Source organism: Microcoleus sp. Pol7_A1 (assembly GCF_036701085.1).
GTDB classification, from domain to species: Bacteria; Cyanobacteriota; Cyanobacteriia; order Cyanobacteriales; family Microcoleaceae; genus Microcoleus; species Microcoleus asticus.
Genome location: NZ_JAUBQD010000002.1, coordinates 57,672 through 115,342, shown reverse-complemented (window position 1 = coordinate 115,342; position 57,671 = coordinate 57,672). Strand labels below are relative to the sequence as shown.

Annotated in this window: 29 protein-coding genes (1 of these 29 only partly in view); 16 read left to right on the top strand and 13 right to left on the bottom strand. The window is 43.7% G+C overall.

Annotation, left to right across the window (positions count from 1 at the left end; all coding sequences use genetic code 11):
* The 3 genes from QUA20_RS01985 to QUA20_RS01975 form a co-directional block, all read right to left on the bottom strand.
* Window positions 1-2,320: the 5' portion of an RNaseH domain-containing protein gene (locus tag QUA20_RS01985; RefSeq protein ID WP_333184917.1), read on the bottom strand. The gene continues 860 nt to the left of window position 1, outside the view; the window shows 2,320 of its 3,180 coding nt (coding positions 1-2,320); the start codon lies at window positions 2,318-2,320; its stop codon lies off the left edge, out of view.
* A 179-nt stretch (window positions 2,321-2,499) separates the two neighbouring features.
* Window positions 2,500-5,913, bottom strand: coding sequence for a pPIWI_RE_Z domain-containing protein (locus QUA20_RS01980; protein WP_333184915.1), 3,414 nt, complete (start codon window positions 5,911-5,913; stop codon window positions 2,500-2,502).
* A complete protein-coding gene (locus tag QUA20_RS01975; protein ID WP_333184912.1) occupies window positions 5,903-7,414 on the bottom strand; it encodes a restriction endonuclease-related protein in 1,512 nt (503 codons plus the stop codon). The genes QUA20_RS01980 and QUA20_RS01975 overlap by 11 nt, the downstream gene beginning before the upstream one ends.
* 460 nt (window positions 7,415-7,874) lie before the next feature.
* Between QUA20_RS01975 and QUA20_RS01970 the strand changes: the two genes are divergently transcribed.
* From QUA20_RS01970 to QUA20_RS01950, 5 genes are all read left to right on the top strand, one after another.
* Complete coding sequence (locus QUA20_RS01970) at window positions 7,875-8,261, top strand: hypothetical protein (RefSeq protein WP_333184909.1); 387 nt, start codon at window positions 7,875-7,877, stop codon at window positions 8,259-8,261.
* A 293-nt stretch (window positions 8,262-8,554) separates the two neighbouring features.
* Complete coding sequence (locus QUA20_RS01965) at window positions 8,555-10,201, top strand: sigma factor-like helix-turn-helix DNA-binding protein (protein WP_333184906.1); 1,647 nt, start codon at window positions 8,555-8,557, stop codon at window positions 10,199-10,201.
* A gap of 4 nt (window positions 10,202-10,205) precedes the next feature.
* Window positions 10,206-11,675, top strand: coding sequence for a DUF1822 family protein (locus tag QUA20_RS01960; RefSeq protein WP_333184903.1), 1,470 nt, complete (start codon window positions 10,206-10,208; stop codon window positions 11,673-11,675).
* Between the two features lie 157 nt (window positions 11,676-11,832).
* Window positions 11,833-14,064, top strand: a complete 2,232-nt coding sequence (locus QUA20_RS01955; RefSeq protein WP_333184900.1) for a CHASE2 domain-containing protein — start codon at window positions 11,833-11,835, stop codon at window positions 14,062-14,064.
* Window positions 14,065-14,079: 15 nt separating this feature from the next.
* Entirely contained in the window at window positions 14,080-14,895 is an 816-nt protein-coding gene (locus QUA20_RS01950) for a DUF928 domain-containing protein (protein WP_333184897.1), read from the top strand.
* A 30-nt stretch (window positions 14,896-14,925) separates the two neighbouring features.
* On the opposite strand, the gene QUA20_RS01945 is transcribed toward QUA20_RS01950, so the two are convergent.
* The 6 genes from QUA20_RS01945 to QUA20_RS01920 form a co-directional block, all read right to left on the bottom strand.
* Window positions 14,926-17,853 (bottom strand): CHAT domain-containing protein, encoded by a 2,928-nt coding sequence (locus QUA20_RS01945; RefSeq protein WP_333184894.1) that lies wholly within the window; start codon window positions 17,851-17,853, stop codon window positions 14,926-14,928.
* Complete coding sequence (locus QUA20_RS01940) at window positions 17,850-19,796, bottom strand: ShlB/FhaC/HecB family hemolysin secretion/activation protein (protein WP_333184891.1); 1,947 nt, start codon at window positions 19,794-19,796, stop codon at window positions 17,850-17,852. Before QUA20_RS01940 ends, QUA20_RS01945 begins: the two co-directional genes overlap by 4 nt.
* Window positions 19,786-22,650, bottom strand: a complete 2,865-nt coding sequence (locus tag QUA20_RS01935) for a two-partner secretion domain-containing protein (RefSeq protein ID WP_333184888.1) — start codon at window positions 22,648-22,650, stop codon at window positions 19,786-19,788. The genes QUA20_RS01940 and QUA20_RS01935 overlap by 11 nt, the downstream gene beginning before the upstream one ends.
* Before the next feature lie 240 nt (window positions 22,651-22,890).
* On the bottom strand, window positions 22,891-31,341 hold the full coding sequence (locus QUA20_RS01930; protein ID WP_333184886.1) for a S8 family serine peptidase: 8,451 nt from the start codon (window positions 31,339-31,341) through the stop codon (window positions 22,891-22,893).
* Between the two features lie 505 nt (window positions 31,342-31,846).
* Window positions 31,847-33,439: a DUF3466 family protein gene (locus tag QUA20_RS01925; protein WP_333184883.1), complete on the bottom strand. Its 1,593-nt coding sequence runs from the start codon at window positions 33,437-33,439 to the stop codon at window positions 31,847-31,849.
* 341 nt (window positions 33,440-33,780) lie between these two features.
* The gene (locus tag QUA20_RS01920) at window positions 33,781-40,470 is read right to left on the bottom strand and encodes a S8 family serine peptidase (protein ID WP_333184881.1); all 6,690 of its coding nucleotides are present in this window, start codon (window positions 40,468-40,470) and stop codon (window positions 33,781-33,783) included.
* A 420-nt stretch (window positions 40,471-40,890) separates the two neighbouring features.
* Between QUA20_RS01920 and QUA20_RS01915 the strand changes: the two genes are divergently transcribed.
* The 3 genes from QUA20_RS01915 (at window position 40,891) to tnpC (ending at window position 44,224) form a co-directional block, all read left to right on the top strand.
* Window positions 40,891-41,166, top strand: coding sequence for a sulfotransferase domain-containing protein (locus QUA20_RS01915; RefSeq protein WP_333184878.1), 276 nt, complete (start codon window positions 40,891-40,893; stop codon window positions 41,164-41,166).
* A gap of 699 nt (window positions 41,167-41,865) precedes the next feature.
* Window positions 41,866-42,777: an IS630 family transposase gene (locus QUA20_RS01910; protein ID WP_333184875.1), complete on the top strand. Its 912-nt coding sequence runs from the start codon at window positions 41,866-41,868 to the stop codon at window positions 42,775-42,777.
* A 4-nt stretch (window positions 42,778-42,781) separates the two neighbouring features.
* A complete protein-coding gene (tnpC, locus tag QUA20_RS01905; protein WP_333184871.1) occupies window positions 42,782-44,224 on the top strand; it encodes an IS66 family transposase in 1,443 nt (480 codons plus the stop codon).
* 20 nt (window positions 44,225-44,244) lie between these two features.
* Here tnpC and QUA20_RS01900 read toward each other — a convergent pair whose 3' ends face one another.
* Window positions 44,245-44,391 carry a hypothetical protein gene (locus tag QUA20_RS01900; protein WP_333184868.1) on the bottom strand — a complete coding sequence of 49 codons (147 nt, stop codon included), beginning with the start codon at window positions 44,389-44,391 and terminating at the stop codon, window positions 44,245-44,247.
* 425 nt (window positions 44,392-44,816) lie between these two features.
* Between QUA20_RS01900 and QUA20_RS31910 the strand changes: the two genes are divergently transcribed.
* The 6 genes from QUA20_RS31910 to QUA20_RS01875 all read left to right on the top strand — a co-directional run bounded on the left by QUA20_RS31910 (window position 44,817) and on the right by QUA20_RS01875 (window position 50,431).
* The gene (locus QUA20_RS31910; RefSeq protein ID WP_071884050.1) at window positions 44,817-44,927 is read left to right on the top strand and encodes a Tn3 family transposase; all 111 of its coding nucleotides are present in this window, start codon (window positions 44,817-44,819) and stop codon (window positions 44,925-44,927) included.
* A 1,773-nt stretch (window positions 44,928-46,700) separates the two neighbouring features.
* The gene (locus tag QUA20_RS01895) at window positions 46,701-47,102 is read left to right on the top strand and encodes a plasmid mobilization protein (RefSeq protein ID WP_333184865.1); all 402 of its coding nucleotides are present in this window, start codon (window positions 46,701-46,703) and stop codon (window positions 47,100-47,102) included.
* 65 nt (window positions 47,103-47,167) lie between these two features.
* Window positions 47,168-48,760 (top strand): relaxase/mobilization nuclease domain-containing protein, encoded by a 1,593-nt coding sequence (locus QUA20_RS01890; RefSeq protein WP_333184862.1) that lies wholly within the window; start codon window positions 47,168-47,170, stop codon window positions 48,758-48,760.
* Between the two features lie 283 nt (window positions 48,761-49,043).
* Window positions 49,044-49,382 carry a hypothetical protein gene (locus QUA20_RS01885; protein ID WP_333184859.1) on the top strand — a complete coding sequence of 113 codons (339 nt, stop codon included), beginning with the start codon at window positions 49,044-49,046 and terminating at the stop codon, window positions 49,380-49,382.
* A 312-nt stretch (window positions 49,383-49,694) separates the two neighbouring features.
* Window positions 49,695-50,111: a XisH family protein gene (locus QUA20_RS01880; protein WP_333184857.1), complete on the top strand. Its 417-nt coding sequence runs from the start codon at window positions 49,695-49,697 to the stop codon at window positions 50,109-50,111.
* Window positions 50,099-50,431, top strand: a complete 333-nt coding sequence (locus QUA20_RS01875; protein ID WP_333184854.1) for a XisI protein — start codon at window positions 50,099-50,101, stop codon at window positions 50,429-50,431. Before QUA20_RS01880 ends, QUA20_RS01875 begins: the two co-directional genes overlap by 13 nt.
* A gap of 429 nt (window positions 50,432-50,860) precedes the next feature.
* On the opposite strand, the gene QUA20_RS01870 is transcribed toward QUA20_RS01875, so the two are convergent.
* Together QUA20_RS01870 and QUA20_RS01865 are read right to left on the bottom strand one after the other, a co-directional pair.
* On the bottom strand, window positions 50,861-51,256 hold the full coding sequence (locus QUA20_RS01870) for a hypothetical protein (protein ID WP_333184852.1): 396 nt from the start codon (window positions 51,254-51,256) through the stop codon (window positions 50,861-50,863).
* 74 nt (window positions 51,257-51,330) lie between these two features.
* Entirely contained in the window at window positions 51,331-52,404 is a 1,074-nt protein-coding gene (locus QUA20_RS01865) for a hypothetical protein (protein WP_333184849.1), read from the bottom strand.
* Window positions 52,405-52,645: 241 nt separating this feature from the next.
* Between QUA20_RS01865 and QUA20_RS01860 the strand changes: the two genes are divergently transcribed.
* Window positions 52,646-53,269 carry a siphovirus Gp157 family protein gene (locus QUA20_RS01860; protein ID WP_333184846.1) on the top strand — a complete coding sequence of 208 codons (624 nt, stop codon included), beginning with the start codon at window positions 52,646-52,648 and terminating at the stop codon, window positions 53,267-53,269.
* Window positions 53,270-53,515: 246 nt separating this feature from the next.
* Here QUA20_RS01860 and QUA20_RS01855 read toward each other — a convergent pair whose 3' ends face one another.
* Window positions 53,516-53,740 (bottom strand): hypothetical protein, encoded by a 225-nt coding sequence (locus tag QUA20_RS01855; RefSeq protein WP_333184844.1) that lies wholly within the window; start codon window positions 53,738-53,740, stop codon window positions 53,516-53,518.
* Window positions 53,741-53,929: 189 nt separating this feature from the next.
* Between QUA20_RS01855 and QUA20_RS01850 the strand changes: the two genes are divergently transcribed.
* The gene (locus QUA20_RS01850) at window positions 53,930-57,499 is read left to right on the top strand and encodes a hypothetical protein (protein WP_333184841.1); all 3,570 of its coding nucleotides are present in this window, start codon (window positions 53,930-53,932) and stop codon (window positions 57,497-57,499) included.
* Window positions 57,500-57,671 lie beyond the last annotated feature (172 nt).

The window sequence follows — 57,671 nt, the reverse complement described above, 5'->3', positions numbered from 1 at the left end:
CGATTGCATCCGAAAACTTACTCCAAGGACTGATTTGTAAATTATTACCGTTTTCATAGGCGCAACACAGTTCAGACTCGCCTGTTTCCACCTTGAGACGCATAGCAACTGGCAAAAATGTAATGCCAATATCACCGCGAACTCGACCTTTCTGTTTGCGGACGATGGTAATTCCTATAATTTCTTTAGGTCTGGCTTCTACTGGAATGTCTTTTAGCCACTGGTCAACCTTTTCCTTGACATCATCAATGCGACCAGAATGAGCTGAAAGTAAGTCTTTTAGAGCAGCTTGCACTCGATGGGAAAAATTATCTAGTTTGAGAGTTTTTTTCTCCTTAGTTGTTTCAATGGGTAGCAGAAACTGCGCGCAGGAACCAGCGATTGTAGCCAGTGCTTGACGGGATGAGGGTTTATTAACCGAATCATCATGTTTCTTGTTTGGATACCATTCCGATGCCATTACGAGGCAAAAAGTGCGCTGTTTGCGTAAAGCCAGTTTTTTGACGATCGATTCCCAGGCTTTTATTCGGTGGCGCGATCGCTCTTTCGCTTTCAAATTTGCATCGGGAAAGGACTCTCTGGGCCCGTGAGTGTTTGCTGGCAACCGATTAGCTATGAGTTCGATATCACTACCCCAGAGAAGGGGAATTATCGCTTGCAGCATTTTCACTTCGGTTTGACATTGTTCTTCATAAAAGACAACAAGCAACAGTTTTTCATTAGGATATAGCCGACGCATAGCTTCCTGGTTTGCCTGAATTAAAGCTTTGAGTTCTTTTAATTGAGACACTAATTCAAAGGCTTTTTTGCCTCCGTCAATATTTTCTAACTTGATGTCAAGGTGTTTAGTCAGCAAGCTGTTTAACTCATTGTCCTCAAAGCTTTCTAAATATTTGGGAGTAAAATCAGAACAGTCACCTTTTTCAATAATTTCTAAAGCAGCACCTAACAGAGTAGGCAGATTAATCATGCGCGAGGCTGTATTGTCTTTTTTGTGGCTTTCACCTTTGATTTTCACGGGTGAGTAATTCTCGAAAGATTTGAAGCCAATGGGCTGGAGAATTTCGGCAATCTTTTCAAAAGCTTCCAACTTATCAATTTCCGGTACGCCTACGTCAATCCCGTGTTTCCCTTCTTGCAATCCGTTGCGGTGAGTTAACACCACTTGGCAGCTATCCGTTGAAGCTTTCCCCAATGCAATTTGAGAACCATCAATATTTTGACCGTCAGGCGTTTTTATCGGGAGTTTTAGCTTGCCGCGCAAGGCTTCAAAATCTTTATCGATCGCCCAAAACCAATTTTTCTTTTTGTCCTGTTGATTTTTATCCTGTTTTTCGGACTTAGAAAGCACCGTGTAGCGAAAGGTGCGATCGCTGTAGTTTTGAGAAAAGACAAACCCGCTAATATTTGCTGAGTTATAGCGTGCAGGTTGTAACCCACTTAACCAGCGGCGTTTGGAAACATCTATCTTCAATAAAGGTTGGTGCAAAGAAGGATAGGTAACAACTTCTAAGCTTACCACCAAACTGAATTTTCCTGTAGTGTCGGGTAGGGCGATCGGATCGGTAATCAATTCGGCCATCCCAGTTGTGAGGCTACCGCTGCTGGAAATAACGCGCTTCATTGTTCCTAGCCCCTGAAAAATCTCTTTTCCGGCGATCGCGCGAGCTGCATAATCGACTAACACCCGATAATCATAAGTCTTTCTAGCCTGAGCTGTTCCTGTTGCTTCTGACCATTTCCAAGGTAAAACTTGAGACTCAGACGGAGTAATTGTTAACAACTCCTTTCGATCATGCAAATCTTCCAAACTGTCGATAACTTCCAATAGCCCATCTTCTTTTTCAGAAAAAGGTTTTAGGAAATTTGTTATCCATTCGTTGATAATTGGGCGTAACGCTTTCTGGATATCTTGTGTACTTTCGGAATTTAAGTAAGCAAATGGTTCCGGATCTTTTCCACTTTTGGAATTCAACGAAAACAGACTCAAACCTACATTTGACTGAATCCGCGCGGCACTGTCAAGTCCTACTTCTAACAAACCTAGCAGGGACGAATAAGGGAGATTTTTACTAGCTGAATCGCCCTTGGTAGCAGCTTTTTGGATTGTCGAAAGCTCATGCAAAGCAGATTTTGTCCAAGCTAGCTTCAAGCCTTTGACTGTTACTGGCTCGATATTATCTGGCACGGTAAAAGCTAGGGGAATCACTTTCAGACTTTTGGGCTTGCCGAGAGGAATGTAAAGGGTGTCTGAAAGCACAGTCGCTTCAGTTGCTTCGTCATCATCGGATTCAAATTCGTCAAAATTTTCGTCATTCATGGTTGCATCTCCAATAATACAATACGGTTCAGTTAAGCCCGATCCCCCCTAGCCAACCCCTACTCCCCTTAATAAGGGGGACAAGAGAACCCGGTTCCTTTGGTGGGAGTGCGTCCAGGACTGCTTTCCTTCACCGTCATCATCGAATTTAATTTTGTCAAAATTTTCGTGGTTCATGGTTACATCTCCAATAAAGATGAAAAATCATCAAAATCGTCTTCTTCCTCTGTCAAACCTTCTGAATCCCGTAAACTTGGCGGGTAAACTACGCCCTCAATGCGTTGCAGAGGATCGAGAAATGCACCGTAAAGTTCTTGATAAATTTCTCGAATCACTGGCTCGGGATGCTTGACGCATTCTTCTAAAATAATTCGCATTTGAACTAACATACTGTCCCGCCCAGAGTCAGGTTCCTTTTTAGTGGATTTAATTGCCCAAGCTGCATCGACAAAGTAAACTTGTACCGGACACCCATTTCGCATCCCGCGCCCGATGGTTTGCAAAATTCCCACCATCTGATTTGCCGTAAACGGTTTGAATAAATCTTCACCCAAACGGCTAGCCATTAGAGGTTCGCGCAACAGCCGATTCGCCGTTTTCCAGAGTTGTTTTCTCGACTGTTTCCAAGCATTAGAAATTGCTGGCAAATCTGCTGCTTCAGTAAAAACTCGACTGTCAAATTCTTGGGTAGCTTTTCCAGCTAGGCTGTACAAAAGTTGCGTATCGTCAGTCGTCGGGTGGGGACGGGTGAGGAAATAAATTGTACCAATGGCTGCATCGAGTTTCCTATCTCCTTTGGTGAAAACAATATTTACGCCTCTACCGATCGCCAACAGCGGAAAAATGATAATATCGCAAGTTTCATCATCTCCTAAAGCCTCGCACTGAGCAGTTGTAACAAAATCTGTTGGTTGCTCTCCGGGTTTGAGTAAATTAACAACTGCTTTGGTTCTTTTGCCGATTTCTGGATGATAATCGTTGATAAATTTCTTAATGGTACGAGCTTGTTCGTAGCTGTTAACAATTAAGGCTGCTTTGCGGTAAATATCATGTCGCACGTCAAACTTGAGGATGGATTTGTAAATCTCAGATTTCTGGTTTCCTCCCCGCACCAGCGCGTCTACCATTTTTTCTAAATTGCGATCGCGCAGTTCGCCTGCACCGCTATATCGGAGAGGTTCATCGCCCCGTTCGCGATCTGGCAGCCATTTGAAGCGGTAGATGCTCTTTTTGGGATCGTGTTCTGTTTGGCGCGGTTTCAGGAGATAATCCGGCCCAGAGTTAATGTGATAAGCAGGACTTGCTTCGAGAAATGAGGTAGCGGAAGTCATTAAAACTGCCGGCCCTGTAAGTTCGCCATCTGCCTCAAATAACTGATGAAAACGGTGCATTAACATCCGAGGCGCGCCCACAAAAATGATATAAGACAGTTTTACATTGCGAGCTTGAGTTCGAGTAGTTTGTGCCGATTCAAAACTGTATTTTACGCCAGAAAAAGACCCCAAAATATTCTCAGGGATTAGTTGTCGCAGTTCGGGTGTTGCGGTTGATTCGACAATCGGTTCCCGAATCAGTCCTTCTGCTACCATTGTTCTCGTTTCAGGCACGATCCGCTGATAGCCTAAAATCACAAAAGTAACGCAAACAAGTAAGGTAATCGTATCCTGAGCTTCGGCTGATGCAGTGGCATCCTTAAAACACAAAGGTAAAAATAATTCGGCAATTTCTTTAACAATTTTGTCGCGCCGTTCGATCAGATTCTCTGCTAAATAACGACGAAAATAAAGAATTTGAGTTTCCCATTGGTGTTTGAGGGTTTCGCCGTTGAGTCCCAGCCTTTGAGCGCACAGCTCCAGGTTGAGCCGATCGTCCGGTTCAATGCCAGTGCGATCGTAAAAAGCATGGTAAGCTGCCGTTTCCCAGAATTCAGTTAAGGCTCGACTTTTGCTAAATCCTTGTTTGACTTCTTCTTCGTCGAGGCGATCACGTTTAGAAGTTTTCTCAAAGCCATCCAACAAATCGCTGACAATTCTTAGAACGGTTAATAACTGATTCTCATAGCGTTTGCCGACTGGCGATGAGGGCATATTTTGAACGGCAGTAATTAACGATGTGTTACGATCGCCAAATTCCGATAAATCACGGCTGTAATGTTCTACATTGCGATCGAACAATCGATAATTTTCACCACGAGCAAAACGATTGTGAATTTGTTCTTGAATAACTAAATGGATAGAATCTGCCGCACCTGAAAGTTTTAAAGTGGCTGCACCGTAAGCATCCAAATTAGATTGCACCATATCTGCTTCATCAAAAACTACGACATCGAATGTCCGGGCAATTAATTCAAAATAACGAATGCGATCGCGAATGGCATGGGGTGGTACTTCCGTATCCATTGAGAGAACGTGGCCGACCCAAATATCAGCATCTAGCAAATCGCGGGGTGCTTTGTGGCGACCGCACATCGTCCAAACGGGACAAAGATATTTTTTCATCTCCCCTTTTTTGCCACCGCTTTGTAAAATTTGATTGCAGGGTGCATAACCAAATTCCCACATTGAAGTGTCAGCAGTTGAAAAAGCAGGCAAGACGCAATTTAAGCCAAAAGTTTCTGCCTGTTCCAAACTATAGGCAAAGCCGCCATTTCCCCCTAATGCTGCGATCGCCTCGGCAATATTGTTAGCGTGTCGGCGACGAGTTCCATCGCTTTGACCGACTAGCATTCCCACTTTAACTTCGTGAAATGCTAGTTCTGCCATGTACTGTCTAGCAACTTCAATGGAGGGAAAGACAAACATCGCTTTATAACCGCGTTTTCCCAACCACACAGCTATCAATACCAGCAAAGTTGTTTTGCCCGATCCAGGCAGTCCAATTAAGTGCTTGAGGCCTTCTAATTCGATGACTGTTTCTTCCCGCAAACCCTTACCAATTTCTGGGACTTTAAGCGCAAAATGTAGAAACCGTTTTACCCAGTTACCCTGTCTTTTTTCAGGGTGATTTGCTTCGCGTTCATCCATCTCAACTGCTAACTCATACAGTTCCGAAAGGGGAATGCGGATTTTTGCTTTCGGCAAGCGAGCGAGGGAATGGGTGCGGCGCGGCGCAAGTGGGGCTGCGATCGGCCCAATTGGCACTCTCGCGGCTGTTGTTTCTTCACCTAAAGCAACGGCCATTTGCTGGCGGGGATCGGCAAAGGTGGCGCTGTAAAATTGGTGTGCCAAAGGCTGGCCCAGAATTTGACGCGCTTGGGCAATTAAAGGGTCTTCTAGGGGGTCTGTGCGTTGAAAGTGAAGTGTTTCTAAGTTAATTTTATAGGTTCCTTGAGTTTTGTTGCGGTAGTGGCGATCGTTATAAATAGCAACTGCGTGTTTCACTGACTGTTCTGTTACGTAAGCCAGCGACATCAGGCGCATATTGAAAATGGCTTGGCGGGCTTTTGCCAACGCGGGTGCATTGATGATACTCGCCATTCCCGATATCGTTAAAGGGGCATATTCTAGGGAATTAGTCTCGATAAATTCTGCCATCAAGACACACAGCCAGCAAATGCGATCGACCCCAGTCCAGAAATCCGGTTTAGTTCTCATATTTAATTTTCTTTAACAACTGTATGACTTGTGAAACCGACAGAATTTCGAGAGTAGCTGGATCGCCTTTTTTATCGATCGCAGACTGAAAAGTAGAGAGGTAATCTGGCCGCTCCTCAATTAATTGGTCGCTGACGGCAATGATGCGGCGACGGTAGTGAACCAGCCCCCCGATGCCAGTGCGGTTGAGGCGCAAAGCAAGGGAGACAGGACTGGTGTATGACTTAGCATCAATGCCGATATTGCGACCGTTAATTCCTACATCGCATAGGTCGGATTCTGGGTAAAGTTCGGCATCTAGTCCGTTTTTTATGGCTGCCTCAAAAATTGCTAATTCGTCGATTGCCGGCCCAGTCCAATAGGTTAAAATTTGTGGCTGGGCGATGAGCAAGCGGTCTTGGTTTGGGTCTAATTTCTCCGAAACTTTTGCTTTTGAGGAGTTGTGACCGAGGCATTGGCGAATCGGACATCGCCCATCGGAAAAAAGTTTTCGATGGGGATAGGGGCGCATCAGCGTACCGCAATACGCGCAGCGATGAGCGTGTCCGTCAATTAACCAGAGATCGGGCACACTATCAAAAAAGGTGTCAACAATCATTCCCTGTAAAGGGGTTAAATCGTTGTCACGTAAGTAGTCTAAAAGTTGGTGTTCTCCGATGAGCGATCGGCTGCCAAATAGCGATCGCAAAGCCGTATAAGCTTTGTGCTGGCGGCGAATCCCCAATCGTTCAGTTGCCTCGCGCAACCGTTGGTACAGGCGGTGTTCGATGATATTATCTTCGCCAAAAGTACCTTTACTGTTGGCAATTACTGCACAATCTTGGGTTGGTACTCGCAAGTCTGGATCGATGAGAATTACTTGACCAGAGTCAAAATCGGCGTGACAAAAAATATCTAAGTCCCACTTATCAAGGGGATATCTAGCACGTTCCAAAACGGTATGCACGCACGCGGCGCGATCGCTTTTTCCAGATTCGATATACAGCCTGCCCAACTTGCACATAGCCCGATAAAGTTCCGATGGCATACTATCGTCTTGGCGAACGATGTCTCGATTGAGAATTCTTGTGTATTGTCGCAGAATTCCCTGGGCCAGCAATATAACAGTATCTTCAGCGAGATCGATCGTGCTGGCGTGTCCTGTGGGTAATGGCAATGTCGTTGTTTGCATTTGTGGCAACCAGGTGGGGTCTTGACCATCAGCCTCGGCAAGAATTTGTTGCTCCAAAGTTGCGTCCGGGAATGAGGGTAAAACTTGAGCGATCGCCGCCAGTGTCCAGCCCCGCTTCAGCAGCAGCGCCACTGCCAATCCCTCCAGAATTTGGCGAAATCTAAATTCTTGCCCTTTGGGTTGCGACAAGAGCTGCTTCGATCTCCACAGCCGGACTGTTCGCACCGCAGGCGGTTCCACAGACAACCCAAGCTGCTCAATTTGGCGCTTAATTTCCTTGGCGATCGCCTCAGCAGTTCCCTGCCACTGACGAATATCCTCAAAGTCCATGACTGTAAAGCACCTAGCTTTTTACATTTATATGTTTACACTAAACGATGTAAATAAAAATGTCAACCAGTTTTTTCGCCTTATAGCGACAAACCGGTTAAAATGAGTTATTTCCCCTGAAAGCTTCCCACAGCAAAGATTCCCAAAGCGGTACAACTAAACAAATACCCATCATTAGCGTTAATCAGCGGTTAAAAATAAAAAACTTAAAGTCCGCTAGCATGAAAAAGTGATCGCCACCATCCGGCTACAGCGATCGCACAATATCAAGAGAATCCTTATCCCTAAGCCTCTTCTTTTAACCCATCCTCCAACAGCATCCGCACTCTGGTCCACTTTCTTGCGCCCCGTCTTTGCGGCTAACATCGACAGTTTGCGGTGCAGAGTTTCGGACATATCCACAGTAAACCTGACCGTCGCTTCTTTATCGGGTGCTGTTTGCTCATCAAACTAGGCTCCTTTGATTGAATCCGAACTGGTTCTGGTGCAGATGCTTCCGGCTGCTGTGGTTTGGCAATTGGCAATGCAGCTTCTGGTGTTATGGGTGCTGGCGATATTTCCGCTGCCTGGGATGCTTGTGGTGCTGGCAATACATCTAGCGCCCCACTTTTGGAGGACTGCATTGAGAAGCTCACCTGTCGTAACTCCAACTCAAGCAGTTATGTCTCAAGAGTTAGACACCAACCCCACTTCAGCCTCAGTACGCGGGCAAGCAAAAGATACACTGCTGGAACGCCAGTCCAGTAGAATGATTCTCAACGAAAAAAAAGGCTGTTTCAGCGTTCGACGCTCGACGAAAAATTGGCCGGAACCTAATGCAGCAGGTTCTACTGGACTGATGCTCTAGTACCTTGCTCGGAAACAATACTGCGTTTCCACTCAGAGCTACCTGCATAATTGTCGGCTGGCGGTGCCCATAAGTAAGTAGTAAGCTTTCTAAGTTCTCTTACAGCCTCTATGCTCACATCGATCGCACCTTTCCTGCTGCCGCTCAGCAACATCTCCAACCCCGTACCCGCGAACAGTCTGCAATGGAGTAGCTGCCCGGGCTCAGGCATAGCTTCCAACTAGGCGAGTCAAGTTTCAACTAAAAAATCCCGTTTCAATTTTTCCTTTATTGTTATTGAAGAATTAGCTAAGATGCCCAACCCTTTTAACCAGGAAATTATTCCCAGACTGCCCGATCGTCGAGATAACGGCGAGAATTTTTTTACCTATCTCATGCTGGCAACCCGCAATCGTCGCCCTGTCATTCAGTGGCAAAATTCTGCTGAACTCAAACGCAACTTTGAGTTATACCAAGGACGAAACTACGCACTTTCACAGTTGTGCATTCAGCAAAATCAAAGTAAAAGTATAGCCAATTTTTGGAGGCAGATAGCAATTGATAATCCTTCGCCGATCGCCCAAGACTGGGAACCCGAAAATAGGAAAACGCTAGCTTTAAAACACTTGGCCAGTTACTTTGAAAAAAGCTGCTACTACGCAGCTAGAGAAGTATGGTCAAAGTCAACAGAATGCCCTTGGGAGGACTATTTCTGCAGCGCTCGCGTTTTTCTTTACAATTCCGATAATCTTTTGAGGTTGTTAAGGTCTTATAATATTTCTCATCAGACTTCTTTAGATACCTACATTCAGCAAAGTTTGATAAGATTTATCAAATCTGAATCAGGTGTCCGTAAGTTCTCGCCCTGGCGACTGCTAACTACCAAAAGTGATATAGAGCTTCACGAAGCTCTCCAAAAATATGGATATCTAGAACCTTATCTTTCTCAATTTAAATTTGCACGCAAATATTTTAAACAAGTTTATCGATTTAATAAGGTTAATAATCTCGCAATTCGGCAAAGAGGGCAAACATGGCCGGATGCTGACAGCGAAGACTTTCAGGCAGCCGCAGAGTGTTACAATGCAGAAAAGTCGCTGCCTTCAGCACCACATGAAGTATCGGCGGGTGCAAGCATCAGCGGAAAGCAAATGCAAGCTTGGATAAAAATCTGCATTGCTGCGTTACAAAGTTATCCCAAATTCATCAATTCTCCACTCCCCTTAGAAGTGCTTCAGGAAAAAGACCCTCAAGCATTGTCGGATGAGTCAGAGCTAGAAAAGCCACATATAGACGAAGTAGAAGATTCGGATACCAAAGCAACGGAACAGTCCTACAAAACTGACTCTGCTTTTCGCAAACAACTAGAAAGCTTTAAACCCGAACAGCACACACTTCTCTTACTTTATTACGGTGCTGGATTCAAGCAAAAGCAACTAGCTATTCAATTGAATATGAACCAGTCATCCATTTCTAGACGACTTGATGCTATTAAAATTAAACTCCTACAAGCTATGATAGAAATGTCCCAGCCCCATCAATGGGTTGCCGATCGTGTAGTGGGGTGGCTACAGAAAGATTTCCGCGCTCCTCTGCACTCAGATTTAATTCAACTCGCTTTAGTTCAAGCAATTAAAGAACTTGAATCTGAAGAACAAGAGGTTTTACGCCTCCGGTACGGTCAGCAGGTAGCGGAAGAGAAAATCGCCACTGAGTTGGGCATGGATGTGTTAGCGGTCAGTGCCATAATATCTCAAGCTCAGCATAAATTGCAGGCAAATTTAATCAAGGAACTGAATACTTGGGTGAACGACTATGTGGAAGAGTGGCTAGTAAATTTTTATCACGCTGCTGGTCAAACTCTGAATCTATCTCTAGGGGGTAAAAATACCTCTCAAACTCTTGATACTATGGTTCAAGAATGCTTGCAAACTTTGATGATTTCTAAAAAAGGAGAATAATAAAATGTTTCAATTAAGTCAATTACAGCCTTTTGATTCTGAGAATTCTAACCTGTTACGGTTAACAATTAACGAAGCTGACCAAGAAATTGCTTGGCAGCAAGCTCAACATCATTCTAATCCGATTTCTCGTTATAATGCTTATCTCAATGGCGCTTGTTTAAACGCTGTCTTGAACTGGTTATCAGAATGGCTGGCCGGAGAAGCATTCCCTCAACCTTCAGTCTGGCACAGTCAGGATATTTCTAGCATTTGGGAAGTGGTGAATGGCACTGCAATTCAAATTGGCGATACTAGATTAGTATTAATCCCCAGTGACGAGGGAGATTTGGAGGAATTGTGTGTACCCCAGGAGTGGGTTGATATTCCTAACTGGAGTGCTGACTATTATATCCCTGTGCAGGTGAATTTGGATGGTGATGAGGATGAGTGTTGGATGGAGGTATGCGGGTTTGCGACGCATCGGCAACTGAAGAATGAAGGCAGATACAGCCCGGACGATCGCACTTATGCTTTGCCAACAAATAAATTAACCGAATCTCTGGTTGTCGTGCAAATTACTCTAGGGTTAAACTTGCAACAAGAAGTCTCACTCTTGCCAAGCTTATCCGAGGTGGAATCGGCTGAATTATTACATAAATTGGGTAATTCATCGGTGTATTCTCCCCGGCTGCTAGCCCCATTTGCACAGTGGGCATCTTTCTTGACTAATGATGAATACAGGCAACAAATGTATAATCAGCGTTTAGGAATTATTCAGGAACCAGTATTAGCTGCTGCGCCCTCTGTGCTGGTTAAAAGTGAAGCACGTTTAGTTGAGTGGGCAAAGACTTGTATTCAAGCTGGGTGGCAGACGATTGATGACATACGTGAGAAGTTTGGAATATTAGATTCTGGTTTAATGTCTGCGATGGAAGGTGGAGGCTACCGGTATGGTGGTTCTAGCAGCCAGAAGGGAATTCCTACGCTGATTGAATTATTGCGCGATCGCAATAAAGGGAATCAATGGCGGGCTGCCGAATTATTAGGTTGCGTTGGGGTGGGAAATCAGGAGGCGATTTCAGAATTGACTAACTTGCTGAAAACTACAGAAGATGATGATGTGCGCTGTCAAGCTGCCGTCAGTTTGGGAAAACTTGACCCCCAAAATTCCGCTGCGGGAGTGAGAATTGGTAAAATGATTGAATTAACCATACAGCTTAATACTGTTCGTGTTTTGCTGGAAATAACTCTGTTACCTGAAGGAAGCGACCGAACAAATGTTTACTTGCGGTTATTGCCAGTCCAATCAAAAATTCTGCCGCTAAATCTCGAAGTATTTGTCCTAGATGAAGAAGGTGAAGTTCTATGGGAAGAACAGGCAGATAGTGATACTAATAGTGTTCAAAATGACTTTACCGGAACTATCGGTGATTATTTCGAGATAAAAATCGCTTATGACGGATTTAGTGTCACACAAAATTTTACCATTTAACTCAATTAGTACCAGAATGTGAAAAATTATGAGCAAGCTAGTAATTTTGGAAATACGTAATGCTGACAGCGAGCAACGCTATCCTGTTACCCTGAGAATCGGTGATAACATTCACACTCTGAATTCAACTGGGGGCTACTTTCCCCCAGCTAAAGAATTGAAAGAAACCTATGATAATTTGCAGCAAGAGCGCAACGATCGCGGTTTCGGTTTTTATCGAAAATTAGAAGTGATGAAAAAGGGAAAGATTACAAAAATATCCGTCAAAAAATCGGCGGTTTCTGTAGAAAATAGCGTTAACAATTGGTTGAATTCTAAGGATGATTCTTTTCAGGCAGTCCAGGAAAAACTTTTAGAAATATTGATAGCTGAGGAAGGTAATATCAGGTTAATGATTCAAACAGATGATATTTATCTATGGCGTTTGCCTTGGCACTTATGGAGCAAATTTGAGAGATTTAAAGTCGAACCTGTTTTTAGCCGTTTACATTCAAATGCTAATAGGCAATCTAATCTTAAATTAATTAGAGCTAAAAGTAAAGTCAGAATTTTGGTGATTTTAGGAGATAGTACAGATATAAATGTCCAGGCAGATTTACTATTATTGAAAGAATCTATTGCCAGTAATGATGCAGAAATTGAAACTTTAGTAGCTACTAGCAGTCGCGACCTTAACGCTCAATTATGGGAGCAGAATTGGGATATTCTATTTTTCGCAGGCCATAGTTCTAGTGGAGATGATTACAGTTATGGTCAGCTTAAATTGAGTGAAACTGAAACCATCGCGATTAAAGATTTAAAGTATGGTTTAGAAAATGCAATTAAGCACGGTTTAAAATTAGCAATTTTCAATTCTTGTGATGGCATGGGATTAGTCAACGAACTGGCTTCGCTGCAAATTCCAGCCGTGATTGCCATGCGAGAGCGAGTGCCGGATGAAGTTGCTCAAAAGTTTTTGGAGTATTTTTTACAGGAATTTGCTGGAGAAAAGAAGTCTTTGCGCGAATCAGTTAGGAAGGCGCGGGAAAGGCTGCATGGAATGAATGTTGAATATCCCTGTGCTAGTTGGCTACCAATGATTTATGAGCATCTGGCTGTGGAGCCTCCCACTTGGGACGAGTTGCTGAGGGGGAATGAGGTAGAGCGTCAGCGTGTTTCGATTTGGCGCAATCTTCGGGCTGTGTTGGTTGCTAGTGTGTTAGTAACGGGTACTGTGATGGGAGTGCGGTGGATGGGAATCTTACAAACATTGGAATTGCAAAGTTATGACAAAATGTTGCAAATTCGTCCAAGGGAACGAAAAGAAAACCGAATTTTATTGATTGAAGTTACCGAAGCAGATCTTTACCTACCAGAGCAGAAAGATAAAAAAGGTTCTCTATCAGAGCTAGCGCTAAATTTAACCTTAGAGCAATTGCAAAAACATCAACCTAAAGTAATTGGTTTAGGCATTCATTACGATTTTCCTATTAACTCAAAGTTGTCTAGCTTAATGGCTAAAATAAAAAATCAAAAAAACCTAATTGCATTTTGTAAATCTCCCGATCGCAGCCGAGAGAATTTAGGTACTAAACCACCACTTAATATCCCAGAAACAGATCATAAAGACCGAATAGGTTTTAATGATTTTTCCCCAGACCGTGATGGTATTGTTCGTCGTCATCTGATCGCTTTAAAACCAGATGAAGCTAGCATTTGTGATGCAGAATATGCCTTCAGCGCTCAATTAGCATTTCGATATCTAGCTCTAACAAATAGTATCTATCGTACATACACCCAAGAAGGAATTAAGTTAGGAAAAGCAAATTTAAAACCGTTGCGAGAACACATGGGTGGTTATCACAAAATAGATGATAGATCCTACGAAATATTGCTAAACTATCGAGCCTATCGTTCACCTTCAGAAGTGATTTCAAGAGTCACCCTTGCACAAGTTCTTAATGGTCAGCTTAAACTTGATGATGTGAAAGATAAAATTGTTTTGATTGGTACTACCGCTGAAAGTTTTCGAGGTTATCACCCGACTCCTTATAGTACGGACCAAGAAAGTTACCAAAAACTACCTAATATCATTATTCACGCTCAAATGGTTAGTCAGCTTATCAGTGCTGCTTTAGATGGAAGGTCTCTAATTTGGTGGTGGGATTTTTGGGTAGACGGGTTGTGGATTTGGGGATGGGGTGTTGTCGGTGGTGCGATCGCTTGGCGCTGTCAGTCACAACAATATCTAATAATTGTCACAGGTACAAGTATTGCTATATTATATGGTGTTTGCTGGATTTTCTTTACCCAAAGTGGTTGGGTGCCATTGATCCCTTCGGGTTTGGCTTTAGTTGGTACAAGTTTTGCTGTCCTAGTATATAATCGGTCTCAAAAGACAGCAAACTAAATTTAAGAGTGTGGAATGTTGGCTATAATTTACTCATTGCTTAAACAACTGACAGGATTTTTGGCTATAATTTTTTTAACGCTCGGCTTGATTAAACTAGAGATGCAGTCAGCTAGGGCTGTAATAATTGGACAACGTCCCACGACGAACTCAAGCGAACAATTCAAAGAACCATTGTTCAATGCACCATCACCACCACCATCTACAGAAAACTCAGGTAATCGGTCTGACGGAGGCTCACGAGGCTGTCAGGATATTGCCAATCAGTCTACTGGTTCTGAACAACAGCCTCTGACGGCATTGGTTCCAGTTTATCAGATCAAAGATGTAACTTCAGTTTTTGGGTTAACAGTTTCTGCTAATCCTACTCTTTGGTTTTATGTCCCCTATCAGTCTAAATTTCCTGGTAAGTTTGTCCTTTACGATGGGGAAAATAAACCAGTACATGAAGCTTCCTTTACTCTAAGTGGGAAACCAGGAGTTGTTCAAATATCATTGCCATCATCAGTTTCCTTACAAATCGATCGACAGTATCAGTGGTACTTCAAGATTTATTGCCAAAAGGGACAACCACCTATATCTGTTAGTGGTACAATCAAAAGAGTCGATTTTTCTAATCCGGTCATCAAAAGTCAGCTAGAAAAAGCTACACTGAGTGATCGCATTAGTATTCTAGCAGCTAATGGTATTTGGTATGATGCACTAACAGCAGCGGGAGAACTTCGCCAAACCGCTCCCAATGATGGTCATGCGCCATCTCTTTTACGACAAATCGGCTTATCTAATATTGCTTCAGAGCCAATAGTGGAATGTTGCAAAACAGGAAATTGAGAAAAGGTAATGGGTAAACGACAAGTAAAGCTATAACCAATTCCCTACTAAGATATACGGCGACCAAATTTTTGGATTGTTGTAGCTAGAATTCTTTAATAGAAATAGCTGGGCTTGGCGCAAAGCTTCAGCTTTGGTTCGTTTATTGGTAAGTAACTCTTGATAAAATTGCTTCATTAAAACAGAGGTTGAATCATCAGGAATATTCCATAAAGAAGCTAAGGTGCTGCGCGCCCCTGCTCTCACAGCTACTCCTGCAAGTCCCAAGGTTGCCCGATTGTCTCCGGCTGCTGTTTGACAGGCACTCAATACCAGTAATTCAATGGGCTTAGATTGCTTTTCGTTTCTGCTTTTGAGTAACTGATTTAGCTCATTTATATTGATGCGTTTATCCCAATTAATAATGAATGTGTCTTCAGCGTTGGAACTGAATTTTCCATGAGTGGCAAGATGAACTATAGGACTTTCATTCGAGTTAATTTTTGCTCGTAGAGATGAATCAATAAACTCAGAATTTAACAATACAATACTCGATACTTGGGATTGAATTTCTTTCAGCTCTTTCTCGACATTAGGTAGGGGAGGAAAATTTTGACGTGCTTCGCTGATTCCTGCCGTTAGAATTTTGATATTTTCTAATTTGAATTGTCTGGCATCTATTAATTTTAATCCTGGTGCTAAAACTAAACTATACGACTCTATCAGATAACGCGATCCATCATAAAGAGCAGCCATAGGGATATTTCGTAACTCACCATCTAGCACAAATACTAAAGTTTGAACATTGTTTTTATCTAAATCTGTCTTAGCTGGTCTCAGTAACCAGGTATAGATATTGTGCAATGAGGTCTTCAATTCTTCTATTTTACTTTGCTCTGTATCTACTATTTTTTCGCGCAGTTTTATGAGAGCATCTGTTACTATATTTGAGTCTATCTTAGTTCGGTAGTGCTTGAGTTCCTCTAAACCAGGTAACTTGATGATAACTTCTAAGCTATTTTTTAAAATGATCGGGTAAATAACAGCACTTTCTTTGTCTATATTGTCAATATTTACCTCTTGTGGCTGTATGCAAGCTTCCCTAAAAAAGTTATCCAACTCAGCCACCTGAAGCGCCTCAATAACATTACGGGCTTGCTTCAAATTCTCTTGACTAGGCTCATTTCCCTGCAACAACAAATCCACCAATTCTCGATAAACAGGCTCTATTTTATCGCGAAAATCGAACTGCCCATCCCGACTAATCGGCACCAAATCATTGCGTACCGACTGTAACGTATTAAATGCAGCCGTATAAGCCGCGATCGCACCCTTAACATCCCTTGCCTCATTCCAACGAATCCGCCCCAATTGCCACTGCCACTGATAGGCAAGATCCGGCGCATTTAACTGAACATTCTGCGACAACAACAAAGCTTGTTCAGTACACTGTTGAGCCTCCAGCCACCGCTGATTCCCTTCATACACCTTACCCAAATTGCCCAAAGCATAGGATTTTGCCCTCGAATCCCCCAAATCCCTAGCCAACTCGATCGCTTTTGCTCCCAATTCGACAATTTCTCTCTCAGATACAGACGACCTATTGCCAGATAAACTTTCAGCCACAATCGAAGAATTTGGCAAACAATAATTTGATAGTTTTTCTGAAATTTCGCCAGACGAATTTGAAACATTACTAGCAATTTTTAGTTCTTCCTGCTTGAGGCGAACCAAACTATTCATCAAACTAACTTCTGCATAAACTATCTTGTGGCTTGGTGGCAATTGACTCAATTGAGACAATATTTGCAACCGCACTTCTTGACTTTCGTTTAAATCTATAGCCAATCCGATTTTAGGGTCAACTAAAAGACTTAATAGATTTAGTTGTGCCTGGACTTTGACAAAGAAATTATTGGCAGCGACATTCACCGATTTTCGATAGGAATCTATAGCCTTTTGGTAGTATTTTTTATGTTCATTCGATTCAGACAAAAATTTGTTTCTATTTCCCAGAGCTTGATAAGTATCACCTAAACTTAGTAACACTAAAGCTTTTTGTTGAGGATATTCTTGTTGAGTAACAACTCGATCTACTTGTTCCAGCAACTCTTGAGACTCATTCAAATAGCCAAGCTGTCTCAACACATCGCCAAGGAGACGCGCCCCAGTAATTTGGATATTTTTCAAAGTCGGATTTGATGGCCTTTTGACACTTTCTTTGATTGCTGCTAATTTTTCAGTAATGAATTGCTGACAATCCTGACTGGGGATAGCGAAGTTTTCGAGATTGTTTGATTCGACAACTGGGATGATTTCTTGGCAAGCTTGCTGATATAAACCTAATGCTTGCAGGGTTTTAACTTGAGCAATTAGGCTACGTTTCCAGCCTAAATTATCCTTTAATTTAACATAAATTTTCGTTGCTTCTTGTCCGGTTTGCAAAGCAAGATTGGCTTGTCCTTGTTCCCATTGCCCATTGGATTGAATATCGAGAATTTGCCCGAGCGCCTTTAATTCCACTAATGACTTTACCTTAGACTCCTCTGGTAACAAACTGCGACTCTTGGCGATCGCACTATTGGCCTCTTCCCAACGCCCAAGCTGTTGATATGTCAACGAAAGATTACCCAGGGCGATCGCCTGATTCAACCAATCTCCCCCCACCTCAAAACCCGCAACAGCTTGCCGCCAATACTTCGCAGCCTCTGGAAACTCCCCAGCAGCATAACTTCTTCTAGCCAAATCCTCCCATTCCTGCGGCGATCGCGGCTGATTGCCAATCCCTGTATTTCCAGCAATTACTGAAAATTCATCCACTTTTTCCAAACTAATTAGAGAATTAGATACCCCACTTTTTTCCAACTGCAATCCCGATTGAGCCTTGACATTTGCAGCAAACAATGCTAACACTACTGCCACAAATAAGATAGTAAATAGCCTCAGACTTCGCCCCCACCTCAGACGTGCTGGTTTCAAAAAGAGAACCTGGATAGAACGGAAAAATGTAAACCTTTTTCTTGCCATGTTGTCCCCCTCGAATTCACATCAACTAAAGGAATACCCCAATAAAAATTGGCCGACATACTATCACCCATTTCCCACCGCAAACCCGTACCAACCGACAGCAACAATTGACGCTCTAAGCTATCTCTGCCTGAACTATTCCAAACAGTACCAGCATCAACAAAAGGAGTAATTTGTAAAACCCCTAACCCTCGATCGGACCTACCACAAATCGGAAACCTAAGTTCCGCCGATGCTGAAATTCCATTATCAGCCAACAGAATATCCTGCCGATAGCCTCTGACACTATTCCCACCCCCAATCCCAAATTGTTCCAGAGGTAAAAGCGTCCTGTTCGCCAATTGCACATCAGTTTTTGCCAACAGAAAAGTGTCTCTCCTCAAGCGGCGAATCCATTGTCCATGACCGCGCCATGCCACAAATCTGCTGTCAGGAGCTTCGCTATTAACAGTAGCATTAAACGCTCCCAATCCTACACTGAATTGAGAGCGAAAAGCCAATAATTCATCATTGTTCCGCGCAGTCCAATCTTGAAAAAACCTAACCGCTGATATTCCCGTGCGCCCTTTGGCATCTGCTCCCGCAGAAAGAGGAAAATCTTCCCCTAAAATTGAAGTGCCAGTTTCCCGCCTAGTTGCTGTCACTCCGATAGCGAACTCTTGTCTAGGATTTATCAATAAAGGTTGGCGCAAAGTTAGATCTAAATATTGCGCTTCCGCTTTTATATCAACCTTTTCAAAAGGTTTCTCTACGACGCGATTGGCAGTAACGCCCGCTGATAAATTAATTGTGCCATTGTTAGGATTTAATGGCAATGTATAGCTTAGATCAAAAGCATTACTGCCCTCAGTATTGGTGTAAGCCACACTCAATCCATCGCCTTTTCCTAATAAGTTTGCTTCGGTTAGCTGTACCTGCCGGCGGAAACTGCCGACACTGGGAGCCCGTCGATTATCTAGCAGCAATGCAGCACTAAATGTTTTTTCTTCCTCGAATTTAACTTCTAGGGCACTTCTGTTGGACTGAGAACCGGGTATCAATTCAGCAGAAATATTTTTAATTAAAGGATCTAGTTCGAGCAATCGCAGGGCATCTAGCAGGCGAGATACTTGTAATGGCTGGGAGGCGATCGCCAAACGGCTGCATACATAATTGAGATTTAGGCGCTGCTTTCCCGTCCGCCTCCTGACCCGAATTGATTCTAAGCCACCTTCAACGATTTTGATCGTAACTTCCCCAGCAGCCCCTCGGTTTTGCAACCTTTGATTTGGTTCTTCGCTAGTGGTGGGAAGGTAGGCAAAAGAGTTAATATATCCTCTGTCATTATAGAATTTTGTAACTTCGGAAACCAGTTGCTGCAATTGAGCAAATGTGATTGGGGTTTCTAGGAATCTGTTAGTATTGCTATCTAATGTTAGCAATTTGCTAGTGATTTCAGTTTCAAGGGTTTGTTGACTAAAAACTGTATTACCAATGAAGCGAAAATTAGTAACAGAGATAGCCTCAATTACTTCATCAGTTTTGTTATCTTCTGGTGTTTGAGTTAGAGGAGATTGCGGTTCTGGCGATCGTACTGGCAGCGGACATTCGTAAAGTTGACTGCTATCCGGATTAGGTTCAGTTTTTCTTTCCTGCAAGCTAGGAGATGGATTAGCTGGCTGCGGTAGGTTTGGCTGGGGAGGGACGGTTTGCGGTACTAAAGGCTCTGAGAGGTTAGGATTTTGAATTTCGGTAGGTGTCTGTGTTATGAAATCTGGGCGCTCGTTGAGTTCTTGTATTGGGAATAAGGGAACGGTTTGTGCTTTCACCGGCCACACCGTCGAACTACTAGCTAATATTCCCGCAGCTATTTGTAGGAGCCGATCGCCCCATTTCTGATTTCCTTTATTGACCATAGCAATCTCGGGTAGGATTAAAAGGGCTGTGGAGAGTAACAGCAGCAGGATTAGCGGTAAAAATAACTTCTCCTTTGCGGTTAACGGCCCAACCTTGAGCCGATAGGATGGGGGCGGAAGTGGGGCGAGCTTGTTGGGGTGCAGCAGTTCTGATGCGTTGCTCTACAGGGGCTACAGCGTCGGCTAAACCGACTGCGGCTGAGCCATTGCTGAGTGTTTCCACCGGATTTGCTGGCAAGCCGCGCCCAATTCTGGTAAAGGTTTTATCGGTTCCCGACTGTCGTTGACCGGGACAAATTTGGGCGATAGCGTCGGGATTGGCGATCGTATCTGGCAATTGAACGACTCCCTGGGTGGGGTCAACGTCGGGGGTGTTGAGAAGTACCTCGCCGTCGAGCTGCGGGCCCGCCAAGGAGGTAGCTGTGATGTCGCTGGTGAGGTTAGAGCCGGGATTTCCTTCACGGCGCGATCGCGCTCCAAAAATCCCTTCTGGGGCTGTAATTTCGACGCGGCCGGCTTCGAGGTTGACTGCATTCGCTGTGATGTCGCTGTTAGTGCCAGCAATTAAGGCTCTGGTATCAATTTTGATATTGCCGCCTGTAGCAGTGCCTTGGGCTGTAACATTAATGCTGCTGTTGTCGCGCATCACAAGGAAGTTTGACGCTTGGAGGTTAATGTTGCCGCGATCGCCATTAAACGTTTCTGCCGTAATAATGCCATTGTCCAAGCGGATATCGCCTGCTTTAACCTCCAAGTTGCCCGCCGCCGCTGTCCCTGTTCCCAGGCGGCTACTAACTGTCAGCGTTGCGCCATCTTCAACCCTTAACGTTGGAGTGGTAATGTTCAAACTGCCAGCATCACCAGAACCGCCCCGCGATCGAGCTAACAAACCGCTACGGAGTAGCTCGCCTTCCTCTGTTTGCACGGCTTCACCTGTTTCTGTCTTCCCAATTCCGCTCAATTCTACCGAGTCAGCAGCGTTAACAGTGATACTGCCTCCTGGCCCTGTACCCAGAGTAGATGCTGTCACCTGCCCTCCGTCCCGGCTCACCAAGCGCCTCGCGTCAATGCTGACATTGCCACCAGCACCGCTTTCTTCAGTGCTGGCAAATAAAGCGCTCGGATTGCCCTCCGTCGAGGTGCCGATCACTTCCACTAATTCTGCTGGAGTCACCCCTACTGTTTCTGCTGACCCAATGCCTCTAACTGTCAAGGTTCCTCCCTGCCCTTGGCTAAGCGTCGTTGCGGAGATGCGGCCGCCACCCTCCACTGTTAACCGTCTGGTTTCCACCGTCAAATTCCCTCCGTTTCCCGTTGATGGGATAATTTCTCCTTCTTCTGTTTCTTGGTAATCAACTTGAGCAAATATGCCGCCGTCGTTCCTCACCTCCACTGAATCGGAAGCGCGAATTAGTAAATTTCCTGCATTGCCAGAGCTAAAAGTAGATGTTGATATCTGAGCACCTTCCTCTACGATCAACTGTCTGGTATTAACCGTTAAGTTTCCTCCATTTCCCCCTGCTTCTGCATTTGTAAATAAGCCGCTTATTCCTGACACTTGCACCAAATCGGTAGCGCTGATAGTTAAATCTCCCGCTTGGCCAACATCGCTAAATGTAGTGGTAGAAATTTCAGCTTGATCTTGAACAAGCAACTGTCCCGTTTCAATAGTTAAATTGCCTCCATTTCCCGTCGCCTCTGGAGCGACTCCAGAAAACAAACCGCCTGTCGTCCTAATCACTTCAGGATCTGTTATGGGACTGCTAACTTCTACGAGTTCCCTAGCTCGGACGGTTAAATTTCCAGCATTGCCAGCAGCAAAGGTAGAAGTTTGGGCGACGGCTCCCTCTCGAACAGTCAACCGCCCCGTGTCAATGGTTAAATTGCTGCCATTGCCATCACCCTGAGTGTCTCCCAGCAAGCCGCTGCGAAAAAAGGGGCGTTCCTCAGTCGTCGTGCCGATCAGTTCTACGGACTCGGAGGCATTTACAGTTAAAGAGCCTCCTGGCTGCGATCCTTCAGTGATGGTTAAGATTGCAGAACCGCCTGTCAGACTCACGTTTCGGCCTTGTACTTGAATGGTTCCGCCTCCAGAACCACTAGCGTCGGCGGATGCTGCGTTAACCAGTTGGATGTCGCCATATTCGGCGGCTGGCTGGGCATTTTCTAGTCTAAGCTGTCCGCTGCTATCCAAAGTCAGTTGACCGTTTGTTACTGACCAAAGCTCAATCCGTCCGCCTTCAGCAATCAGGTTTCCGCCATCAAGGATGACATTACCACCTGCGATCGCTAAAGTATTACCTGGTGTTACTGCAAGACCAGCAGGGCGATCGCCCCTATTTAATTTTTCAGTAGTATTATCTAAACTGAAGTTATGCCCGGGGCCCTCAACGCGGATCTCTGCGGGTGTCCCTGTAAATTGCAAGCTAGTGGGAATGCTAATAGTTAGTAGAGGAGTTGTTTGGGGATTAATAGCACTAAATGAACTACCATCAGCGAAGTTAATACTATTAGCTGTCGTGGCTAAAAAAGAGCCACCGATATTTAGGTTAGCATTGGAGCCAAAAATAATGCCGTTGGGATTAAGGAGAAATAGGTTGGCGTTACCATTGGCTTTGAGAATGCCGTCAATGTTAGAAATTGATCCGCCTGTGACACGAGTAAAAATATTTTGAATTGCATCGGCGTTGTTGAAAAATCCAGTGCCGCCGGTAGGGACAGAAAATTCGCGAAAACTGTGGAAAAGGTTGGTTCCTTTTTCTGTGCCGCCTTCAATTGTGAAGGTATTACCGTCAGGGGTGACTGTGGAATTCATTGGTAGAGTGGCATCGGGGACAATTTGGGCAGTTGCCAAAGTTGGAAAGCCACAGATGTAAAATAGGATACAGAATATTTGTGTTTTTGTTTTATTAATCATGGGGAAAGAGGATGTAAAGATGGAATTGTTAATAAAAGGGTGGTGAGAATTTACGAAGGTAATGAGTTTCAACATTAATATTATATGGCAAGAGTTTTTTGGTCAAGCCATTTAATCCGAATAAGTTGGTACGAGATTTTTAGTGGGTAGGTTGCGTATAGGGCAGGGGAAACCAACCTACTCGCTTGTAATACCAACATTGCCAATTGCACCTACACCTACTTTAAAGCTGCCTTCAGTAGCAAATGTCGAACCTTCAAAAGAAGTATCAATTGCCTGTGTACTCCAGTAATAAGTACCCGGTTTTAGGTTTTTAAGTTGCCAACTTGTATTTTGATTTACATTGCCCATTTGGACTACGTTGCGGGTTCCATTACTATTAGCCATTGGAGACATAATATCTGAACCACCGGGAGTTGTTCCTACCCGCAGATTATAAGTTAAACCTGTTTGAGGTGTTTCAGCATCAGTGGCAGGGTTCCAGTTTAGGGTAACAGAATTGCCATTAACTGAAGAAATAAGCCCTGTGGGTGTTGCCGGCACAGTATTGAAAGTTAAACTGTTATTTCTGTAAACTTTGGTAATACCAGATGAAACCCCAGAGGGATTACCTGACAAAAGAATATCTAGGTCGCTATCATTGTCATAGTCTACCCAATTTACAGAACTGAAATAAACTCCTTGTAAATTGGCACTAATATCAGTAAAGATGCCACCCTCATTACGGTATATCTTTGAAGAAAAACCGGATTGATTAGCACCTGACAAAAGAATATCTAGGTCGCCATCATTGTCATAGTCTCCCCAATTTACAGAACCATCTGAAACTCCTTGCAAGGCAGCATTAATATCAATGAAGTTGCCATTATCATTACGATAAATCTTAGAAATAGGAGATGCACCGTTGAATTTCCCAGTCAAAAGAATATCTAGGTCGCCATCATTGTCATAATCCCCCCAAGCTGCGTCACTGGAAGAAACGCCTGTCAAGGCAGCGTTAATATCAATGAAATTGCCATTATCATTACGATAAACCTTAGAGATACCTGATGGTGATGAACCGCTACTACCCGTTATGAGGATATCAATATCTCCGTCTTTGTCATAGTCTCCCGCATCTACAGAACCATCAAAAACTCCCTGTAAATTAGCTAATATATCCGTAAAACTACCACTATCATTACGGTAGATTTTCGTAATACCACCAGCAAAGGCACTACCTGTCAGCAGGATATCAAGATCCCCATCATTATCATAATCTGACCAAGTTGCTGAACTATCCGAAAGTCCTTGCAAGTTAGCGTTGATGTCGGTAAAATTACCATTATCATTGCGATAAACTTTTGATATTAAGTTGAAGTTATCATCCAAGCCTGTGAGAAGGATATCAAGATCGCCATCTCTATCATAATCTCCCGCATCTACTGAACTACTAAAAACTCCCTGCAAAGCAGCATTAATGTCGGTAAAGTTGCCATTATTGTTTTGGTACACTTTGGCTATAGAATTTTGACCATTAATGCCTGTGAGAAGGATGTCAATATCGCCATCATTATCATAATCTCCCGATGCGACTGAACTAAAGTAAACTCCTTCCAAGTTAGCATTAATGTCGCTAAAGAGTTCTGTTGGTTGTGCCCCAATTGCAATCCCCTTAGAAAACTCGGAAGTATTATTATTCGTATCGGTAGCAGTAGCAGTAATAAATTGACCCAGGGAAACAGCTAAGGGTAAATTAATAGCTACAGTCGCATTTCCACTGCTATCAGTTGTTACATTCTGGAATACAAGGAACTTCTCACCTTCGCCATAGCCAGAAAAATCTGTATTTTGATTAGAGAAAAACTCTACTCTCAAATTAGTATTGGGAGTGCTATTTATCTTCCCTTTAATAGTTGTATTTCCACCACTAGAGATAGCTGAAGTCAATTCAGGGAAATTTTGTAAATTGTTAGCACCTGTGTCGCCATCTCCTAAATCATTCAAGGTTAATCCATTATTTCCTAAATCAATTCCTTGTAAATTATTAGACCTAATGGAATTAGATAAAATAGCATTGCCAGTTGCACCAGAACCAGTAACAAAGATACCGTTTCTAACATTACCAAAAATTAAATTACCTGCCTCACTATTTGTACCACCAACGGTGTTATTAGGTGCATTCCTAAAAGAAATACCACTATTTATATTGGGTAAAGATTTAGTACCCGTGATATCGCTACCGATATAGTTGCCTTCAATCAGGTTATTATTGGCATTTTGTCCCTCTATGTAAATCCCATCGTTCAGATTTCCAGATATGATGTTTCTTGCTGCAAGTGTTTTACCACCAATGATATTATTAGTTGTCCAAACTGATATTCCACTATAGCCGTTAGGTAAACCTTTAGTACCCGTTACATCTGTACCGATGAAGTTGCCTTCAATAATATTGTTACCCTTATCAGTCAATCGGATAGCATTAACACCAAAACGGTTGATAGTTAGTCCTCTCACTGTACTATCGCCAGCAGAGATATATAAACCATCTTCTAAACCTACATTACTACCATCTAATTCAATTACTGGTCGATCTAAAAATCCTGGCTGAGTCGTGCCATCAATAATTACTGAATTGGTAATATGTGGCAATTCCGATAAAGGTTTAATGGTAAAACTATTAGTGCTACTATTATAACCCGGATCGGTAGTAGGAATCTTGAAGATAACTGTATCTTTACCAGGATTGCTATTAGCCCAAGCTAAAACAGCCCGTAAACTGCCTGGTTCACTGTCACTTGTATTAGTAACAACATTTTGTGGCTCTTCATTCGGTTGTGTCCCAATTGCAATCCCCTTAGAAAACTCGGAACTGTTATTATTCGGGTCAGTAGTAGTAGCAGTAATAAATTGACCAAGAGGAACAGCTAAGGGTAAATTAATAGCTACACTCGCATTCCCACTGCTATCAGTTGTTACATTCTGGAATCCAAGGAACTTCTCACCTTCGCCATAGCCAGAAGCATCTGTATTTTGATTAGAGAAAAACTCTACTCTCAAATTAGTATTGGGAGTGCTATTTATCTTCCCTTTAATAGTTGTATTTCCACCACTAGAGATAGCTGAAGTTAACTCTGGGAAATTCTGTAAATTATTAATCCCTGTATCGCCATCTCTTAAATCATTCACAGTCAATCCATTTGCTCCCAAACCGATACCCAAGCCATCGTTGCCAGAGATGGAATTAGATAAAATAGCATTGCCAGTGGAACCGGAACCGTTAATAAACACACCATTTTTACCGTTTCCGAATATCAAGTTTCCCGCCTCAATCGTTGTCCCACCAATCGTGTTATTACTTGCGTCTAAAATAGCAACACCATTATTTGTATTGCCCAAATCTTTAGTGCCAGTGACATCGCTACCGATATAGTTGCCTTGAATCAGGTTGTTATTAGCATTTGACTCTGTAATGTAAATACCAACATTATCATTGCCAGATATGATGTTTCGTGATTTAACAGTTTTGCCACCAATAATATTATTAGGTGTCCAAACTGATATGCCACTATAGCCGTTGCCTAAATCTTGAGTACCAGTTACATCTGTACCAATGAAGTTGCCTTCAACGATATTGCCACCATTACCAATTAATCGGATACCGTCAACACCAAAACGGTTGATTGTTAATCCTCTTACTGTACTGTTTCCGGCAGAGATATATAAACCATCCACTGTCACATTACTGCCATCTAATTCAATCACTGGCCGATCGGAAAATCCTGGCTGAGTCGTTCCATCAATAATCACTGAATCGGTAATCTGTGGTAGCGGTGATAGTGGTAGCGGTTTAATGGTAAAACTATTAGTGCTACTATTATAGCCCGGATCGGTAGTAGGAATCTTAAAGATAACTGTATCTTTACCAGGATTGCTATTAGCCCAAGTTAAAACAGCTCGTAAACTACCAGCACCATTATCTTTCGTATTGGTAACAACATTGGGTGGCTCGTCATTGTCCGTGATCGCCACTGTTGCACTACCATCTTTCCCAATAGTATAATCTTGACCTGTTGATAAAGTGACCGTTGCCGTTTCTTCTCCTTCCACTGAATTATCATCAATAACCCTAATAGGAATGGCCACACTAGACTGACCAGCAGGAATCGTGACACTTTCACTTAATCCCTGATAATCTATCCCCTCACTCGCTGTCCCGCCCGCAGAGTAATTGACCTTCAAATCATATTTTGTATTGCCTCTGCGAGTAATAGCCACCGTACCCGGATCGCCACTTTCTGAAGCATTCGCATCTGTCGCCTCGATAGATAAAGTTGGCTTGGCTCCGTAAACATTCAGCTTCCAACTATTCCAGTATCCTTCAATTTGATTTCCATTGTCATCAATAACTTCTAATGTCCATTCACCCTTAGAAGATTCCCCCCAGTGGCGGTTAGAAGTAAATACCCAAGGTATGCTAGATTCAGGAATGATTGTGTTAGCATTCATCTCTTCTGAGATTGACTTTACTAAAACTGAATCGGTACCGTTGGGCGATTTTAGTTTAACTGTTAAATCCCTCCAATCTTTGTGGTTAACGTCAAACACGACCTCAACCTTCTCGACATTAATATCTTCATTAATCTTGATTGTTGAAGATAAACCGGGTTCTCCGTTGTCATCAGGAATAGTGTCCATGACATTTTTCAAGGAGTCAGAAGGAGGAACTTTTACTTCCTGAGCAACAGGAGTCCAATCGGCCGCTTTTTTTACCGCTTCTACTGGATTGACAGCGCCAAATCCGTATTTATGGTTAACGGAATACCCCGCTCCATTTTTTTGCCAACCTGCGTCATTAGGGTCATTTTTTTGAGCAGTTTCTACTAAGATATACTGGATATCTCGCCAACTCAAAGATGGATTTTTTTCCAACATCAAGGCCACAACTCCAGATACAAAAGGTGCGGCCGCTGAAGTTCCGCCAAAGCCACTGGTATAATCTTCCTCACTGTATCCCCTAGTGCCTTCCATATCTGCTGTTGTAATGCCGATTCCGTTGCCACTCGAATAAGCAGATACCAATAAAGAGGCTCCTGGTTCGCTGTAAACTGATTTATAGCCTCGATTGTCGATCGCTCCTACGGCAATCGCATAGCGAGAATTTGCCAATCCGTTATAGTTGACATTTCCGCCATCTAAAGCATCATTTCCGCCACCAAAAACATATATATTGCCAAGTCCGCCACGACCGTACTTGACTCCATCCGCCATCGCGTCCACACCTTGGCCAAAGTAACTCAACCAAGCTTCATCTTTCCAACTATTGTTATAAATATCGATTGACTGATTACGATTTTTACTAGAGTGGTCATAAAACACATTTGCTAGGGCTGAATCGTTAAATTGGTCAGCCACTAGCCGCAGCCCAGCGAAAGAGGCTTTGGGCGCAACCCCGCTACCGTGATAACCATTGGAACCGTTAGCAACTGCTACCCCTGCCACTGATGTTGCGTGAGGGTTGTAGGTTGTGAAGTCTAATCCAAGCTGAGTGAGTTTTCCAGTGTTTAACGACACTTCATCCTCAATCCTTAGCTGCCAAGAACCAGGTGCCCACTGGTTATTAACGCCGGCCAGAGGCTCCTGCGGTTGGAAACTGCCAGTAAAGGGGGCAAAGGCTGTGGTGATTGGAGTTGTTGCTTCGTCGTCAAATACTGTGCGAGTGAAGTTACTACCGCCCTTTTGAATATTTTTGAACAATTCAACTTCTGGCGGTGTAGAACCCGGATCGCCTGGTCTGGGCGATCGATTGCGGGACGATGATAGGAAGATGAGGGGGTCGAACATGGGTTCTTCGGGGCTGACCAAATACCCATCTAAGTCATGGATTTTGGGGTGTTCGATACCCAATTGAACGTTCACGTCCGTTACCACTCCCGTCAGAGGTACTTTCACACGGAAATAAGTCGAATTAGAATCTTTAATGTTGCTCTTGGATGACAAGTATTGAGGAAGAGGAATAACTGTCCGCTGGTAAGTGGGTGAGGGATCGGCATCTTGGTTGAAGTCCGAACTCAAATCCGCTCGAAAATTATCAGTCAATTCCTTGTGCGGCGACTCAAAGAGATCGTCATCGACTATACCGATAACTACACCCTCTCCTTGCGCTAACTCCCAAGCTTCCTTAACAGTAGCGTTTGGGTTCACGCTGGTTTGCAAATGCCACTGGGTTCTATCTTTAACTAGGGGTTCATCTTTGGGTTCCGATAGCAATTTTGGTTGGTGGGGAACAAGGGGATAGGCAAATTCCACCCCACTCAAAGATAATAAAGATTGTTCCACCTCTAGTGGCTCGGCATTTTCTGGAAACTGCCAGCGGTAGGTGTTGGGAATATGTCCGGCTGCACCACTATCTATAGCGCCTAAACTGTTAGCTAACTGCTGAGAGGAAGTACCAGGAGTCAGCCAAATCAACCATTCCCGTGTTTGAGCTAGGGCTTCTGGATCGTATTTTTCTAGGTTAGCTGAACCCGCGATCGCTAACCTGACATTATCCGACAAAATTTCTCCCGGATCGGTGATCAAGGCAAATTTTTCTGTCGTTAGTGGACTAGCAGCACCGCTTTTGTCATAAGCCATTCCCGACAATTGATAACGACCTGGTGTTAAGCTGCTTAAATCATCGCGAAAGTTAAATCTTCCCCGACCTTTACTATCACTCTCAAACTCAGTTACATCATTTGTAATCTCAATTTTTTGTCCACCTTCTTTCTGCAACCAAAAATCTACTTTATCAATGTCGCTTACGCCTTCAGCGTCAATCACCCTAGCATACTCAAAGCTAATTTTTTCATCAGTTGTATAAAGAGGTAAAATTCTAAATGCTAAGTCAGTCGGTGCAGTATTTACTAATAAGCTACTAATCATTTCATTGCTGGCTTCACCTGATTTATCGTAGGCGATCGCCTTAACTTGATACTTTCCAGCCTCTAAACCTTTCAATTCAGCATCAAATTTAGCTAAACGATTATCTTTGCTATCAGGTGTGAAATTAGTAAGATCGCCAACTTTTGTCCACTCTCCTCCCTCTTTCTGCACCCAAAATTCTACTTTAGCTAAATCTCCCGTTCCATTTTCATCAAAAATTTGACCATTTGTTAGCTTAATCACCTCATTTGGTTTAACAGTGGTTGGCACGCTAATTTGTAAATTTTCGGGTGATTTGTTAACAGGAAGCGGTGGCGTTGGTGTTGGCGTTGGTGTTAGCTCAGGCGTTGGTGTTGGTGTTGGTGTTGGTGTTAGCTCAAGCGTTGGTGTTGGTGTTATCTCAGGCGTTGGTGTTGGCGTTGGTGTTATCTCAGGCGTTGGTGTTGGCGTTGGTGTTAGCTCAGGCGTTGGTGTTGGCGTTGGTGTTAGCTCAGGCCTTGGTGTTGGTGTTGGTGTTGGTGTTAGCTCAGGCGTTGGTGTTGGTGTTGGTGTTAGCTCAGGCGTTGGTGTTGGTGTTGGTGTTAGCTCAGGCGTTGGTGTTGGCGTTGGTGTTAGCTCAGGCGTTGGTGTTGGTGTTGGTGTTGGTGTTAGCTCAGGCGTTGGTGTTGGTGTTGGTGTTGGTGTTAGCTCAGGCGTTGGTGTTGGCGTTGGCGTGGGTGTTGGCAAGGTTGATTTATTAACATATTCAATTAATTTCTTGCCAGTTTCAGTATCAGTCCAATTCTTAGCAGGAGCGATTACATCTTTCACCCATACTGCTTTACCAGTCGCACCAGTCACATTAAAAATAACATCATTATAATCATAATCCTTATCTGAATTACTATCAGCCCGTTGATCTTCGATCGCAAATGCCTTTCCATCACCAGTAATGTCCGCTATTTGACCATAGAGAAAAGCACCATTCGGGTTGCTGCTTGACAATGAAAACAATGGACGTTTTGGCCCAGTAATCCCAAAATTATTAAACACTTCCTCCACCGTACCATTAGGCACTAACATTACAGCAAATGCCTTGCCGGGAGTCATCGTAAAATTTTTTACACCTTGATACTGCCCTTTGTTATAATCCTCTTCTCCTAAATCGCCACTAAATTCAGGATTTGCGCCTTCTGTAGCATCAGAAATTACGATATGACCTAATTCTTTATCAGTCAATGCGCGTCTTGCTGCTTCTTTAATAAATTCCTGAGAACCAGGAATAAAGTTTTCCATCCCATCCAGACTGAAAATGGCTATTTCTCCTTGATATAGGCCACCATCGTGAAGGAACTCGAACCCAACTTTACCATTTTGATCCGTGATGAAATATCCATATTCAATATTCATCCCCGTTAACGGATCGATTTTACCCTTGGGAGTGAGACTGACTTGATAGTTTGTATCGGCGGAAACAGGAGAAACGTTTAAAGTATAGTCCGCCGGTCCCAAATTATCTATGCTCAGAGTGCCGATATTTGTGCTGCTAGTTACAATACTTTTGATGATCTTCCCTTCTATGTCCCGCACTTCCATATTGAGATCACCGCTAAAACCTTCAGCGGAGATGCGGGTACTACCCATATTAGTGAGGCTGAAAAAATAGGTATCTGTCGGGCTATTTTTGCCCGCAAAGCCGATGTTGAGATAGTTATCTGTGAGACTACCGATTTGAATATTGGACATTTTGCACCCCGATCAATAAACTTAGGTTGACAAAAAGTAACTAGCAGGAGTGCGCGACCGCTTTTCACGCCCTCATAGCTACTTGGCCTGTCGATCGTCTGCGATCTCTGGTCTACTATCTATCTGGAGCGAAGCCTTACTTTTTATGCAGATTACGTGTTTTTGTAATAAAACGTTACAAAAGCCTGTCCGTATCCAGAATTTAGCAGTGATATAAATAGTGATTACTTTTGATAAAATGTATTATAGGTGTTTCTTCGCTATGCAAATCAATATTTTGATGAAGATTTGATGAACTTATTATGAAGATTTGATAAACTACTATAGCGTGTTCGTTGTTTTGCATAAGTCCTATTGACATTAAAAGCAACTAAGTAATCGAACATATATATTGCAAGTCATTGCGAGGAACGAAGCAATCCCAAAGCCTTGCGATTAGTTTAGTTTGCTTCGTCCTTCGCAACTCTTCGCAATGACATAGTTACGTTTATTTATGTCCGACTACTTACACATCCTTCGCGATCGCAACTTCTGATTTACGTTTACGCTTGAACACCAGCCCTGTAAAAAAAGCAGCAGAAGTTACTATCCCAGCAATTTCTGAAGGTTCGGGAACAGCTTCAATTTCTTCTTGCTCCATCGCCCGCATTTTAAAAGAAAATTGATCCTGATTAGATTCTAATTTAATCGGGAAAGCGAGGGGGTTTTTCGGGTCAATTGTTGCGTCGATGCCAATGACGCTAAACTCGGAGACACCGTAACCAAGTAAAGCTACAAAATCGATGACTTCATTAGGCTTGAACTTGCCGATTTCTTTGCGACCAACTAAGACACTGAAAAGTTCGTCAGCATCAATACCGCTAGGTAAACTGAGAATTTTAGTAAATAATGAGGCTTCTTCTGGAATTGTCCCAGCGATGATTTCACCGCTACTAGAAGCCCCATTATCACCAATTTTGAATGTAAAACCAGCAGCCGTTGGCGGATCGAACCACTGACGATTTAACACATTATCAAATTGATACCAACCTTTCTCAAAATTATTAGGTAACAAGGGATTTCGCTGAGAAGTGCCGGCGATCGGATTGAGGATAAAAGCATGAGTTTCACCAGTCGCACGGTTAATGCCTTGACCCAGAATTTGTCCGTTATCGTTAATGTCACTTACTTGCTGTAAAAACCAGCGACTACCCATAGGAATCAGGCTATTGAGGTCAGCCATCTCGCCATCTTCCCAGATGAATGCGTGATTAAGCCCACCATTGCCAGTCGTGGTATCGTAACCGACCACTTGCCCTTTATTATTAATCGCAACCGCACTGCTTTGATTACCACCGAGAGTGCCAAGGTTTGTGACTTTACCGTTTGACCACAAGGTAGCATGACTTTGCTTAATGCTAGTATTTGATGAATGGCCAATTGCTTGCCCAGCATCATTAATATCATTAGCTATGCTTTGGTCGTAACCTAGAAGAGTTCCCAGGTCAATCATGTTGCCCTTTTCCCACTGGAAAGCATGAGTTGTGCCAAAACGAAGACCTGAATAACCAACTACTTGTCCTTGGTTGTTAATCGCCTGGGCTCCTCCATTGAAACCAAGAGTACCCAAATCAATCATCGTGCCATTTTCCCACAGAAAGGGATTAAATTTATCGCTAGCAAGGTTAAACTTACCAACTATTTGCCCAGCATCATTGATGTCTAGGGCCACACTGCTGATGCCACCATTATAACCGAGTTCAGTTCTTTGACCGTTTTCCCAAAAATAGGCATTATCTATCCAATTTTGACCAAGATAACGACCCACGACTTGACCAGAATTATTGATTTGGTAAGCCCAAGTGCTGCCTGTTAGCTCAGTAAATTGACCATTATTATCCCGCACCCAACCAACACCATCCCGACCAACTAGGGCTTGTCCGAGATTGTTCATACCATAGCTACTACCGGAGCCGAGATCCTGAATCTGATAGGAAGCGAAACCAGTATGAAGACTTAGGGCATTTACCGGTTCAATAACGATAAATCCTAATAGGCTGAAAGCAGTTAGAGACAGACATTTTTGAACAAATCTGCTCAAGGGAGCTGGTTGAAACATTTTGTTTGGTTTTTTCATGTGCACCTCTGAAAAGAAATAAACGTTAAGTGTGTGTCTACCAATAAACTCTGTCTCTCAAATGCGATCGCGTTTCTCATTCTAAAAAAGTGACCTAATCTTGTAGGGACACAATAATATTGTATCCTGACCGTGTATTAACTTATCTATTAGGAGCGAGCGGCTAGTTTTACGCGAAACGCGGCCTAATATTCAGAAAAGTTTACAAATCGCAGATTGTTTGGGTTTTGCCAGAAGTGTTTAGGTTGAGAAGGATGGGAGAGGGCGATCGCGCTTTTTTTCGGAAGGGGAAAGAAAGGGCGATCACAGCTTTTCACTGGGAATTATTTCGGATTCGTCCAGTAAATATTCGCACCATAGCCATTGGCTGTACCATTCGGAATGTTAATCCAGTTGGTGTATTCTTTGACCGTACTATTGACTGCTTTACCATCGCCATTAGAGTCCATGATCTTGACTTCTCGTTGCCCGTTAGGTAGTTGACGTGACTCCATTACAATTCCGACGTGACCATATCGGACTCCATTGACAATCCCAATATCAGGGAAAGAAATAATTGCACCGCGTTTTGGTAAGCCCGAACTTGTTGCAGCTCCGAAATTATTCGGGAGCATTTGGGAAACTACACGAGCAGTGTCTTTGCCATGACCAAAAGCACGAGGAACAGTACGTTCGTTAGCGGGTAGAAAAACTTCTTGAACGTATCGAGCAATCAAAGTTACACATTGACCCCGCAAGTCAGAATAACCATCTAAGCGAGTAATGCCTACTTGACCTTTAGCCGATCCAAAAAATGCTTCCATATTTGGGCTTGTTCCACCTGAACCAGGATCGGTTTTTGATAGAGAACCTTTATCAACGTAGTAAGCAGCAACAAACCCGCGCTTGCCATTCACCTCAACTTCATACCAGTCATTGCGATTGTCATTGCCGACCCTGTAAGTTCCACCAGTCACGCTTCCCAAAATCTTGAGGTTTGTACCCTGATTCAACTTGGTAGTGCTCGCTGCGTTAGTAGAAGCTGAACTCCTCAAATTGAGAGGTACACCACCAACATTTGAGTTAACAAAACCTGATTCCGGTGGTGGCGGTGCAGTCGAACCTTTATCAACGAAGAAAGCAGCAACAAAACCGCGCTTGCCATTCACTTCAACTTCATACCAATCATTGCGGTTGCCATTACTGGTACTGTAAGTTGCACCAGAAACCGATCGCAAAATCTTCAGTTCCTTACCGACAGGTAATGTGTCAATCCGATTTTGAGAAGTGACTTGAGCCTGACTCCTCAAATTCAAAGGCACGCTACCAACTCGCGAACTGACTCGACCAATCTCAAAATTAGTCTGATTCGGATTCGTTGTAGGAACTTGCTTCACAGGTGTACCTGACCCAGATTGATAACTCACTGGCAAATAAACTGATTCACCAACTCGTAACTGTCGCGCTTGAGCTTCAGTAAAAGTCCCGCCAGTCGGAGTTTTCACAATCTCACGCCAGCGGTTAGCATTCCCCAGTTCGCGTTGAGCGATCGCGGTTAGTGTATCGCCAGCTTTGATAATGTACTGTCGCTGTTGTCCAGGAGTTGCTGGAGGAGCAGACGAACCCGAACCATTGTTATTTCCTGTCCCAGGATTAGTGATATTGCCAGTGAGGAATTTCTCAATGCCGCGTCCGATCGCCCCTGCTGCTTTTTCAACATTGGCACGACTCATTCCTGGTGCATCGATAAACAAGGATTCTACCAACACAGCAGGTACACCAGTAGGTGCGCCACGCAGTACGCCAAAATTAGCTGTTTTTGCACCGCGATTGGGAATTTCTGAATCGGGAAAAACAGCGTCTAGTTCGCTGTTAATAGTCCGAGCAAGGCTACTATCTATGGCTGGTGCTGAAGTGTGAGAAAAAACTTCGTGGCCTTGGGCACTGCGGTTAAAGTAATTCAGATGCAGGGAAACGAATAGGTCTGAGCCACTACTTTGCTGACCGATTTGTTCGAGTCCCAAACTTCCATCATCAATAATCTTAACTTCCGCTCCCCGTTGCCTCAGATAGTCGGCGACAATTTGCGCTTGCACCATGTTTTCTGCTGCCTCGGTAGTGCCGTAACCCTCCGCGCCGGGATCGAATCTCCCAGGAGAGTTTCCATGTCCTGGATCTAAAGCTATTTTCTTGCCTGCTAAAGAACCAACGGGTGTCGGTGTTGGTGTTGGTGCAGGTGTTGGAGTCGGCGTAGGAGTTGGAGTTGGAGTTGGAGTTGGAGTTGGGCTGTTACCTGGCAGATAAACTACAGTCCCAACTGGTATATTCATTGCTTGCTGCGAGGTATAGGTGCTACCATCTGCTTTCTGGATTTCGACCCAACGACTGCCATTGCCAAGTTCTCGCTGCGCGATACCCCAAAGTGTATCTCCCGAGCGAAATGTATAGGGAATCCGAGCTGCCCTTTCCATAGGGGTGACTAAGCCATTGCCATTCCAAGTCTCAGGAAGGATGGTTGCTGATACCTCATACTCTTGCGGTATCGTGGCTAATGCCAAAGCTACTGCCGCTTCGATATTCAGCAACCCTGCACCGGTTTCGCTATCCCAATCTGTTGTCTTCAAATCCGTTGCAGTTTGCTTCAGAATTTCAATCACTTGACGCAAGCTCAAATTGGGATTTGTAGCCCATACTTGAGATGCAGCACCGGTGACTTTTGCTGTTGCTGCCGAAGTCCCTGACATCAAGCCAAGTCCATCTCCAACAGTTGATAATTGTGGACGATCAACAGTTCCTCCCGGTGCCAAAATATCTAAACCTTGACCGTAGCTGGAATAGTCCGATCGATCGTAAGCTTTGGAAAGTGCAATTTCATCATTAACCCGTTCCGCAGCGCCGACAGTAATAATATTGTCAAATTCTTGGGAAGCTTGACCCAAGGCAGACATGACGCCACCGTCGTTGCCAGCGGCGACTACCATTAATACTCCATTTTGGCGCGCATATTCGATCGCGCTCCTTTCCTTCGGCGTCAATTCATAGCGAGTTGTTATCGTACCGTCGGGATTAACTTGAGTAAGATCCATACTCAAATTAATCACTCCATTCTTTTTGCCAGAAGTCTTGACAAAATCAACATATTCAACTAATGAATCTGCCCATTTTCCCGAACCGATCGCCCTTCCAGCCCAAATAGGTGCTTTTTCATTAATGCCGTCAATACCAACACCGTTGTTTTGAGTGGCGGCAATAATTCCTAAAACATGAGTGCCATGTTCGTTGCCTTTACCAGGTTCCAATCTGGGGTCAGCATCGCCATCTACCCTGTCTTGTCCCCAAGTAATTCGCGAGTAGTCAATATCAGGATTGTTGCCAGCAAATCCCGTGTCAATGACTCCGATTATCGGCTGAACGGCAGCAGGAAAATCGAATTGTGCTGTCTCAATTGACGGTAATGGTGGCTGGATGGGCAGTAGGGTTAGTCGATCAACCGTCTCTTCCAGGCGATCGACTAAAGCCACAATCTTATCGGAAACAGTAGTTGATTCATTGAAAATCATCAACTTTTGAGCCACGCTTTCCAAACGGGCAATCAAAGTCTCGTTGCTGCTATTCCCACCCGGATCGTCGGCACTTCCCAAGTTAGTCAAACTTTGTTTCATGCTTTCCAATCGCGCTATCAAATTGGCAGAAATAGAATAATCTACTTCAGAACCCGTGGGAAAAACATCAATAGATGGTTGGGGATTTTCAACAGTAGCGGAATCCTCCTCAGTTGATTCATCAACTATCGGCAAACTCGGCAAAGACTCTTTTGGAATCACCACATCACTAACAGCCGGAGTTTCGGCAATTATTTCCTTCGTCTGCGACTCTTCACTCTTGTTAGCAGTCGTCACTTCCAGACTTTCCAAATCAGTTTCTTGCAGGGGCAATGAAGGCTTAACTTCCGCAGTGTCTTGACTCTCAACAGTCGCTGTTGGCTGAGTTTCCTTCACCGTTGAATAAACACTACTTTCAGGCAAAGTAACTGTGGATATTTCAGCTTTCTCAGTCTCTGTCAATGGCAATGACGGCTGCTTATCTTCAGCAGTTTCTTTACTCTCAATCGCCGTCGTTGGCAGAATTTCATTCACCGACTCTATAGGGTTTGCGACTACAACAACTTTAGTTGTTTCTGTTTTTTCTACATCAGTTACTAAAGCCTGCTTCGATTCCTCTTTCGCCGGGGTTTCCGCTGGCAAAACTTCCGGTTTGGTTTCTACCTTTGCCAGACTTACCACTGGCAAAAGTTCTGGTTGTGTCTCTACTTTAGACTGGTTTTCCGCTGGCAAAACTTCCGGTTTGGTTTCTACATTTGTCAGACTTGCCGCTGGCAAAATTTCCGCTTTTGTCTCTACTTTAGACTGGTTTTCCGCTGGCAAAACTTCGGGGTTTGTCTCTACCTTCTCCGTTGGTGTCGTTGCAGCAATTTCCGTCTCAAAAGTAGATTTTGCTGGCAAAGTTGGCGTTGCTGGTGCTTCGGTAACTTGGTCTTTTACCTCAGTTGTCGCTACGGGAAGAGGCGTTTTTTCAACTGGTAATTTTCCCGTCGAATCCGCCACAGTATCTTTGCCAGCAGTTGGTGTAGTTGTCGCATCTGTTGTCGGCTTTGTATCTACCTTATCGGTTGTTTCAACCTGAGTCGAATCACCAGAATTATTCGCAGTATCTTTGACTTCTTCCTCAGCCGTCACCGATGGAGTAGTAGGCTTTGTATCTACTTTGTCGGTTGTTTCAACTTGGGTCGAATCACCAGAACTATTCGCAGTATCTTTGACTTCTTCCTCAGTCGTCACCGCTGGAGTAGTAGGCTTTGTATCTACCTGATCCGTTGTTTCAACTTGGGCTGCATCAGTAGTATCTTCGTCGGTAGTAGTGGCAGGCGCTGGAGTTGTGGGAGTCTCTTTATCTGAAGTTGATGGATTCAGAATTTCCGTTTCTAAATCATCAAGTAAATCTGATAATTCAGCATCTACATTTGGTTTTGATTCCGGGGTAATGTAAGGTTTCGCATAAGCAATAAGTGCCTTGCCCAAATCTGTTTTCCGCCACTCTTTATCCGGGTTAATCACAGTATCAAGCAAAGCAGCTTTTGCCGTCGCACCCCGTACTTGGAAAATGATATCGTTGTAATCCCTATCACTCCCTGCATCTAACCGCATATCCTCCATGATAAAGGTATTACCTTCCCCCGTCATATCCGCCATTTGACCAAAGTGAAATCCCTCCACAGGATTTGCCATTGCCATAGAAAATAAAGGACGTTGATCGCCGCCAACAGTCGGATTATCAAACACAGACTTTACACTACCGTTGGGTACCAACATCACCCCATATTTACCCCCAGCAGTTACGGTAAAACTCTTGACTCCTAAGTAGACTCCTTCGTTGGCATTACTCTCTCCTAACAAACCGGAAAACCGCGCACCTTCTGTAGCATCGTTAATCACTACATGACCTTTCACAGAGTTACTTAAAGAACGCGCAGCTACTTCTTTAATGAATGCTTCAGAACCGGGTTCAAGTTTATCTAAATCCTCTAAACTGAAAATTGCTAACTCACCTTGGAACATTCCACCATCAAATGTGTAGTCTACACTAAGGCGACCAGTTTCATCCGTAGTAAAAATCCCGGAGGTAAAGGGAGAAATTAACTTTTTGTCGGTAGTCGGTTCTGGTTCTTTTTTGGTTTCAGTTGTTGCTACGGTAGTAGTTGAATTCTGTTTCTTTGTTTCTTCCCCGTTGCTGGTGTCAGTATTTGTTTCGTCCCCTGGCTTGCTGGCATCTGGGGAAATAGCAACTAAAGTCTCGTCTGTTTTTGGTTCTTGAGTGGCAACTGTTTCGCCTGCAACTGCATCTGTTTTGGCGGCGGCTGTGCTATTTGGATTGTTTGTGGCAACAGTTTCGCTGGGTTCTTCGGTGGTTGAAATTGCCGAAGCGGTTGGTGGTTTGTCTGGTGCGATTTCCCCCGCTGAGATAGTCTCTTCACTTGGCAGTTTTTCGCTAGCCGATTCAGGGGGCGCTACAGGTTTTTCCGGTTCAGATGTGAGAGCTGTTGCGGAGTCTGTAGCAACTGGTTTGTCTGGTTCGTCGGTAGTGGTTGATGTTGCTTCAACCGCAGATTCAGTCGCTGCTACAGGTTTTTCCGGTTCAGATGTGAGAGTTGTTTCGGAGTCTGTAGTGACTGGTTTGTCGGTAGTGGTTGATGTTGTTTCTGCGGCGGATTCAGTCGCTGCTACAGGTTTTTCCGGTTCAGATGTGAGAGCTGTTGCGGAGTCTGTAGCAACTGGTTTGTCTGGTTCGTCGGTAGTGGTTGATGTTGCTTCAACCGCAGATTCAGTCGCTGCTACAGGTTTTTCCGGTTCAGATGTGAGAGTTGTTTCGGAGTCTGTAGTGACTGGTTTGTCGGTAGTGGTTGATGTTGTTTCTGCGGCGGATTCAGTCGCTGCTACAGGTTTTTCCGGTTCAGATGTGAGAGTTGTTTCGGGGCCTGTAACAACTGGTTTGTCGGTAGTTGTTGATGTTGTTTCTGCGGTCACAGTCTTGTCATCAACAGGAGTCCCTGTAATTACATCTTTGCTTGCAGTCGGTTTTTCCGAAGTTGCGGCGCTGTTTGAAGGAAGTGGAGAATCTGATGTTGCACCGGTGAGGGTGTCTGCGTCGGATGATTTTTGACTGTTAGTTGGTGCTAAATTCAGCGTGTATTTGATGTCGCCGCTGATTGGCAAAACTTTGAGTGTATAGTCTCCGGCTACTAGGCTGTCAGCGCTAATTATTTCTGCACTGGTTCCCGGGTTGGTTGAACTGTAAAGTGTTGCGCCGCTAGAGTTTAACAGAAATACGTCGGCATTCCCGTTCAAACTGTCGATCGCGAATTTGAAACTGCCCGGACTGTTGATGTTAAATTTGTAAAGGTCAAAGATATTTGTAGTATCAACACTACCTGTGTAGCTTGTACTGTCAGTCAATGCCCCGATGTTAAGTTCAGTCATGTTACCCCGGAAAATAGTTGGTTGAATACGCCCTCAACTATCTATTTGGAACACCGTGAGGTTTTTATGCAAATTGCGGTAAATCGTTACATAAGTTTATATTTGAGGAACCGAACGCCCAAAACTTGAAAGCTACCTTACATTACGTCGATCACTGAGAAATAATACCTGATTATTTGGCTCTTCCGTGCTTAGTGTGCTAAATTTTTAGTTTTCTGGTCTCCTACATCATAGGTGGCTGGGATTTCAAGCCAATTGCCCCCAGTTGAGCAAGTTGCTCAACAGCGCAAGCAGAGGTAAATAATCTTAAAGCCTTACCTAGCAAAGTTTTGAGGATAAATTTAAGTTAACGCCAGCACACTCAGTATGAAACTTATGCGTAAAACTGCATCCGTATGACCTACCAGCCTTTTTAGTATTTTGTCACTGGACTATTTTATAAAAAAATGGATGGCTGTTTTTCCAAAAGAACAGATTTTAATCCTCAAAAGTGAAGAATTTTATAGCAACCCATCAGCCACAATGAAACAAGTTCATCGTTTTTTGAACTTACCAGACTATCAACTAACTGAGTATCGTAATTACAATCCAGGTTCATATTCTCTCGTCTCTGATAAATTACGTCAACAATTAGTGGAGTTCTTCCACCCTTATAATCAGGAACTAGAGGAATATTTAGGTATGGAGTTTAACTAGGAGTGATTATATTTGGAGCAATGGTTGGCTCAATATCTCCTGCGATCGCGATCGCTCTGATGGGGTAGCGATCGTCGGCAGCACCTACGCGATGCTCTTGTCTTTACCCCTGTCCCATAAATTAATATTGAGGCATCAGACTTAATCGCAGCCGGCCTCCGATTGACCGTCGCCTCCTTCTAGCAAACCTTGCGGTGCATCCAGCTATCGCCGTCACTCCCTAAAAAACCAAGGGCTCTCGTGGTCGGGGGGTAAGTTTTTACCCGACTGTCAAGCTCTGCTAGACAATAACATTTTACCCGATTAATTGTCAGAGTTAGCCACACAACAACATTTTACCCGACTGTCAAGCTTTGTCTGACAACAACATTTTGCCTTATTATCGAGGTATCGTTTTCAGCCTCAACGGAGCGCAAAAACCAGACAGCCCAGCCTCAAGTTGAGTGCTGGCATAACGGCTGCTATGCTACAAAATCGCTTCATAAATTTTAGCTGCCTGCCACTTTTCTCACACTTGCTTAACTTGATTTTTAATTCAACTCCGATGCCGGAACTTGACTATTAAATCACTTTAAATTTTGTTAAAAACGCTAAAAAATAGCTAATTGTTGCGTCAGCTAAAGTCAGGCGGAAAGCAGTATAATACCATTTTTTTAAAGATATGATAGACTTGCGTAAAAAGTAAAGGAGAGCATTACAATGTCTGGTCGTCCTCATATAAAGATTACCGAATCTGGAGAAAATTTGCGAGAAATCCTCAAGCAACAAAGAAGAATCCTAGCTTATAATAAAGTCCAAATGCTTTATTTATTTCAGTCAAAACAAGTAGAAACTGTGCGGGAAGTATCCGCTGTTTTAGGTAAAAGTGAGGCAACGATTCATCGCTGGCTCGGACAATATAGAAGGGGCGGTCTGGAAAATTTGTTAAAAAATAGGCAGGTTTTCGGTCGCCCAAAAAAGTTCTCAGTTGAAATAGCAGCGACCTTGCAACAAGAGTTGAGAGACCCCGAAGGATTTAAGAGTTATAAAGAAGTTCATCTTTGGCTCTGGTTGATTAAAGGAATAGCCAGTAGTTACCCGGCTGTCTATTCTTTAGTAAGAGGGGAATTAAAAAGTAAATTAAAAATTCCCAGACCTCGCAGTATTTCTCAGAAATCTACGGCAATTAATGAATTTAAAAACAACTTGCATCAACAGATAAAAGCTTTACTATACAAAGCTTTACCTCAAGTAAACAAATATAAAAAAGTCACTTATTGGTGTAGTGATGAAACGCGGATAGGGCTGCATACAATTTGTCGGCGTAAGCTGACCCTTTTCGGCGTAAAGCCCGCCGGAAAGCATCAATGGAAATTTGAGTGTTTTTGGCTGTATGGCGCAGTATCGATCCCTGCGGGGAAAAGTTTTTTTTGGGAGTTTTCCCATTTAGACAAAGTTTGTTTTGAAGCATATTTACAACTTTTGTCAATCCAATATCCTCATGAATTACACATCATTCAAGTAGATAACGCACCCGCTCATAATTTAAGCTCATCTGAATTACCAGACAATATCATTTTACGTAAGGATTCAGGTCAAAAAAAACTTCAGTGGCAAAAGCGGGTAAAATAAACGAATGAAAAAGCCCGCAGCGACCAGAAAGCAGAAAAAAACCGAAATCGAGCAGTTGAGCCAAGCTGAACTGGTGGAAATGGTACTGGGGCTGCAAAAAATCATTGAAGAATTGCAAGAAAAATTAGCTATTGCTACGGGCAAAAGGCGGAGCACCAGTCAGACTTCTTCAAAGCCCCCATCAACGGATCTGCTCCAAAAACCAGAGAAATCAACAGTCAAAGCAGAAGAAGACCAGAAAAAGAAACCAGGCGGACAACCAGGTCATCAGGGGAAAACTCGCAAAGGGTTTGGACGAGTAGATAGAACCGAAATTAGCTCACCCAACATCTGTCAAAATTGTGGCAGTCAAGAATTAAGTGAAGTAATCAACATCCACAGACAGCAAGTAGCAAGTCTAGTAGCAAAACCAATCGAGGTCGTCGAATATCAGACACACTCGTGTAAATGCCTCGAATGTGGTGCAATAGTTAGAGGAGAACCACCCTTGGGAATAGTTCCAGGCCAAGACTTGAGCATTAATCTCCAATCCCTATTAGTCTGGCTGGGCAATTATGGGCATCTTTCCTACGGCAAGCTGACTGAATTGTTGTGGGAACTCGGCACGATTGAAGTCGGAGTGGGAACACTCCAAAAAACCAATCAACGAGTAGCAGCAGCAGTCAAACCAGCGCTCAAAGCACTGTGGGAATGGGCACCTCTTCAATCAAATGTTCATGTAGATGAAACGCCGTGGTGTGTCATGGGGGTTAAAGAATGGCTATGGACGGCTAGTGGAGAGGGATTCTGTTTATTCCATGCCGCAGATACCAGGGGACGTGTGGAATTGGAAACAATGCTGGGTACAGAATTTGCTGGAGTCTTAAGCTCAGATGATTTCAGTGTTTATAATGGTGGCACAATCACAGCCCAACAGAAGTGTCTAGCCCATTTACGACGGCATTTTAAGAGAGTGCTGGGACTCCCGGGTGACAATAATGCAGCAGTCGCCCAAGTATTTATTTCATTAATAGATGAAGCTTTTAAGGCCCATGAGTCCTGGCGAAAGACGAAGGAGCAACTCACCTACAACTCGTGGGCTCAGGATTTCAAAATACGATTGAATCAAGCTTTGGCAACTTGGTTGAACCAAGTTGGTTATGCGGCAGGTTTGTTACTCAAATCTTTACGGGATAAGGCAGAACAATGGTGGTATTTTCTGAATGACCCCTCGGTTCCTCCAGATAATAATTTAGCAGAACGTTCCCTACGCCTAGCTGTAACGAAACGGAAAGTTTCTGGCGGCTCTCGTTCGATGAAGCGATTTGAGGAAACTGCTAATCTATTGAGTGTGATTCAAACCTGTCGTTTTCAAGCTCGTTCAGTAATGGCTTTTTTCCGTGAGGCTATTTCTGCCCATTCTTGTGACTTGACTATTCCTGAGCTTATTCCCTTCTTTCAGACCTGAATCCTTACCATTTTACTATTTCAGCCTCCGGCTTGTCCCGAAGTAAATCCCACAGAAAGAGTGTGGGAATATCTTAAAGATTTTTTAGCTTGGTCGGTGTTTAGTAATCTTGACGAACTCCGCACAAAAGTCCAGGAAATTTTGGCATCTTTCACCGCTCGCGTCATTGGTTTTCTCACCGGATGGTCTTGGATTTTACATTCTTTATCTCTATCAGATCTTTAAAAAAATGGTATAAAGTCAGGCGGAAGGCAGTATAAACTCAGTGAGATTACAGGCATTTGCAGGGACTGTACTCTACCTGTATTTACCTGAAAATATCCTGCAAATGCCTGAATTTTTCGGTCAAATTACTGCTTTTTTGTGCAAGGACTGCCTTTGCTTGTTGAGGCTGGTTTTGGCTGTTCTTTCTCGATAGCAAGCAATGGTTTTGCGATCGCAAACCATGACTAATGTGTGCAGAGAAAAATAATCCACCCCCATCAATATTGAGCATAGTGCTTACCCGCAGTTCAAACCTTGTTGATATGGAATCAGTTGCGACTCGCGAGTCGCGACTGAAGCGTCCATGCCTCAATAAGAGCGGTAAGGTATGGGACAGGCACTGCGAATTATGTTTTTGTTGGAATATATTAGCGATCGCTCTTTACGGCAAGAGATTACTGCTTGTACTCATAACGTGGAGAATTATAACCGCCATTGATAGCTAGGAGTCGAGCGACTACTGTAAACCGAGCGACTACTGTAAACCGAGCGACTACTGTAAACCGAGTCAGGCGGTAAATTTTTATCCGACTGTCAAGCTTTATCAGACAATAACAGTTTAGCCGATTGCAAAGCGCGGGCCCGACAACAGCAATTTACGCGACTGTCAAGGCTGACATAACGGCTGCTGTGTTGCCAATTTTCTCATACTCCTTATTTGATTTTTTATTCAATTTAGATAACGGCTACTGTGTTGCCAATTTTTTCGCACTTGCTTAAATTGATTTTTAATTCAACTTAGGTATCGTAACTTGACTATTAAATCAATCCAGTTTTTGTTAAAAACGCTAAAAAATTAGCTAATTGTTGCGTCAGCTAAAGTCAGGCATTTGCAGTATAAAGTCAGGCATTTGCAGTATAAAGTCAGGCGGAAAGCAGGTATTTGCAGGGGGTGCACTTTACCTGCATTTACCTGAAAATATCCTGCAAATGCCTGATTTTTTCGGTCAAATTACTGCTTTTTTGTGCTGTTCGTGCCATAACCTGTTGGGACTGGTTAGGGCTGTTCTCTATCGGTAGCAAGCAATGGTTTTGTGATCACAAACGGCGACTTTATATTTCAGATATAAAAATCATCCACCCCATGAATAGAGATTACTGTCTGTACTAATCAGGTGGAGAACTATAACGAGCATTGATAGTTGGGAGTCGATCGACTGCGGTAAATCAAGCCGCTGTTCCCTCACGACTGCTGTAAACCAAGCGGTCGTTTCCTCACGGCTACTGTAAACCGAGTTTGTAGGAGGTCACGGAGCTTCGAGTACAAGATTGAATTAAACCGGAGGAAGCGAATAATTCGCAATCCTCCATCCGACCTTCGTAATTATTCGGTCATTCGGCCTCTCACGACCGAGAATAATTTGCGATCGAAGAAAAGAAACAAGTTTTCTTTATTTCAAACATCGGACGATCGAGGAAATGGTAATGACGAAGGTCGAGCGCTCGAAGGGCGGAGTATGCGTTGACTTTTACAGCTACCAACACGATAGCCATCGACTGTAAGTAGCGATCGCTCGCAACACAGGCAAGTGCAGTATAAAGTCAGGCATTTGCAGTACAAAATCAGTAAGGAGACAGGCATTTGCAGGAACTGCACTCTACCTGTATTTACCCGAAAATATCCTGCAAATGCCTGAATTTGTCGGTCAAATTGCTGCTTTTTTGTGTCGAGCGTACATTTGCTGGTTGAGGCAGGTTATGGCTGTTCTTGAGTAGTAGCAAGCAATGTTTTTGCGATCGCAAACCCTAACTAATCTATGCAGACAAAAAATAATGCACCCTTATGAATGGGGAATCCTAGATGTCAAGGCGCTTAATTTTTACCCGATATTCGACTGTGCCGATTGCTCACATTGCTCCTGCTGTTGTGGCGGCTTTTGTGGCAGCACCGGCATCAATTGCCACAACTTTCCCATCGCACTTGGGTAGCGATCGCTCACATTGCTCGCTCTCTTGTTAACCAGCCATCGCTCTTTTGTTAACCAGCCATCACCGTCAGACGTTTAATCGTCCTTCCACTGCGATCGCCTCACTCGCTATAATTTATACACAAAAATTAAATAAACTGAGAGTTGGGTAGGCATCAGTCTCTACTTTGATAAACCCTCTAATAGCCCTCTCCAATTGGAGGGGATAAAATCACCTGACTAGCGGTTTTTAATTACAGCGGTTAACTTGTATCTTGGCAAGAGGTTTTTACTGATTAAAAACTATGAAAACTTTACCGTCCGTCAAACCCAGAGAGCGGCTATCCAACCATATTCACATTCGCCTCACTGACTCTGACTACAATCAAATTAAAGCAAGAGCCTCGCTAGTCAATTTGAGCATGAGCGACTTCATGCGCCGTGCAGCTTTGAGGAGAACCATGCCGCGCCCTCTAGCTGCATTTGACTTAAAAGCCTATCAAGTGTTATGCAAGATTGATGCCCAATTGAGAATTGCCGGAAACAACCTCAATCAGATGGCTAAAGCTTGCAATAGTGCTGTGGCATTGGGAGAACCCGTTGTTGTCAATACAGGACTCTTAGAAAGCGTACAGCAACTCATTCGAGAAAACGGGAAGGCAATTAAAACAATAGTTGCAAACCTCGCTAAATCTACAGTACGCTAATTATTAACAAGCCTGGGCTTTACCGCCTGAGCAATCGATGCTGTGAAACTGACGGCTTTTCGGTTATGATTGGCAAACAAATCAAAGGTACAGGCTTTCGGGGCTGTCTGAACTACGTGCTAGGTAAAAAAGACGCCGCTCTAATTGGCGGTACTATGTGCGGACAAACTCCTGAAGAACTCGCTGCTGAATTTGCCATCGCCCGACAGCTAAGACCTAACCTGAAAGTAGCAGTTTTTCATGCCACTTTATCTGTCGGTAGCACCGAAAAACTAGAAGATTCTGAAGAAAATGACCAACGCTGGCTGGCTATCGCAGCCAACTACATGAAAGCGATGGAATTTGACAACAACCAGTACGCAGTTGTCAAGCACAGCGATACAGAACACGACCACATTCACATCGTCGCCAGTCGCATTTGCCTAGATGGAGGTGTTGTTGACGATAGCTGGGACTATTACAAAAGCCAAGAAACTATTCGCCAGCTCGAACGGAGTTACAACCTGGAAACTGTTACACCCAGTTGGGAAACAGACAAGCGAGCTCAGACTACAGGAGAACACAGGCAATTTAAAAGCAAGGGAAACAAGAGTGTCAGGGTGCAATTGCAAGACCTAATTGATGAAGTTACCCAAGACAACCCAAGTATGCCAGAATTCGTTGAGCGGTTGCAGCAACAAGCCGTAGAGGTGCAAGTCACACTAACTGGAATCGGCTTCAGTAAAGGCATTTCTTACAATTTAGATGGAGTCGCTTTAAGTGGCACTCAGTTGGGTAAAGCCTACACTTTTTCTGGATTGCAAAAGCATCGAGGCGTTAGCTATGACAAAGGGCGAGATAACGCCCTAATTGAGGCTTTAATGCAGCCACAACACTTAGCGAACGCCCCTGGCGAGGCAGAGGAAAATGAGCTAGAGTCGTCACAATCCGAGTTAGTAGCAAGCGCACCTGCAACTCCTGCAACAGCAAATGAGCTAGAGTCGTCACAATCTGAGCTAGAAACAACCGCACCTGCAATTCCTGCAACAGCAAATGAGTTAGAGTTACAACTGTCAATCCTGCCTGAAAGGAATGAAACTCAGTGGCAAAAAGTGCGATCGCATCTAGCTGTCGAGTACAGTTTACCTTTAGAATTGCTTGAAAAATTGCACTCTCATTCTTGGCTGTATGCCGACTCAGAAAAGGCTGTCTTTACAGCACGGACGCTTGACGGGGAAGCCAGCTTCGCTTTTGTTCTCGATGAAAGAGGCAACTTTACTACAACCCATCCCCTGTCATCTGAAGCTGCTTTCTGGGTAGCGACTACTGGAGAAATTGAGCGAGCTGTGATTGCCTGTAACCCAATAGAGGTTCTTTCAATTTTGCTTGTTGAACAGGAAAACTCTGCAACAGCACCAGCGACAATTTACCTAGGAATTGAACGAGCTTCACAACTGCCTATACAATTCTTACAAGAACTCGATAGCGTTATTATAGCGATTGCAGAAGATTATATGCTCGCTCGAAATGCAAGCGACCTGCTACCGAATGCAGAACTTGTTAATCCACAGTCAAGTTGGAATGATATCTGGATACAATTAATTGAGCAAGAACAGCAAACTCAAAAACAAAATAACCAACAGTACAAACAGCGCATCCAAGATATCGAACTGGATTAGTTATGGTTCCCTGAAAAAGTGAGTAGTGTTTAATAAAAACGCTACTTAACAAACTTCCAGCTTACGACCTAAATTACTGATAGTGCTACCACTAAGTATTACAAGTTGGTGAATAAATTTATCAACTATTTTTCCTGGATTTCCTAAGAAAATTGACACGGCGCTGGCTCATTTTTTTTGGTGAGCCGACCTTGAAAAAAAATATTTATACGTTTTTTCCTAAAAGTTAGTACAAAAAAAATGAGCGCTGTCGCGCCAAAAAATAAAGTATCGGAGATAAAAAATGGAAGTATCGCAAACCAACACCTACAATTTCAATAATTTAACCTTCGTCCACCAAACAGAAAACGAACTGTACATCATGGGCAGGGAAACAACACTTGTATTGAATTTTCAACAAACAAGCTATCAAACGCTCGACAAAATAATCCACGCTCTGCGACTTGTCAGAGACAAAAAAGTCCTAGACAGAAAGTCAATTCTTGAGCAAGAACTGCTGGCATTAAACTTCCAATTCACGGAAGAAAGCAGCAACCGTAGCAACAACGACACCAACAATGGTAGCAGCAATGGTAGCAGCAACGGCAGCAACAAAAACTGCGAGCTAAAAATCGACTGGTAATTAAATTATGCCGGAGAGACAAGTTTGTTTCTCCGGCGGCCAATAGCAAACATTAAAACCACATTCAAAAATGGCTTCCTCTCATAGCAGCATAGGTGTATATCCTGCACTAAGACCAAGCCGATATGTTCGACCGGGCGCAACACTAAGTCGGCTGGACAATTATATTCGGACGAAAGGCTTTTTCTGACATAAAAAAGGCAGAGGGGCAAAGTTTTGTGGCGCTGCCCGAGAACATCGCTTTCAGATGAAGAGCGTATATACTTGAAATACAACTATCCGAGATATTAAACACAACGAGTCAGTACAGCTATGTCTGCTAAAGATGTCTTTCACGAAGTCGTTAAAATCGCTCTCCAGAAAGATGGATGGCAGATTACTCACGATCCATACACTTTACAAGCAGGAACTCTAGAACTTTACATCGACTTGGGTGCCGAAAGGGTGGTTGCGGCCGAAAAAGACGGACAAAAAATTGCCGTTGAAATCAAAAGCTTTATTGGCCCCTCCAAAATCTCCCAGTTTTACACAGCTTTAGGACAATTCATTAGTTATCGAGCAGCTTTGCAACAACAAGAAACTGACAGACTTTTATACCTAGCAGTACCCAGCAATGTCTACGATAGTTTTTTTACAATGGGGTTTATTCAGTCTTTAATTCAACAAAATCAAATTCATTTAATTGTTTACGATATAGAGCAGGAGGCGATCGCACAATGGCAAATGTAGACCTTTATAGGCAGCACATCCAAAATCTGCTCTCCCAACACGCTAGTCTTGTGTGGGATGAGCGAATTCAGGCTCAAACTATCTTTGATACCGAGCGCGATCATTATCAATTAGTATATGTGGGCTGGCGCAATCACCGGCGAATTTATGGCCCGGTTTTGCACCTGGATATTATGGACAATAAAATTTGGATTCAGCAGGATGGAACCGAGGTGGGTATTGCTAACGAGCTCGTAGAATTAGGAGTTCCTAAACAAGACATTATACTTGGCTTTGACCCTCCTAATATGCGACAATTAAGTGACTTTGCTATTGGATAAATTACGCTTAAGAGTTAAAAAATTAGCTGTTTTTAAGGCTACTTTTTTTAATAGTTAACCGCTTTCGTCAGCGTGCATAATTTTTGCAACTGGTGTTAGATTTCGTACTTGAACTTAACACCCAGTTGGTTGTGCGTAATTCCTCTATCTATTGCTTTCGCCAATGCGCCTCAACTCCTCGTCCCCGACATTCCAAACGCCCAGCATCCCTCTTCCGTCGCAATAGGTTAATAAGGGGAGGGGGAAGGGGAAGGAAGGATAAGTTTTCGCTTTTCTTCAATAAAAGCTAACAATAACCTGGATTTTTCCGTCCCTTTACCTTCCCAAGTAATCAGCTTTTTCTCCCCTTCCCCTTCCCCTTTCCCTTCTCCTTGTTGATTGCATCCAATACACTCGCCGTTTTAGTTCCTTTTGCGGATGTAACATATCCTACCCGCTGCTCAAATTCCCGATAAGCTGATAGTAGCATGACTCCCAAGAAATACTCCCACGCCTGGTAATAGAAAGAATGTGGTTATAATTAGTGTGAATTGTAGTTAGCACGTCCCGATAACCCGCAATTTCTTGTTCTGAACAATCGCGCGGCGTTGTTTTTTCTGTTACTAATTTCTTAATCCGTTCTAGCGGCACAGTAATGCCTTCAATGCGGTTAGAAGATTCGGTACTCTGAATAACCGCAGCTTGGCGCAAAGTGCCTAAAACTTGTGGGGCTTGTTGTTTAAATAACTCCTGCTTTCCCTTGTACTCTCCAAGCAAACGAATTGTTTGCAGAAGTCTTTGGTTGAGCTGTTGACTTTCAATGAACCCCTCTTCAAATGACAGCATCTCTATTTTGTCTCCTTTGTATTAATTATAAACATTTATTGCAGTCAATAAGTCGGATATTGCGTGCGCTCGCATCAAAACTTTGAAACCCGATTGCAAGCAGAACCGACGCCAAATCCAGATAAATAAGTAAGGCGATAGTTGCTTTTAGCCATAGCCCTTGCCTCTCTTGTTGTCCAAGGTTTGACGCTTAGCAAATCGGGCTCAGTTTCCAGTTGCTTTAAATAAGAGCGATCGCCCGTTACAAAGGCAATCGCCTGAGCCAGGAATTTACAGCAGCTCAAAGGAGCCTGAACCACCTGCTTTTCAGTAAACCTAACCACAATCCAATTCCACTCTAAGAATAATTGATTGCGGCGCATATCCCTGTCAGCATCGCAGCAGTGAGTGGGCTTCTTAGATTTGCCAGCATAAGGTTCATCAATCTCGACATCAATTCCGAGTCCAGATGGAGTGTGAATTACAGTAAAATCTGCTGAATAGCTCCTCCCAGATGACGGAATTTTAAACTCTGCTGCTTGGACAACTTCCTCGAAATATTGCTGTAAGTATTGCAAAAAGCGTTGTTCACTCACTCCTTGCCGAGCTTGAGATATGCTGGTGGAACTAACGCGAAGTGACATCAAATCCTTGAGCAATCGATTTCTGGAATCTAACTCAAGTTGGGCGCTTTTTAAACCTGTCTGCAACCCTTCTTTTTCCACCTTAAAACTAGAAAAATCTTGCTGTTTATTCGATAATAAATCTTGATGGGATAACATATCTTGTTGATTGTACTCAAGAACTTGCTGCTTATACCTGGATAGCAGCTTTTGGCGACAACCAAACACATAACTATAAGCAGCCGCAATTAAACATGAATAAGCAGCTACTATCAACAGCATTTCCCACCACAGCCAACCCCAAGAAATAGCTAATAGCGGAAGTACGATCGCACCATAGAGCCAAAACACCCAAATTAACCACAGCAACTTGACAGGTAACACCACAGGTGGTTGAGGCGGAGTCAGCAAAACAACAGGTTGCTCGAATTGTTGAGTTTCTTGAAGTTGGGATGAGGTGGCACAACTAGAAGTTGCCTCTGGCAAAGGATATTGATGGCAGAATTGCATTACCACTTTTGGGTAAAAAACTATAGGATAATTCATAACTTTAAATACTCCTTTTTTTAAGAGCGCGGTCGCGCTATTTTTAAGAAAGTTTTTTGAATTGTATGCAAAAAATCACCCAGTCAAACTCACAAAATTTAACTCATTCTCAACCAGTTAGCAAAATACAAAAGGACAAACAAATCTCTCTTAAATCCGACGCGACAACAATGGCTGCGCTTACTCAACTCGAAGAACGCCGCGATTATTATCACACCTGCATCAACGGAGGATACTAAGCATGAATTTAGCCACAGTAACGCTTGCTCAAAGTTCAATAACTGCGGCTCAACTTTGGCATCAACTAGAGTCAGCAGAAAGCTCAGAAGAAATTGACCAACTGCTGCAATCCCTTTGGCAAACCCAAGAAACCCAGGAACTCGCTGTTGATGCCCATGCCGACTTAGCCGACCAAATTGATGCCGAAATTGCAGGAATTACAGCCCGGATGCAGTATTTGATAGAGCTGCATTCAAGAGCTCTCCACAAACTCCAGGGGTGGAGAGAGCGGTTAGACCAAACCGTTCTCTACTTCAACGAGTGCGGCGTGTTAACTTCCGAAATTATTGGCAAACACCGCCGCATTACTGTTAAGGAAAATCCGCCTACCTGTGAAGTTTTGATTGACCCATCTCAACTACCAGAACCCTATCGTCGAGTCGAAACCAAAACCGTAATTTCTGCCGACAAAAAGGCGATTTCAGACGCTTGGAAACAAGGAATGCCTGTAGATGGCACTAGGGTTTTCCGCAAGCGTAAAGTGGTCTACAGCTTGCTTCCCGGTAACAATTTGCACTCTCTTCAAGCCAACCAGACGCTTGAGAGTCGTTCTTCGGATAAAACGCAGTCCAAAAAACGGCGTTAGCCATCTTTTCAGGTGTCAGGAATGCCTTGATTTGACACCTGAATTCTAGCCTTTGTCAGGTAAATGAGGCATATACCAAGGCTTGAAAGTCCTGACATTCAGAGAATCTTGTGTACCTCATATCTGTGATAAAAGCTATAGTAGACACCTCCGACTTAGACTTCCCTGAATTAGACCTTTCCGAATTAGAATGTGAAACGCTTGTTTTGTTTGTAATAGCGACAACTTAACTTAGGTTTAGCTCTATTACAAATTAATCCAGTATAGAGGGTTTTCAACTTGTTCTTCGGTGACGTTGAATAAGTTTGACGCTCTACCTTTAATAACCCCGTTAGCGTCGAGGTTCAAACCTCCGAATTGCTGACTGTTTTCACCTTCTCCAAAAGCAACGCGAGCAAGTGCATCGCTATCGCTATCAGAGAAATAATCCCGTTGGCTTTTCATAGCCGTAGTTGTGCGGACTACTTTCATTTTTTTTCTCCACATTGGGATTGTCATTCTGATTGTAACACGCTACTTCTTTCTTCTAAACCCCTCCAATTGGAGGGGGTGAATATCACTCAGTAGCAGGAATTTGTGAAGGAACAACCTTGTCAAAATCTGGACTATTACTGTGCGTAAGTCCTAAAAATGTAAAAACTAGGATTCAGGAGCTAATCAATGAGCAGAAGAAAACTTACCCCAGAATATCGCTCCACAGAATGGGTAGCTGGGGAAGGACTAAAAATCCCAGTCTTTGATATGTCCTTGACTGACGGTAGAGCAAAGGGGCGGTACCAAGCTGAATCAGAAGTGCTGCGTAACTCCCTGCTTGAACTGCTTTTTGAACCTGAAGAATTAGCATCCCTAAGCATCGTTAAACCCGACCCAAATGATAGCAGCTTCGACCCTTTGAAAAACATCGATTTCGGAGATGGTATTACCAGAAGAGTTGCTTTCAGCTCCGGCAAAAATGTTTACTTTGCAGACATTGAACTCTCAACCAAACTGTTGAGCGTATTCAAAACCCAACCCGACCACGCCTGTCGCTACGGCTCACTGCTAGTTAGCAGTTGCAACCTTGGAGCCAAATTGTTAGATAGCTCCCTTGACGGCGAAACCTTGCGAGTCAAAATTGTTGATTCTCAAAGCGATGACGAGAGTGAAAAAGCGAAAGCTCATAAGTGGCAAACCGGAGACTGTCACGGTAAAATTTCACCGGCACTAGCCCAACAATTAGGAGGGAATTACAACCGACCTTTTCAATTCAGATTTGCCTGGATGCAGGAATGGGGACAAGAAGACTGCCACACTCCAGAAATTAGCTTTCTTGCCAAAGGAACGCTGTTGCCTGATGCTAATTTAACCTCCGACTTGGGTTATGATATCATCATGGATCGCTCCTCTATCAAAGGAGTTGTTAAAGAGCAATTAGCTGAACTTATCCCCTGTGGCGACTACGAATTTCCCAAAGCTATACTGGGAAATCGAGGCAACGCCCAAGTAACTGAATACGAAAATTCCTGGCAATTTTCGATTTGGTATTCCGAAGCAGCTATTGGGGCTGACATAGCCACACCGACCAAAATAGAAGCCCAAAAGCTAGCGGACTTGCAAAATAACCGGCTGCAACTTGCCAAATACTTAGTGGAGCAGCACGACAAAAAAGCTGCTTTTCAATCTAGCCTTCACGAAGACAGCAGCGGATTACAAGAGGAAACAGATGAAAAAGCCCAACGCAACGAATCCCGGCTAATTTCAATTTTGAGGAACGACAAACTCGGTCAACTCCTCGACTTTCCCAAAGTCGTCGATTTCATGCAAGAACAACTGGCTAAAAAGTGGAAAGACTTAGCAATTAAGGGAGCAATTCATCACGGTTCAGCAATGGCTCAACCTTGTGACAGCCTCAAGCCCGGTACAATTGTTGCCCCCCACTTGCGACACGGCACAGAAGTCATCGTTACCCGATACCCAATTGTCAGTAAAGATAACATCCGCCGCTACACAGTAGACAACAAAAGCCAGCGCGAATTAACGCAATACAAAGGGTGCGTTTTCATTCGCTCTGACCAAGCCATGCAGCATCATCAATGTGATTTTGACGGCGACCAACTGGTAGTTACGCCTGCTTCCCGAATGCCGAATATCGCCTCTGAAACCAGGCACGCTAATCAAGAGAATGAGTACGATGCAGTGGAGAAGCGAGAGAAAGTTGACTACACTAAAGCTACCGATAGTGATGGCGATCGCAAGTATACCAAATTGCGGCAAATTGCCGTAGCAATCGCCCAAAATAAAATCGGCTGGGTGGCTACCTTAATCGGGAGAGTGCAATCATCAGCAGCAGAACCGGGACAGCCAGAAAGTTTATTCAATCAACAGAAGCGGCAGCTTCTTGGAAAGCTATTTGATGCCCTGCAAATTGAAGTGGACAGTCCCAAAAGTGCTACTCGTACCGAAGACCACCACCCCACCCTGCTGTCCAAGGCTAAGCAGTGGTCAGAACAGCACCCAAGCTACCTATTTGATTACAAAGACGACCCCAGGCTTTACAAAACGGTGCCATTACCTATAGGAGACGGCACCGCTATCAATTGCATTGCTAGGGAGGCTGTTAACCCAGAGTGGGAACCGACTCGTCTAAAAAGCCGCCACCGCGACGAATTTCGCTACTTGTTTGAGTCTCCTTCTGACTTAGATGAGCGAGAAAAATGGGAGGAACATTATGTCAGGTGGGCGCAAGATATTAAGGAACGCTATCGAGAAAGGATGGGTGAAATTCACTTGGAGTGCGGCGGCGATTCTAAGGCAATTAAAGAAGCCGTCAGCAAGTTATACGAGAGCTTAAGAGCCGATGTGACCGAAGCTTGGACTGACCCTGAAGAACGGTTTTTAGCTGCTAGTGCGATGTGGCACGTCGAAACCGCAAATCCCAACTTAGAAGTCCCTCGCAAAGCTTGTAAGGAACTTTCTCGCCAACTGCTGATTGAATTCAACCTTGAACCTGAGTACGAGCGACTGCACGAAGCTATGCCAAAAGACACTTACGTTCTGAGCGTCCCTTTCGAGGAATTTGAACTCGACGGCAGCAATAAGACTGTCAGGGATAAGAAGCGACAGCCAGTTGGCAAAGACTTAGCGGGACATTGGAAAGAATTGTTAGACAGCAAAGGCATTAAATATGAAGCAACTTTGCATCCGAGCCTGCCAATGGTCAATTTTGCCTTAATTGAACCCAGCGACAAACTGGTGGGAATTCTTGAGAAGAAGTTTTGCGAAAATGTCAACGACATCGACAGTTTAGACTTAACTTACCGCGATGGTCTTGGTCGCACCAAAGATGTGAGTTCACGCATTGTAGCTCCTGCTGATTATACTTGGCTTGAGTCCCAAAACCAAACACCTAAAGCAGCATTGGTTCTCAATTTGTTTACAGATGAAATTTGCCAGCAATTGCAAAGCTTTCAGTTTGACAGAGCTGAACTGATTGGACAGAAGTACAATGACTTGAAAGATGTTGACTTTAGCAGTCCAAAATGGAGGCAGAAAACATTGACTTTTGAGGTGGGTTCTGTTAGCGGTAGCGGTTCGAGGCGCGACGGCAGCCCTATTGTCCTCCTTGACGGACAAGAATTAGCTATGTTCTCTGCTAATTCACCTAAATTGCCGATCGGCACTACCTTTGAGGCCACTATTGAACCCTCGCCTAAAGGCAGCGCTCTGATCTTAAACATCAACCCTAGCTCTGTGCAACTAATTGAATCAGTTGAGGAATTTTCAGAAGTCCCGCCAACCTTTTGTCAAGACCGATCGCTATCCGTATCGCCAACTCCTTGTCAAGAGCGACCGCTTGTATCGCCAACCCCTACCCAAAAGCGATCGCAATCCGTATCGCCAACCCCTTGTCAAAACAAACCGCCGTCTCAATCCCAAGACATTGCTGCCAGCCCCGCCTACCTCTCACAATTGCTGAAAGATGCGATTTGTGAAGCATATAACCAAACTGGAGAAACTACAATTCCTGTGGGAAACTGGACAGCTTTTATTAGCAAATCTCGCAACAATGTTAGGTGTTTAGTCAGAGATGAAACTGATAATCCGGTCTTAGCTGCTGACTTGAAAACAGGTCAATTTATTAAGAAGCTTTCGGAAAATAGCAGCGCTCACTTTCTCAAATATCTCTTAAAAGTCGATGCTGAATTAGCAGCCACATCCTCAACAATTAGAGTTGCCGACGCACAACTTTAACGTAATTTCGGAAGTCATATTATGTCCGGTAACTAGACCGTAATTGCAATTCTATTACTTTGCTGTGGCGAATTTACAAATACAGGCTCATGCAAATCATAGAAAAAGCGCAAACCTTTTCAATGCGTGTTGCCTAAATGTGTCTTGCTTGTCGGAGGTCAAAGTCGAATGA

Bases quoted from the DNA above. Each gene is read 5' to 3' on its own strand.
- QUA20_RS01900 (WP_333184868.1), bottom strand. From the start codon at position 44,391: ATGACGCGAGCGGTGAAAGATGCCAAAATTTCCTGGACTTTTGTGCGG.
- QUA20_RS01870 (WP_333184852.1), bottom strand. From the start codon at position 51,256: ATGCTGTCATTTGAAGAGGGGTTCATTGAAAGTCAACAGCTCAACCAA.
- QUA20_RS01930 (WP_333184886.1), bottom strand. From the start codon at position 31,341: ATGTCCAATATTCAAATCGGTAGTCTCACAGATAACTATCTCAACATC.
- QUA20_RS01925 (WP_333184883.1), bottom strand. From the start codon at position 33,439: ATGTTTCAACCAGCTCCCTTGAGCAGATTTGTTCAAAAATGTCTGTCT.
- QUA20_RS01855 (WP_333184844.1), bottom strand. From the start codon at position 53,740: ATGAAAGTAGTCCGCACAACTACGGCTATGAAAAGCCAACGGGATTAT.
- QUA20_RS01975 (WP_333184912.1), bottom strand. From the start codon at position 7,414: ATGGACTTTGAGGATATTCGTCAGTGGCAGGGAACTGCTGAGGCGATC.
- QUA20_RS01890 (WP_333184862.1), top strand. From the start codon at position 47,168: ATGATTGGCAAACAAATCAAAGGTACAGGCTTTCGGGGCTGTCTGAAC.
- QUA20_RS01960 (WP_333184903.1), top strand. From the start codon at position 10,206: ATGTTTCAATTAAGTCAATTACAGCCTTTTGATTCTGAGAATTCTAAC.
- QUA20_RS01895 (WP_333184865.1), top strand. From the start codon at position 46,701: ATGAAAACTTTACCGTCCGTCAAACCCAGAGAGCGGCTATCCAACCAT.
- QUA20_RS01885 (WP_333184859.1), top strand. From the start codon at position 49,044: ATGGAAGTATCGCAAACCAACACCTACAATTTCAATAATTTAACCTTC.
- QUA20_RS01950 (WP_333184897.1), top strand. From the start codon at position 14,080: ATGTTGGCTATAATTTACTCATTGCTTAAACAACTGACAGGATTTTTG.
- QUA20_RS01910 (WP_333184875.1), top strand. From the start codon at position 41,866: ATGTCTGGTCGTCCTCATATAAAGATTACCGAATCTGGAGAAAATTTG.
- QUA20_RS01875 (WP_333184854.1), top strand. From the start codon at position 50,099: ATGGCAAATGTAGACCTTTATAGGCAGCACATCCAAAATCTGCTCTCC.
- QUA20_RS31910 (WP_071884050.1), top strand. From the start codon at position 44,817: ATGGGACAGGCACTGCGAATTATGTTTTTGTTGGAATATATTAGCGAT.
- QUA20_RS01880 (WP_333184857.1), top strand. From the start codon at position 49,695: ATGTCTGCTAAAGATGTCTTTCACGAAGTCGTTAAAATCGCTCTCCAG.
- QUA20_RS01965 (WP_333184906.1), top strand. From the start codon at position 8,555: ATGCCCAACCCTTTTAACCAGGAAATTATTCCCAGACTGCCCGATCGT.
- QUA20_RS01980 (WP_333184915.1), bottom strand. From the start codon at position 5,913: ATGAGAACTAAACCGGATTTCTGGACTGGGGTCGATCGCATTTGCTGG.
- QUA20_RS01865 (WP_333184849.1), bottom strand. From the start codon at position 52,404: ATGAATTATCCTATAGTTTTTTACCCAAAAGTGGTAATGCAATTCTGC.
- QUA20_RS01850 (WP_333184841.1), top strand. From the start codon at position 53,930: ATGAGCAGAAGAAAACTTACCCCAGAATATCGCTCCACAGAATGGGTA.
- QUA20_RS01860 (WP_333184846.1), top strand. From the start codon at position 52,646: ATGAATTTAGCCACAGTAACGCTTGCTCAAAGTTCAATAACTGCGGCT.
- QUA20_RS01920 (WP_333184881.1), bottom strand. From the start codon at position 40,470: ATGACTGAACTTAACATCGGGGCATTGACTGACAGTACAAGCTACACA.
- QUA20_RS01940 (WP_333184891.1), bottom strand. From the start codon at position 19,796: ATGGTCAATAAAGGAAATCAGAAATGGGGCGATCGGCTCCTACAAATA.
- tnpC (WP_333184871.1), top strand. From the start codon at position 42,782: ATGAAAAAGCCCGCAGCGACCAGAAAGCAGAAAAAAACCGAAATCGAG.